Genomic DNA, 44,225 nt, shown 5'->3' with positions numbered 1-44,225 from the left:
TGTTCAGCTCGCGGCGTAAAGCCGCCTCGTTCGGCTTCGGTCGTGCCGGATCGGCTAAGCTTGCCTGGTACAGCTCCTGCCACCGCGCCAGCGCCCAGTTGTAGGCAAAGCGAGCCGTGCCTGCCGCCTTGGCGAAATAGGTGGCTTGCACATTGTTGGGTGCGAGCCGGATTTTGTGGGCTAGGAGCATGGCGCTTCCTGCACGACGAGGCACACGCCGGTTGTGATAAGTGGCGGCTCCGTTACACTTCCCCCACCAAGCTTGATGATCATGGCCTGGACCTCCCTACTGTCCTAAGACAGGAAAAAACCGCAGGCGTTCTCCGCCGGCGAGCCGTTCGGGTCGTATTCAAGGCATTCTTGTTGTGGCTCGACCTGGGAGCAGGAAACTTGCTCATTTTGGGCAGAAATGAGCAAAATTTAATAGGTTGTATGAGAACTGTAAAAACCCTGCCGCCACTGCTGCAGCGGCACTGGCCGCTGGCCTGCCTGGGGGCGGCGCTGTGCCTGTCGCTGCTGTGGAGCGCGCTGGCCCCGCTCGGAGGCGGCAGCCACGAACTGCTGCTCGACGTGCGTCCCGGGGCGCCGTCCGCGCTGCGCCTGACGCTGGGGGTGCAGGACGTGCTGCTGCTGCGCAATCGGACCGGCGCGCCGCTGGTGTTCGGGCCGGTGCAGCTGGCCCCGGGCGCCGAGTTCCGCCTGCCCTTCGAAGAGGCCGGCGAGCAGGACTTTCCCTGCCCGGCGCTGCCCGGCGGGACGCTGCGGGTGAGCGTGGTGCCGATGCCGGATCCGGGCTGGGAGCGGCTGCGCTGGCGTTCCGGCAAGCTGGGCGACGCGATCCGGAACCTGCCCCTGAAAGGGCCGGAGCAGGGGCCGGAATGACGCCCAATCGTGCTCCCGTCTCCCCGGCGATTCTGTCATGATGGGATCATGTCGACGATTTCCTTGCCGTTGTTCCCGCTCAGTACGGTGCTGTTCCCGGACGGGGTGCTGCCGCTGCAGGTGTTCGAGGCGCGCTACCTCGACATGGTCAGCCGCTGCCTGACCGACGACACGCCTTTCGGGGTGGTGCTGCTCACGCAGGGACATGAAGTGCGCCAGCCAGACGGCGAGCCCGAGCGCTTCGCCGCCGCCGGCACCATCGCCTCCGTCACCGAGCTCACCACCACCACGCCGGGCGTGCTGCAGGTGCTGTGCCGCGGCGGCGCGCGTTTCTCGGTGGTCACCGCCGAGCAGCGCGTCAACGGCCTCTGGATGGCCGAGGCCGAGCTGGTCGAGGGCGACCAGGCGGTGCGCGTGCCCTCCGAGCTGCAGGGCGCTTCCGACGCGCTCGACCGGGTGCTGTCTTCGCTGCACGACGTGCCCCAGCACCGCTGGCCGGTGCAGCCGCCGTTCCGGCTCGACGACTGCGGCTGGGTGTCCAACCGCTGGTGCGAGCTGCTGCCGCTGCCCAACCAGCAGAAGCACCACATGATGTTGCTCGATAACCCCGTGATCCGCCTGGAGCTGCTGCACGACGTCCTCGACGAGCACGGCCTGATCACCTCCTGACGGCGTCTTGATCCCTTTTTTGGCGAGCTGGCATGACATTCCCGGACGAGCTCCTGATCGCATACCTCAACGGCGAGTTGGCCGAGCCGGTGCGCGCGTCCGTCGAGCGGGCCATGCGCGCCGACCCGGTGCTGGCGGCCCGCGTGGCCCAGCACCGCAAGGCCCAGGCCGGCCTCGGGCGCGCGCGCATCAGCAGCGTCTCGGCCAACGGCCATGACGGCAAGCACCACCACCAGCGCGCCGCGCCTCCAGGTGGCGCCAAGGTGGTCCACCTCGACAGCCTGCGCCCCGGGCGCGCGGCGCCGCCGCAGCCGGCCCGGCCCGGCTGGACGCGGCAGCACTGGATCGCCATGCTGGCCGCGCTGGCCACCGGGCTGGTGGCCGGCGCCCTCGGCTGGCAAGAGCTGCGCCACGACCCCGGCCTGGTCATGCTGGAATCGAGCAACGGCGCCCTGGTGGCGCGCGGCCGGCTGGTGGACGCCCTCGGCGGCCAGCTCGCCAGCCCCGGCCCGTCCGATTCCGGGGTACGCATCGGGGTCACCTTCGTCTCGAAAGACGGCAGCTACTGCCGCAGCTTCGTGGTCGACACCACCGCCGGCCTGGCCTGCCGCGGCGGCGGGCGCTGGACCATTCCCGTGCTGGCCCAGCCGCGCCCCGGCGCCGCCTGGCTCGACGGCAGCAGCCTGCCGCCGGCGGTGCAGGCCGCCATCGACGCCCGCATCGTCGGCGCCACCCTCGACCCGGCCGCCGAACGGGCGGCCCAGCAGCGCGGCTGGACCGGTCCGGGCGGCAACTAGTGGTGTCCCTCGTCCTGGAAACTGCCCCAAAAACAGGACCTTATATACAGGGGGGGCGATTTCAGGTATCGTGTAGCCCGCTAAAGTGCCTCTACGTCCGCCCGGACCGGTCTGTTTTCCGGTGCATTCGCGGCAAATGCGGTCCGGTTACCGGCCGTTGTCCCATCAGGAAGCTTCCCGCGCAGGCCACTCCGAGCCCGCAGGCGCAGCCGTAGAGTTAACGAAATACTGTCCAACAAGAATATGTCTGATATCCAGAATACTCCCGCCAGCGCCGATCAGGCCGACCTCCTCCAGGACGATCCGTCCATCGAAGCAGTTGCCGAACTGGTCAATGAACCCGTGGTCGAACAAGTCGCCGCCGACGAAACGCCGACCGTGCGCTTCGCCGACCTCGGCCTGGCGCCGGAAATCCTGCGCGCGCTGACCGACCAGGGCTATGTGCACCCAACCCCGATCCAGGCCAAGGCCATCCCGCTGGTGCTGCAGGGTCGCGACGTCATGGGCGCCGCCCAGACCGGTACCGGCAAGACCGCCGGCTTCTCGCTGCCGATCATCCAGCTGCTGCTGGCGCACGCCAGCGCCAGCATGTCGCCGGCGCGCCACCCGGTGCGCGCGCTGGTGCTCACGCCGACCCGCGAACTGGCGGTGCAGGTGGCCGAGAACGTCAAGGCCTACGCCAAGCACACCCCGCTGCGTTCCACCGTCGTGTTCGGCGGCATGGACATGAAGGGCCAGACCATCATCCTGAAGGGCGGCGTCGAGATCGTCATCGCCACCCCGGGCCGCCTGCTCGACCATATCGAACAGAAGAACGTCAGCCTGTCGCAGGTGCAGATGCTGGTCATGGACGAAGCCGACCGCATGCTCGACATGGGCTTCCTGCCGGACCTGCAGCGCATCATCAACCTGCTGCCGAAAAAGCGCCAGAACCTGATGTTCTCGGCCACCTTCTCGGCCGAGATCAAGAAGCTGGCCAACAGCTTCCTGGATAAGCCGGTACTGATCGAAGTAGCGCGCAGCAATGCCACCGCCGACAAGGTCACGCAAATCGTCTACAAGGTCGACGAAGAGCTCAAGCGCGACGTGGTGGAGCACCTGATCCGCGAGCGCAACCTGAAGCAGGTGATCGTGTTCTCGAACACCAAGATCGGCACCTCGCGCCTGGCGACCCACCTGGAGAAGAAGGGCATCAAGGCCTCCGCGATCCATGGCGACAAGACCCAGCAGGAACGCATGGCGGCCCTCGAAGCCTTCAAGCGCGGCGAAGTCGAAGTGCTGGTCGCGACCGACGTCGCCGCCCGCGGCCTCGACATCACCGACCTGCCGTGCGTGATCAACTACGACCTGCCGTACAACGCCGAAGACTACGTGCACCGCATCGGCCGTACCGGCCGCGCCGGCGCCTCGGGCGACGCGCTGTCGGTGTTCTCGGACAAGGACGAGCGCCTGCTCACCGACATCGAGAAACTGATCAAGCAAACCATCGTGCGCGGTGAACTGGCCGGCTTCGTGGCGCCGTCCGCGCGTGCCCGCGAAGGCGCGCGCGAGGGCAGCCGCGACGGCGGACGCGACTTCGCGCGCGACAGCGAACGCCGCGGCCGCAGCGAGGCGCCTCCCGCCCGCGGCGAGCGCAGCGAGCGCCCACCGCGCAGCAGCGGTTACAGCACGATGCCGCGCCGCGAGAAGGTCGACCCGTGGTTCCTCAAGCCCTACGAGCCATCGAGCGCCGCCCGCAAGGAAACCGTCACCCCGACGGCAACCCAAGGCAAGCAAGGCAAGCAAAAGCTCGCCTTCCTGCTCGGCGGCGGCCCGCGTCCCACCATCTAAACTTCACTTCGCACTTCGGGGTCAGGTCTGACATTTGGACACGGCCCCAGCTGTATCCGGCCGATTGCTCGCACTCCGGGGTCAGGTCTAACAATTGGACACGGCCTCAGCCGTATCCTGCCGATTGCTCGCACCTGGCCGGGCGCAGTCTTGCCGTCACCAGCGCAGGACGCCCGGTACTGTCGAGCTCGTGTCCAAATGTCAGACCTGACCCCGAAGGTGGGTTCTCACAGCACCACCCAGGCTTGAGCAAGCTTAACGGGCCGCCTGGGCCGCAGTAGCGCCGTCCGTGATGACCAGCTCGGCGATGCCGATGCCCAGCTTGCGCGGGTCGCCCGGGTTGCCTAGTTCTGCCGGTGAAATGGGGCGGGGGATGTCGATTACTAGGGTGCGCTGCTGGCCGTCGGTATCGAAATGCATGCCGACCTGCTGCAGGTTCCAGCCGACCCTGAATTCCTTGCTGACATCGCCGATATGGGCGGTGAAGGGCAGGGTGGCGTTCACGTCGTAGCCCCTGGCATTGAGCACCACGCCGGCGCGGCGCGGCAGCGGCTTGGCGAAATGGATCACCACGCGCTTGGCATCGGACCAGCGGCCCCACAGTTCTGCATGCGACAGGCCTTCGATGCCGCTCACGGAGACCGGATCCGGCTGCTCCGACATCTTGATGGTGACCACCGCCGGCTCCGGGTCCGGCAGGCGCACCAGGCTGTAGTGCGGCGTGCGCACCACCGGATGCACCGAGGCCGGCAGCGGCACGTCGCCCACCAGCACCATCCATTTCTTGTTGGCCGGGACCTGGTATTCCGCCATCGGCGTGTTCGGCTCGAGCAGCAGGGGAATGCTGTCCTTGTCGTCGAGGTGGAACTGGACGCGCATGATCACGGTCATGTCGGTGCCGGCCACCACCACATCCTTGCGGTCGGCCGGGGCCACGCGGCTGTGCGCCAGCCGGCCCGCCAGGTCGCCCTGGCCGGGCGGCGCGTGGCGCGCCAGGAAGCCGCTGGTGCCGTCGTTGCCGGCCACCAGCGCGGCGGGCAGGGCCACGAACAGGTAGACCAGCGCCGTGCCGCGCACCCGCGCCGCCCATGCCAGCAGCAGCGCGCACTGCAGGGCCACGAGCAGGCGGCCGGCCGGCAGGGCCAGGTCGATGGCGGCGATCTCCGGACCGTCGACGATGTTCAGTGCGTAGCCGGGCAGGCGGGACAGCGCGAACACCAGCACGCCGCACAGTAGCAGGGCGATGGCCCAGCGCAGCGCCGGCAGGCCGGCGTCGTCCGTGGCGCCGCGGTCGCTGTCGCGCCGTCCGATGGCGGCCGCCGCCACGATCACCAGCAGCGGGAACACGAAACTGTAGTAGCGCAGGTGCAGGCGCAGGATTTCGCGGCTGCCCGGCTGGTCCAGCGTGGCGGTGTACATGATGGTCATGCCGGCCGCCGCGCCCAGGGTCAGCAGGGTGTACACGTGCAGCAGGTTGCGCGGATCAGGCGTGGCCGGGCCGGCGCCGGTGGCGGCGGCGCGCCGGCGCAGCACGCGCGCGCACAGTTCGTAGGCGAGGATCGCCAGCGGCACGCCATACACCACTGCCAGCGCCATCAGCTGGCCGCGGCCGTTGATGAAGGCGGGGTTGAGCAGGGCCAGGCGCGAGCCCTTGCCGCCGGCATTGACGGCGCCCTGGTAGAAGGGACCGAGCAGGCTCAGGCCCGCGTCGCCGGCCAGCAGCCAGCCGAGGGCGAATTTGACCACCACCGTGAACACGCCGGCCGCCGCAGCCGTCGCCACGCCGCGCAGGAACCAGCTGCCGCCGCGCTGCCAGCTGGCATAAACCAGGTAGAGGCACAGCGCCGGGATCAGGAACAGCGCATGCACCTTCACCAGGCTCATGGCGCCCAGGATGGCCCCCAGCACCAGCGCGTGCAGCAGCGGGTGCCAGGAAGCGCGCGCCAGCGCCACCCAGGTCAAGACCCAGAACCCGAAGTAATAGGTCGATTCGGGCATGAAGTAGGCGGTGTAGACGTTCAGCGGCGCCAGTGCGGTGAACACGGCCACGCAGAAGGCGGCCAGGCTGCCGGCGTAGCGCCGCGTCACCAGGTAGACGAAGGGCGCCGCGGCCAGGAAGAAGGCCAGGTTGCCGGCGCGGACGCACTCCAGGAAGCCTTCGCCGCAGCTGGTGCTGGCGCCGAAGATCCACAGGTAGAGGTAAGAGGGCACGATTGCTTCCTGCAGCGGCATCAGGCGCGCCATTTTGCTGTAGTACCACTCGTCGGCGAAGACGGTCGGCTGCAGGCCGAAGTTGCGCTGGTACAGGAACCAGGCGATGCAGGCCAGGGCGAAGGGCAGGGCCAGGGCCCAGGGATCGCGGCGCAGGCTGGTGTCGTGCGGGGTCATGCGGTGAACCTCTTGTGGGTGGATCAGTTGGAAGAAATCGTGGCGCGCCAGGCGGCCAGCGCGGCCTGCATCTGCGGCCAGGTAAAGAACTTGCGCTTCTCGTAGTACAGCGCGCCCGCGTGCGGGCGCTGGTCGAGGCGGTGCAGCGCCACCGGCTGCAGCTGCTCGACGCCGCGCAGCAGGTAGTGCGCCAACACGAAGGGGAACAGGCCAAGCCAGGTGGCGCGCTGCGACGGATAGGACAGGCAGGCGCGCAGGTGCTGCCGGCGCGCGCGCCAGGGGATGCGGGTGGCCACCGCCGGGCCGTTCTCGGACAGCGGCGCCAACACCCGGAACAGCGGGCCGGGCAAGCCCTTGGCCTGGTACAGCGAGAACTGCAAGGTGCGCGCCAGCAGGCCGCGCTCGGCGGCCAGCAGCAGCGCCAGCGCGTGCAGGGCGTCGTGGTCGTGGTGGCCGCCTTCCCAGGCCGTGACGTGGAGCGCATCGACCAGCGGGTAGCGATCGAGCCAGCGCCCGATCCAGCCGGCGGCGGCCGGCAGGTGCTGCGCCAGGCAGGCGTCGCCGATGCCCAGCTCAGCGCCGGCGAAGTACACGTCCTGCGGGTCCACGCCGAGGCGTGCCAGCACCGTCAGCGATTCGCGATTGCGCTGGTCGGCGCTGGCCGTCGCGGTCTGGCCGTCGGTCAGGTAGGCACAGGCCACGCGCAGGCCGCGCTGGCGGCAGTGCAGGATGCGCTGGTAGACGCCGAACTCGTCGTCCTGGTGGGCGAACAGGAACAGCGCAGCGTGGCCCTGGCTGGCTTCAGTAGGCATCGAAGTCGAGGAAGGTGAACTGGATGCGCGCCGCGTCCAGTTGCGGCACGCGAGGCGTGAAGCCGCGCCAGATCAGGTTCAGCGGCGAAGGGCGCAGCCGCAGCGGGATGCTGGCGTAGTTCCAGTAGTTCGCCGTGGCGTCGGGCGCCAGGCCGATGAACAGGCGCACGGGCGAAGCGGCGCGTTCGCCGGCCTGCGCCGGCGCGGCGGCGCCATCGAGTTCGGCATAGGCCGGCACGTGGTGCACCGCCGCCGCGTGGAATTGCGTGCGCCCGCTCTTGGCGTGCTGCCACACGCGGTTGTGCGGGTTGGCGCAGCGCCACGCCAGCGCTTGCGGGCTCCAGGCGCGTTCGAACGAGAGCGACGCCGCCTCCGGCTTGGCCCCATGGCGCAGGCGCCCGAGGCCGACCCGGGCTTCCAGCGGGCGCACCAGCTGGAAGCCGAGCTTGCGCACGAAGCCGGGCGTGCTGTTGGCATTGGCTACCCCGTAGCAGCCATCGAAACCCTGGGCGGCGCCCGCTTCGTAGGTCATCGCTGCCAGCTTGGTGAACAGGCCCTTGCCTTGGTAGTCCGGGTGGGTGGCCGTGTTCAGCGACAGCAGCACCCGCACCTCGACACCCTCGACCCAGGCACGCGCCGGGATGCACACGTAGTGGGCGGCCAGGCGCTCGCCGTCCCAGGCGTCGTAGCCGACGGCGGCGCCGTCCGGGTTGGCCACATACAGCCAGTCGAGGTAGGCGGGGGTGAACTTGTCGGTGCCGGGAAAGCAGGCGGCGAACAGCGCGCCATAGGTCGCGAGGGTGGCGGGGTCGTTCTGGACGGGTGCGAAACGGAGCGCTTGCATCACTTGAAGATCCAGTATTTGCTGAGCAGGTAACCGTTCACCGCTACCAGCGGCAGCGACAGCAGTTTCCCGGCCAGCGGGTTGTCGAGGGTAGCCTGGGCCAGCGCAACACAGGCCATGGTCAGCAGGTAGTTGATGCCCACCACGGCCAGGTAGCGCGCGAAATTCGCCGGGTTGGCCGCGGCATTGAAGGTAACACGGCTGTGGAAGGCGTAGTTGACCAGCAGCCCCGCCGCGAAGCCGGCGCTGGCGGCGGCCGTGAAGTGCATGCCGGAGTGCAGCAGCAGCTGCATCAGGCCGACGTCGGCCAGCGCGCAGATCAGGCCACCGGTGACGAAGACGGCGAACTGGCGCGTGAACAGTCGTGAAACCAGGTGCGAGGCGGTCATTGATTGCGGCGATACAGGGTTTTCTTGTGCAGCGGGTAGCGCGGCACCGAGGCGACGTCGTGCGCCAGGAAGGCGAGGATCAGCTGCACCCCCATGATCACCGGCAGCGCCGCCAGCATGACGGTGCCGGCCGGCGTCGACACGCCCGAATGGGCCGAGGCGATCCAGTGCGACACGCCATAGGCGGTGCCGAAGCCGGTGAGCAGCAGGCCAAGCGGCAGTTCGATCGAGGCTACCGACATATTGCGCAGGTAGTAGTTGTAGAAGATGCGCTTGCCGAAGTTGCGCACATGCTTGGCGAGGAATTCGGTGACGATCTTGGAGATCTTCAGGTTGCTCACCTCGTCGCCATACACGGCGTCCATCGGCACGTCGGCCACCACCGCGCCCAGGATATTCAGGCGGAACAGCATGTCCGATTCAAAAAAGTAGCGCTTGCTGATCTTCTCGAACGGCAGGTAGCGCGCTGCGTCGGCGTGGATCGCGGTATAGCCGTTGGTCGGGTCGAACAGGTCCCAGTAGCCGGACGAGAGCTTGGTCATCAGCGACAGCACGGCATTGCCGAACAAGCGCATCGGCGGCATGCTGCCCAGGCGCTCCAGGTTGAAGAAGCGGTTGCCCTTGGTGTAGTCGGCTTCGCCCGCCAGGATCGGCGCCACGAAACTCGGGATCAGGCTGCCGTCCATCTGGCCGTCGCCGTCGATCTTCACGATCACCCTGGCGCCGTCCAGGATGGCCTGGCGGTAGCCGGTCATCACGGCGCCGCCGACACCCTGGTTCTCCGCGTGTTCCAGCACCACGACGCGCCCGTCGCGGCAGTGTTCGCGGACAAACGCGCCGCTGCCGTCCGGGCACTTGTCGTCGACCACGTAGATGCGCGCGACTTCGGGGCCGATGCCCTCGATGACGCCGAGGATGTGGCGGGTGACCTTGTAGCTCGGGATCACGACGGCGATCGCGTCCGCCACGCTCGGGGCGGCGCCGCTTGCTACCTGCAAGTCATTGGTGGTGGAAGGTGCGTTCATGGTGAGGTTCCTGTATTTATTCTTATGCTGACTTCTTTCAGGAAGAAAGCAAGCAGCCGCGGCTCGCCGGCTGCGGGCGAGCGCACTGCTTCGTGTTCGAGTTCGATGTCCAGCACATCGGTGCGCAGCGCGGCCGGCAGGGCCAGCGCGGCGCCGCCGTCCAGCGCGTGCCAGCCGAGGTCGTGGCCATTGACGGATACGCGGGTGCGGCGCTTGCCTGCCAAATAGGAGCCACGCAGCACCAGCGCCTGCGCGGCGGCGCGCGGGCGCACGGCCAGGCGCGAACGGGCCCCGTCGGACCAGATGCCGTCGCCACCCACTTCCTGGCGGCTCCAGCCGGTGCCCAGCTTCACCGGGCCTTCCAGCACGATGTCCTCCAGCAGCCAGGTGATCCTGGTCTCGCCGCGCACGCGGCACAGCACCGGGCCGTCGATGTAGCGCCAGCCGCGCGCGCTGTCGGTGACGTCGTTGGCCGCGTCCAGCGTGGCCCCAGGGCCGCACAGGGTGGTCGCGGCCCTGGGGTTGGCGGCATGCACCAGCGTTTTTGCGCGGTAGCCCTCGTTGCGGTAGGTATAGACCTGGTCCGGCTGCACCCAGTTATCGTTGCCGGCCATGCGCTCGGCGAAGATCTCGGGCTCCGGGTGGTAGAGCTGGGGCGCATACTTCATGATGCGGAAAGGCAGCGGCCCGAAGCTCACGTAGTTGTGGCGCAGCGCGCCCAGCATCGACAGCGATTGCAGCACCACCACCGTGGCCACCAGCGCCAGCGGCCAGCGTGGCAGCGCGCGCAGCACCAGCAGCAGCACGAACACCAGCGGCATCGCGGCCCAGAAGGCATAGCGCATCACGCCGGCGGCATCCGAATTCCAGTTCAGCACCGCCAGTGCCGGCAGCGCCAGCGCCAGCGTGAACAGCAGGCTCACGGCCAGCAGCACCGGCATGCGCGGCAGGTGGATGCGGGCGCGCCGCATCCACAGCAGCAGCGCCGCCAGCACGCCGGGAATCCCGACGATCATGCCCTGGTTCAGGTCGAAGTAGAAGGACAGCAGGCGCGTGCCGTCCACCAGCGCCGGGTCGGAGAAGCGGCTGGCGATCAGGTTCGGCACGCCGTACTGCAGCAGGTTGAACAGCACCGGCAATGCGGCCAGCGCCACGCCCAGCACCAGTCCGACGATGGTGCGGCGGTCGGCCTGGGCGCGCAGGTTGGCACCCATGCTGCGCGCCGCGTCATACTCGAGGCACAGGCGCAGCAGTGGTGCGAAGGCGAAGAAGAACACGATGGTCGGGTTCTGCTGGGCCGCCAGGCCGGCCAGCAGGCTGCCGGCCACCGGCATGCGGCTGGCGAACAGCAGCAGGGCGCCCAGCAGGGCCGCGGCGCTGATGCATTCGGGACTCGACCATTTCCAGTACAGCGCACCGAAGCACAGCATGAACAGGGCGACGCCCCCGAAGGCCCGGCGCGCCGAGCCGAAGAAGCGCAGCATGGCCAGGCCCAGCACGAAGACGAAGGCGAGGTTGGCGACCTGGAAGCCCTTGAAGGGCGGCAGGCCCAAGGCGTCGAGAACGCGGAAAGGGATGGCCGCCATCATCGGATAACCGAAGAAGTGGATCGGATAGACCTTGCCGTCGCTGCCGCGCGCAAAGGCGGGGAACACGGCCTGCACCCCGTCCTGGATCTGGCCCTGCAGCAGGCGGTACAGCTCTTCGTACTTGCCCTGCATCAGGGCCACGGTGCGGTCGATGTCCGCAACCCGGATGTCGGGCGTGCCGTGGTTCGCCACCGCGACCGTGTCGAGCGTATATTCAAGGACGTCGCCGCTGAGCGAGACCGGGAACAGCGGTGGCAGCAGGGCCAGCAGGGCTGCCAGCAGCAGCGCGAAGCGCAGCCAGGCGGCGCGGCCCGGCGCGGAGCGCGTGGGCGCCGCGCCGGCTGCGGGCGCGCTGGACGCGGGGGCGTCCTGCCGGAGCTCAGGGAGCGCCTGCATCGCCTTCCCCGCGGGTGGGTGCGGTGCCCGGCAGCACGCGGTACCATTGCTGGCGCACCAGGCCGTCCAGCACCTGTTGCGCGGCCTCGTCCCAGGTCAGCCACGGCATGCCGGTCGATTGCGGCGCGCGGCCGTCGCGCTGCAGCGCCAGCCAGTTGCTGACGGCATCGGCCAGGTCGCCTGGCGCGAGGCCGTCGAAATAATAGGCGTGTTCGCCCGCCACTTCGCGGAACACCGGCAGGCTGCGCGCGATGATCGGGATGCCGTGCTGGGCCGATTCGATCAGCGGCAGGCCGAAGCCTTCGCCTTCCGATGGCGACAGCAGGGCCGCCGAGCCGGCGTAGAGCTTGAGCAGCATCTCGTCCGAGATTCCATTCAGCCAGAACAGGCGCTTCGATTTTTCCGGATGCGCGGCCATGCGTTCGCACAGCTTTTCCATCATCCAGCCCTGCTTGCCGACCACCACGAGGTTGACGTCCTCGCCCCGTTCCCACAGCAGTTCGAAGGCGGCGAGCGACTGGGTGTGGCCCTTGCGCGGCTCCACCGTGCCCACCATGATGAAACTCGGACGCTGCTTCAGGGCCGCCAGCACGTGGTCGGCATCCGGCGGCAGCCCAAAGCTCGGCGCGCTGGCGTCGATGTCTGCGCCCAGGTGGAAGTGGCCCAGCTTGAGCGGCGCGCGCCGGCTGAGGCCCTGGCCTTCGATCCAGGCGGCCAGTTCGTCGGCCACGGCGCGCGAGATGCACAGCACCCCATCCGACACCTTGTGCACGGTGCGCAGGAAGTCGCCGAAGTACTGCTCGGTCCCGAAGGGGAAGACATCCGGGCGCAGCATCGGCAGGATGTCGAACACCACGAAATAGATGCCCACGCCGCGGTCGCGCATCGAGGCCAGCAGGTCTTCGTTCTGCGAGGTGCCGTTGGTGAACAGGTCCAGGCCAAAGAAGATGTCGCCCGGGCGCAGGTCGACCGGCGCGTCTTCCAGCGCCAGCGTGGTCTCGCCCACCATGTTCAGGCCGAAATGGCGCGCGTACTGGTAGCTGCGGTTGGCGCCGTGCGAATACACCGGCTCGATGCGGTAGCCCGGCGGCGGGTCGGCGATCATGGCTAGCAGGATGCTGCGCACCACGCGCTGGATGCCGGTTTTCAGGTCGGACTGCACCACGGCCGAGACGTCCACCAACAACTGGCGCGGCGCCGTCGGCTTGCGGTTGAAGGCGATGGCCGACGCCAGTGCCGGCATCTGGGCGTCCGGGCATTGCGGCGCGGCGGCGCGCACCACCTTGCGGTAGGCGGCCAGCGGTCCGCGCCGGGCATAGCCCTCGATCGCATCGAAATACAGCTTGCCGACGTGGGCGGGCGCATGCTGGCTGGCCATGTGGGCCAGCGCCCGTTGCGACAGGCCCGCGCGCAGGCCGGCATCGCCGCGCAGGCGCGCCAGCGCATCGGCCAGTTCCTGGGTCGTGAAGGCGTCCGGCAGTTTCAGCAGCAGTTCGGCGCTGATGGAGGCGGTGGAGCCGTGGGCGTTGACGATGGTGGGAATACCGTACAGCAGGCAGTCGAGCACCGAGGCCGAGGTCTCGCCGCGGGTCGAGGCGCGCAGCTGGACCGCGCAATCGCTGGCGGCGAGGTAGTCGGCATAGGTGGCGGCATCGACGAAACCGGCGATCCGGATGCGGCCCGCCGCGTCGCTGGCGGCGATCTTGCGCAGCAGGCCGGCGCCGTACAGGCCGGGGTCGTTCTCTCCCACGAACACCAGGCGGCAGCGCGCATCCCGGGCCAGCGGCGAAGCCAGGAAGGCGTCCAGCAGCTCTTCATTGAGCTTGGTGCGGCCCAGCATGCCGAAGGTGGTGACGAGGAAGGCGTCGCCGTCCAGGCCCAGGCGGGTGCGGGCGGCGGCGCGTGCCCGCGGCGTGCTTGAATCCTCGGGGCGGCCGCGCAGCAGCGGGATGGTCTGCCACCCGTCGGCGGCGCCTGGCCCATACCACTCGGTGGCCAGTTGCTTCGAGAAGTCGGCATGGACGATCACGCCGGCCGCATTGTCGAGCACACCCTTGTTGAGCGGGTACTTCCAGATCGACGGGTTGCGGCCTTCCTTGCGGTGGCTCAGCAGACCCGTATAGCCATGCGATTCGTACAGCGCTTTCACGAAGGCCTGCGGCAGATAGCCTTCGCGCTCCAGGTTGTCCAGCACGCCCGAGAAGTAGAAGTCGTGCAGCACGACGATGCCCGGCACCTCGCGAATCAGATCGAACATGTGCTGGTGGGCGTGCGAATTGCCGACGTGGTAGAGCACCCGTTCGAAGCCGTGCGCATGGGCGCGCAGCCAGTCGGCGCTGCGCAAGGGGAAACCCTCCAGGCGCGCATCGTTCACGCTGTCCTGCCCGACCACCAGTTCGATGTCGTAGTACTTCGCCAGTTCCGGCACCAGTTCGGCACTGTAGTCGGCGATGCCGGATTTGACGGGCGGCAGCGGCGAGACATAGGCCAGCTTCGGGCGCGCTGACTGGGGCGGTACTACGCGCTCGGCCGCGGTGGCATCCAGCTCGGCCAGCAGGGCGGCGGCATCGAGGCCTTGCGGGTCGCGCTGCAGCAGTGGGAAGGGTAAGGTGGCCGTGTTTTTGCCGGCCGCGCCCGGCACCAGCACCACGTCGGGCACGAGGCTGGCCAGCGCCTGCTCGCGCAGCGCCGGCTGCAGATGGTCGTTGCCGGTCAGGTCGAAGGCGCGCACGTGCTGGCCGAAGGCCAGGCGCAGCTCGAGCAGCAGGTTCGCATTGGCCAGCGGCGCGGCGATCCACAGTTCGCGTGGGCCGCACTGGCGGGCCAGCGACTGGACCAGGGTCAGCGCGGCGGGTGCGATGCCGTCCTGCGCGTGGAGGAAGTCGATAACGATACGCATGGTTTAATTACCCGGCTGAGCGCCGCGAGCACGCTGCAGGTCGCCCAGCACCGTGCGCACCGACACCGGCAAGCCCTTGAGTTCTTCGGGGATCGCCACGTCCAGCGGCGCGACCGCTTCCGGCGCGGCCTGCTTGATGGCGGCGATCGAGGTGCTGACCTTGCGGCCGAGCGAAGGGAAGCGCAGCAGCAGCGGGATCAGCAGGCGGCGCAGGCGCTCGTTGGAGGTCACGCGCGTGACCACGCGCCTGGCCAGGCCAGGGCGGCGCACCTTGCGCGCGACCACGCCCACCGCGCGCAGCGGCCGGGTAAGCTTCCACGAGGTGCTGGCGTGGGTGGCGACCAGTTGTCGTTCGAGGCCGTGCGCCCATTCGGTCAGGTGGTGTCCGCTGGCCTGGGAAGCGGCCAATGCGCCGCGCACGGCGCCCAGTTCATGTTCGGCGCCGAGCAGCGATTTCTCGGCTTCCAGGCGACCCTGTTCGGACTGCGCCAGGCCGAGTTCCGCGGTGCGGCGGTCGTGCTCGGCCTGGCGGCGCAACAGCTCGGCTTCGCGCCGCTCCTGGTCGGCCAGGCGGCGCTCCTGCTCGGCCGCGTCGGCACGCACCAGCGCGTAGTTCAGGTTATTGCGCAGCTCCCCGGCTTCGCGCGCGGCCGCTTCCAGCGCGGTCGACAGGCTGGCCGCATGCTGTTCGGAGTCGCGCAGCGAACGGCTTAGGCGCTTGGTGGTGGCCCAGGACTTGTCGAGGTGGTGCGAGATGAAATCGTCGAACACGTTCGGCTGGATGCCGAAGTGGGCCAGCAGTTCGCCGTGTTCTTCCGCCACGTAGTAGCGGTTCAGGCCATCGAACCACACGAAGCGGTAGCGCTGGCCGGTGACCATGTGCTCCCACGCGTCATGGTTTGTCTCGCGGCTGTTCGGCAGCGTCGCTTCGATCACCAGCACCCACGGGCGCCAGCGCGCGAAATCCATCCCCTTCAGCACTTCGCCCTCGAAACCCTCGACGTCGATCTTCAGGAAGTGGACCTCGCCGCGCACATGCTCCTCGCACACCGACGCCAGGGTACGCACCGGCACGGTCATCTCGACGACGTCATGGCCTTCCGAACGGTGCAGCGCGGCCACCGACTGTTCCGGCGAGGCCCAGCCGCGCACCTGCGGGGTGTCGTAGAGGGTCAGCTCGCCATTGGTCGCGCCGGCGGCGATGGCAAGGTTGACGTCGCGCGGGCGCTGGTCGAGGAAGGCCTGGTGGAAGGAGGGCAGGGGCTCGATGCTGATGCCGCGCCAGCCGGCGTCGTAGAAGGCCCTGGTGACCGAATGCTCTTCCGGGTCGTTGGCGCCGACGTCGATGTAGAAGCCGTTTTGCACGTGGCCGAGCGCGCGCCACAGCAGCACGTCCTCGGAATTCTGGGCGTAGGAAATGAAGGTCATGGTCGTTGGATATCAATGGCCGGGTCGAGCCAGGCCGAGCCCTCGAAATGCGGGCGGCGCATGTTCATCACGGTGAACACCAGCGCCAGGTCGCGCCATTCGTAGTTGTTGACCAGGTGGGTCTCTGTGCTGACGATGGCGGTGACCACCGAATAGGTGCCGGGGCCGAGGTTCATCGGGAAGGCGAAGCGGTAGCTCACTTCCTCGCCCGCTGCGACGTGTTCCAGCGGCAGCCCCTTGAGGTGGGTGTTGGTGCCGTACATCGGCTGGCCGAGGCGGTCCTTGATCATGTAGCCCAGCACCATGCGCGGGATCGCCGCATTGGCCCTGACCTTCACCTCCAGCGTCACGGCCGCGCCCACGTCCACCACTTCGGCGCGCTGGCCGTTCTCGTCGTACAGGGCGATGTCGCTCACCGTCGCCTCGCCGGTGCCGGAGATGGTTTGCACCTTGCCGTCGTCGAGCGCGTTGAGGCGCACCGTTTCGTTCTCGCGCTCGGCGATCATGGCGTTGTAGTAGTCCATGATCTCTTCCGGCTTGCCTTGCTTGGCCAGGCGCCCGCCGTCGAGCAAAATGGCGCGGTCGCACACCGACTGGATCGCCTGCTTGTCGTGCGAGACCAGCAGCAGGGTGGTGCCCTCCTTGCGGAACTGGCGGATGCGGTCGAAACTCTTGTGCTGGAAATAGGCGTCGCCCACCGACAGCGCCTCGTCGACGATCAGGATGTCCGGGCGGCGCGCGGTGGCCACCGAAAACGCCACGCGCATCTGCATGCCGCTCGAGTACACGCGCACCGGCTGATCCATGTACTCGCCGATGCCGGCGAAGTCCTCGATCTGCGGCATGAGCGCGCTGATCTCGTCCACCGTCATGCCCAGCAGCTGGCCGGCCATGTAGACGTTCTGGCGGCCGGTGAAGTCGGGGTGGAAGCCCATCCCCAGTTCCAGCAGCGCCGCCACGCGGCCTTCCATCCACACCGCGCCGGTGGTGGGCTGGGTGGTGCCGGTGATGAGCTTGAGTAGCGTGCTCTTGCCCGCGCCGTTGATGCCGATCAGGCCCACGGCTTCGCCAGGGGACACCTGGAAGTTGATGTCAGTGAGCACCCACTTGAGCTTGTGGCGCGGGCCGCGCAGCGGCAGCAGCCATTCGCCCAGGCGCGACCAGCGCGTCGGGTACTGCTTGTAGGCCTTGCCCAGGTTGGAGACGACGATGCTGCCCATCAGAGTTCATCCACCATTTCGCCGGAGCGCTTGCGGAACAGGCGCAGGCCCAGGATGCACAGCAGCAGCGCCATCAGCAGGGCCGGGATCAGCGCATTCCAGTCCGGTAGCCGGCCTTCGACCAGGATGCCCTGGTGCGCCTGCACCACCGCCGCCATCGGGTTGTAGACCAGCACGGCGCGCACTTCCGGCGGCAGGATGCTGGACGGGTAGACGATGGGCGTGAGCCAGAACCAGAACTGCATGGCGATGGTGACGAACTGGCCGACGTCGCGGAAAAACACGTTCAGGATGCCGCTCACCATGCCCAGGCCGATGGCCAGCAGGATCTGCAGCGCCAGCACCGGGATGATGGCGAAGAACACCATGCCCGGGAAATTGCCCGAGGCGATGAGGAAGACGATGAACAGGCCGAAGATGATGCCGAAATTGACCAGCCCATTGCACACGACGATGATCGGCAGGCAGATGCGCGGGAAGCTGATCTTCTTGATCAGGTTGGCCTGCTCGAGAAACATGTTCTGCCCCCGTGAGACGATCTCGGCGAACAGGCCCCAGGTGAGGATGCCGGCGCACAGGTAGATCGAATAGGCGGCGCCGGAATCGTTGCCCGGCAGCTTGGCACGCATGACCTCGGAAAAGATCACGGTGTACACGAGGATCATCGCGAGCGGACTGAGCACCGACCAGACGGCGCCCAGCATCGCATTCACGTATTTCGACTGGAATTCGCGTTTGACGCTGCCCAGCACGAAACCGCGATAGGCCCACAAGCCGCGCAGCATCAGGGGCGAGATCATGGGGCGGCCCGTGCTGGCAGCGCCCCGATTCGGTGCGTCAAGGTGGTGTGCATATGATTGGCTAAGCCGGATGAGCCCAAAATTATACTTCATCCAACAGCCAATCCGTTGTTACAGATGTAACACCTTGTCGCAAGTCAACATAAAGTTGTCATGGTTTGTCGTGCGCCGAAGCCGTGTCAGCTGCCCAGGCTGGTGAAGATGCCCACCGCCAGCTCTGCCCAGCAATACAGCAAGGCCAGGCCGACCGCGGCGGCGGCCAGCAGCCGGCCCTGGGTCGTGCGGACCTTGCGCAGTGCGAAGGTGAGTGCCAATCCAGCCAGGGCCAGCAGGACGCCGGCGGCGGCGAAGTCGGAACCGGTCCAGGCGACCTCGGTGGTGTACTGCATGGCGACGAGCGGGATAGTCAGGATGGCCGCCGTCACCAGCGCCACCACCAGCAGGCTCTTGCCCAGGCTGGGTTTCAGGGGCATGCCACGGTTGCCGGTCATCGTGCTCATTGTCTTCTCCTGGGGGGAAAGGCGGCCGGAAAGGGGCCGCATCGTCATGACAATAATGTATCACGGGGAAGCAGGCCCGGGCCGGGTTTTCAGGCCGCCGGCCGCGCGGCGGGCGCGACCGGATCCGGGTCCGTTCCGCAGCTGCGGAACTACGAGCCCTGCACCAGCTTCTGCAAGGCGTCCGGCTTCACGATGATCAGGCGGTGCGCATCCTTCTGCACGATGCCCTGCTGGGCCAGCGCCGTCAGCGCGCGCGTGACGGTTTCGCGGCTGGTATTGATCATGTTGGCGATGTCCTGGTGGGTCGGCAGGTTCTCGACCACGGCCTGGGCACCCGGCTCGACCTGCTTGTTCTTCTGCATCAGCACCAGGTAGGTATAGATGCGCTTGGCCGTGTTGTTGATGCTCAGCAGCGAGCGGAATTCCGAATCGCGCTGGATCTTCTCGGCCAGGTGCTTGAGCATGTGCTTGGCCACCGAGGGCGAGTGCGAGAACAGGTGCATGGCGGTGGCCGCCGGGAGGAAGGCGACCAGGGCGTCGGACATGGCCACCACCGACGCCGAGCGGGTCGAGTCGTTGATCAGTGCAATCTCGCCAAAGAAGTCGCCCGACGCCAGCATGCGCAGGCCGATCGCGCGGCCGTCTTCGGTCACGTCGATCACTTGCAGCTGGCCCGACAGCAGGAACATCAGGCCGTCGCCATGGCCGCCTTTTTGCAGCACGATGTCGCGCTTGCTGTACTGGCGGATCCGCAAATCCTGCTTGACCCGGATGATCTCTTCGTCGGACAGCTCGGCCAATAGCGGGATCTTGCGCAGGTGAATCTGTACCTGGCGCTCCTCGGGCACGGCGGCAGCGTCGTTCTCGGCGGGTGTCCGGCGGGCGGTAGCGGATTTCGCGGTCGCGGTCATGGTGCGTTCTGAAATGGCAGGCCTCAGAAGATGGGGACGACAAGTTGGGTGGCAATGGCGGCGAAAACAATACCGGCTGTGTTCGCAGCGATGTCGCGCCAGCAGAAGCGGCGGTCGGGCACCAGTGCGCCCTGCAGGCATTCGATCAGCCAGCCCGCGACGAGCAGGCCCAGCAGCCAGGACAGCGCTTCGATGCGCCCCTCGGCCACGCGCAACGCCAGGATGGCCAGCACGGCGAAACTCGCAAAGTGAAGGAATTTATCGTTTGGCAACGGCGGAAGCCAGCGGTTCGGAACCAGGCATCCCACGCATACGGCGGTCGCGGCCATGCCCAACAACACCAGATCTGCCACCACGATCACACTGTCCTTCCAGAGTTTCCAACAGCCGTGATTGTATACGGTCGAGCCTGTCAACGGTGGGATTGGGACCGATGCGGGCCACGGGTGGCGTGTGCCTGCAACGAAGCGTGATCAGGCTGGCAAGGGCACGGCCGGCGCGATGCGACCGGCAGCTTCAGGCAGGAATGGCCGGCTTCGCGCCAGTTGTGAGGAACGGTGGTTTCCATTGCACCGGCATGCGAATCGCCGTAAGCTGGTTCCATGGCATGGGGGAAGCAATGGAGCGGAACTTCTCACCCGATGGCCGCGACGCGGCCGGGCTGCTGCGCGTGCAGGAAATATCGCGCTACCGGATCGCGCTGGACGACGCCGATCCGGGCCTGCGCCTGCTCGCCCAACTGGCCGTGCAGGCGGCCGGCGGCGACCTCGGGGGCATTACGCTGGTTCACGACGTGCACGTGGCCGTGGTCACGGGCGCAGGCCTGACGCCCCAGTAGTTCGACCGCGCCGATTCCATCTGTGCCCACGCCGTCGACGTCCAGGCGCCGTTCTTCGAGGTGCCCGACCTCCATTGCGCGCCCCAGTTCGCAGCCAAGCAATTCCCCGAAATGCGGCATTACGCCGCCGCCACACTGTTCAGCCGGCGCGGCTATGTCCTCGGCACGCTGTGGGTGATGGCCTGCGTGCCCGGCCGGCTCGACGAATCGCAGCGGATGCTGTTGCAGGGGCTGGCCAGGCTGGTCGTCGATGCGCTCGAGCTGCGCTACTGCGACGCGGTGACCGGCATGCACAACCGCAGCTCCCTGGTCCAGCAGCTGCAGGACCTGATCACCCTGTCCGACCTGCCCGAGGTCGTGGTCGGCCATATCGACCTCGCGGGCTTCCACCAGATTAACGAGATCTATGGGCGGGAGACCGGCGACCGCATCCTGGCCGAAGCCGGCAGCCGGCTGCAGCGCTGGACCGGGCCCGCAGGCCTGGCCGGCCACCTGGGCGGCGACCGGTTCGGATTCGTGCTGCGCGGTCCGGTGCCGGACGAGCGCCTGCCCGACCTCCGGCTGGCGATCGACGCCCCGTTGGTGCTGCCGGAGGGACGCCTGCACCCGCTCAGCGCCCGGATTGGCGTGGTGCGCGAATCGCTGCCGACCCGCCTGAGCGCGGGGGGCCTGTTCGACATGGCCGAAACGGCGGGAAGCACGATCGGCGTCATGCATGGGTTCTCGGTGCTGCGCGAATACGGCGGCGTCATGCGCGACCGCTCGCGCATGCTGGAGGCGCTGCTCGACGTGCTCAAGGGAAGTCCCGATGCGGGCGACTTGAGCGTGTTCTACCAGCCCCAGGTCAATGTCGAGCACGGCTGCCTGATCGGTTTCGAGGCGCTGGTGCGCTGGCGCCATCCACAGCTGGGCATGGTGCCGGCGGCGAGCTTCGTGTCCCTGGCCGAGGGCAGTGGCCATTGCTTCGAGCTGGACATGCAGGTGGCGGCGCGCGTGTGCCGCATGCTGCGCCAATGGCGGGACGCCGGCCTGCCGGCCGTACCCGTCTCGCTCAACCTGTCGCGCGCCTCGCTGGTCAATCCGCGCCTGCCTCAGGCGATCGCGGCCCTGCTCGGCGAGACCGCGCTCCCGGGCGGGCTGCTCGAGGTCGAGGTCACCGAGGGCCAGCTGCTGGAAGCCCCGCAGGCCCTGCAAGTATGCGTGGCGGCGCTGCGCGCGCTCGGGCTGCGCATCGCGATCGACGATTTCGGTATCGGCTACTCGAATCTTGACGCCATCGCCAGCCTGCGATTCGACCGGCTCAAGGTCGACCGCCGGTTCGTGCATGGGGTGGCTGACACCACCACCACCGCCAGCCTGTTCCAGCTGATCCAGGGGGTGGCCCGCGTGTCCGGTGCGGAACTGCTGTGCGAAGGCCTGGAACGCCAGAGCGACCTCGACTGGCTGCGCAGCCATCACGCCTACTGTGTGCAGGGTTGGTACTTCAGCATGGCCCAGCCGGCCGAGCAGGCCGAGCGGCTATTGCGCAGCTGGCAGGACCAGTTGCGCGAGCCCGCCGCGCGCCCCGACCTGCATGCCCTGTTCGCCTGAGCTGCCGAGCGGGTGTTGCGCGCAAGCCTTGGTAAATGGACATTCGTGCGTGCGTGCGCGGAAGACGCCGCTATAATTTTCCTGAGTCAACAGATGTTCTATCAGGTTAATTTTATTTAAGCCGAGAGTTGGAGGAACCCGATGGTGCGCCCTTCGATCGCGAGCGGATTGCTCGCGCTGCGTGTGCTGCTTGTCCCGGCGCTGCTCTGCCCCCCTGGCGCGGGTGCGTCGCGCGCCGACGTCTTCGCGCTCGACGCAAGCGACGTGCAGGCCCAGTCGATCCTCGCGGCGGAGAAGCAGCGCAGGGAAGCGGTCGCGGGCGGCAATGTCGAAGCGCTCAAGCGGATCGTCAGCAGGGAGTATTACCACGTGGAGAGCAATGGCCGGATGCGGACCCGAACGGCCTTCCTGCAAGCGGTGTCGAACAAGGCGTTTGCGAGCGTCGATTACCAGCCGAGCGATACCGAAGTGCAGATGGCGCCCGGTGGCGCCACCGCCGTGGTGGTGGGCACCTTCAGCGCCGTCCAGCAGGCCGGTGTGCCCCGCAGGATCCGCGCACGCTTTGTACGGGTCTGGGTGCGCCAGGGCGGCGCCTGGGTCAATACGATCCACCAGAGCACCGAAATCGCGCCGGCCCAGGTGGTGGCGGGCGGCGACTGGCGCGCCAGGTAGGGACGGGAGCCGCGCCCTGGAGCGGGCTGTCCCGGCCTGGGCGTCGCGTCAGGCCGCCGCTGCGAAAGATGCGTGCGACGGGAAGCGCGCCCGCATCCATTCCATGCTCAGCGACAGTGCGCCCACGACGTCGGCCGGAAGGGTGTCGAGGATGGCGGGATCGTCGCTGGGCGTGTCGGCCAGCAGGCTTGCCAGGTGCACGACGCCGGCCAGCTTGCAGAAGGGCAGTACTACCATCGGGTCGGACGAACGTTCGACGGCGGCCACGATCCGGGCCGGGAAGTTCCAGCGCCGGCACAACTCGGCCGTGATCTGACCCTCCGACAGGCCCAGCAGGCGCTGTTCGCGTTCCCAGCGCGCGCCCGGCAGATGCGGCAGCTGCTCGATTTCGGCGAAGGCCGACGGCGCCACCTGGTAGATCAGCAATTCGCCCAGGCGCATGATCATGCCGGCCAGCCAGGCTTCGTTGCTGTCGGCGCCCGCACCGTTGGCAAGCCATTTGGCGTAGCCGGCGCAGGCCATGCTGCTTTTCCAGAATTCATCCGTGTCCAGCCCAGGCAACTGGGGGAAGGCATCGGCGAAGCAGGCGGCCAGCGCCAGGGTCCGGATGTGCGACATGCCGGCCAGCGCGATGGCGTCGTCGAGCGAACTGACGTTGCGGCTGGAGCCGAAGCGCGCGCTGTTCGCCAGGCGCATCAGCTTGGCGGTAAGGGCGGGGTCGCGCGAGATGATGGTGGCGACGCTCCTGGTCGTGGTGTCCTCATTGTCGAGGGTGGCGACCAGGGAATGCGCCACGGCGGAGATGGTGGGCAGGCGAACGTTTTCGAAGAAGCTGGCAAGGGTGGTCATGGGTTCTTCCGGTGGGGGGAGCCGTCAAGGCGTGTCAATACCGGCCCAGTGTAATGCCGTAGACCAACAAATTACGCAAATTTCGCGTCTTTTGCCCAGTTGTGTTGCTTCGCCGCGAATCCGCGCCCACGGCGACGCTGGAGCGCCAGGCTAGGCCGGCACCCGCTCGCGCTGCGGCTGCCGCGAACCCAGCCAGCGGCGCGTGGCGCGCAGCGCCGGCGACTCCACCGCATGCCAGCTGAGCATCGCCACGGGCACCACCACCGCCACCGTCGCCAGGGTCAAGCCGACCGGCCCCACCGGCGGCAGCACTTCGCGCAGCATGATAATCACCGGCCAGTGCCAGATGTAGATGCCGTAGGAGTAGTCGTGCCGCTGCACATGCGGCGCCCACGGCAGGCGGCGGCTGCCGACGCACAGGGCCAGGGTCACCGCGACCAGGGCGATGCCGAACCAAGTGAGCGGGCTGGGGGTGAGCGCGGCCGAACGGGTCCAGTTAAGCAGCAGCAATGCGACCGCGCAGGCGACGTGGCGCCAGCCGATGCGCAGGTCGGGGGCCAGGGTCTGCAGCAGCATCCCGACCAGGAACAGCGACCACATCCTTACTTCCCACACATAGCCGCTCGTCACTTCCGGAAACAGGTTGGCCGCCAGCAGCAGGAACAGGGCGGCGCCGCGCATCCAGCTGCGCAGCGGCAGGGCGGCCGCCAGGCCGACCAGCGCCACCATCACGTACATGCGGCCTTCCCAGTACAGCGTCCATAGCGGGCCGTTCAGGTCCTGGCCGCCGAGCACGCCGGCGATGCGCAATTCTTGCGGCGGGATGTTGTAGACCAGTCCATGCAGCACTGTATTGCCGAAGATGAAGCGCCACGGCGCGCCATCGAACAGGCCGCGCCAGCCGGGCGCCGAGAAGAACACGACTGCCACCACGGTGCTCAGCAGCAGGCAGGCGAACAAGCCCGGCACGATGCGCGCCGCGCGGCGCACGGCGAAGCGGCCCAGGTGCGGGTCGCCCATCCAGCTGCGCGCGATGAACATGCCGCTGATGACGAAGAACACGCCCACCGCGATCGCGCCCAGGTCGGTATTCGGCGCCAGCAGCAGGGTGAGCGGGTCGCGCCCCGGGGCCAGGCGGTTCATCAGCCAGGTGTGGTAGAGCACCACCAGCAGCGCGCACACCAGGCGCACCAGGTTGAAGCCGTTGTCGTGGGTGCCGATGGCCGATTCGAGGGTACGGGCTTGCGGTGGGTGTGCCATGGTCGCGGTCAGGGAAGCTGCCATTGCCAGCTGAGCTGCAACTGGCGGTTGTTGTACTGGAAGATCGAGATGTTCTCGCGGTTGCGCACCGCACGCGCTTCAAGCACCACCGACTGCTGCCTGTCGATCGCATAGCTCACGCTGCCGCGCAGCACCTGCGTCACCTGCCTGCGCACCTGCTCGATCAGACCCGGCGAATAGGCGCGGCTGCTGTTCCATGCCTGGTGCGAGTAGCCCAGTTCCGTATTGATGCCGTTCCAGACATGGCGGCGCAGCAGCAGGTTGGCGAAGCTGCCCTTGCGGTCGCCGCCCGGGCGCTGCGCCAGCGCGTGGTCGTTCTGGATGCCGAGCGTGGCGCTGGCATAGCTGCCGCCTTCGCGCCAGGACAGGTGGCTGCGCAGTTCCTGGGTGGTGGAGTCGAAATTGGTCAGCGACGGGAAGCTGTTGTAGGTGATCGCGCCCACCATATTGAGCTGGGTGCCGGTGGGCAGGCGCAGCGGCGGCACCACGCGCGCCTGCAGCTGCGCCTGGCGCTGGTAGAGCTGCCCGCCCAGCGTCACCAGGCCGAGCGTGCCGGTGGCGCGCAGGCGCCAGGCGCCCACGCGGTAGGGCGCTTCCAGGCCGGTGAACAGGGAGCTGGTGTTGTACTGGTGGAGCCGGTCGTTGTGGCGGATCTGGTACTGCGCGAAGGCCAGCACGCCGTTGGGCGTGACTTCGCGCATGTACTCGCCCGACACCTGGGTGTACTGGTCGTGGCGCGGCGTGAAGTCGCCCGCCAGCTCGTATTCCACCTGGCCGCCGGGCGCGTCGACCACGTAGCGCGTGGTGAGCGCGCCCTGGTTGACGTTCTGGTCGACGCCGCGGCCGGCCGTCACCACCGCGCTCGAGAACACGTCCCAGCGGTTGCAGCCTTCCTCGCGCGCGTTGGCGATCAGTTCCAGGATCCCCGCCGACGGATCGAAGCGGGTCTCGATGGTGGCGAACATGCGCTCGGCCTCGTCCGAGTTGCCGAGGGCACACTGGGTCAGCGCCAGTTCGAGCCAGGCGCCGGCGTGGTTGGGCGACTGCTCGATGGCCCGCCGCAGTTCGGCCGTGGCATCGGCGCGCCGGCCCTCGGCAATCGATTGCAGCGCCTGCAGGTAGAGGTCCTGCCCGGGCGGCCCGGCGACCTGCTCGTCGTCGGCGTGCGCGGCGCCGGCCAGCAGCAGGAAGGAAAGCGCGCACCCGGCGCGCAGCGATGAAAACCTCATGAACTGCCTTTGACTGCGGCCGCGCCGACGAATTCCAGCGGCGCGGTGCGTGAATGCGGAATGCCGGCCGGCGTGAACAGCGCGGTCAGCTTGCCCTTGCCGCGCAGGCGGCGTTCGCCCAGTGCGATGAAGGCATGGCGCTGCGCGCGTTCGACGGTGCCGGCGCCGACGATGACGTCGTGCGGGAATTCCCTGGCCGCCTGCTCCAGGCGCGACGCGGTGTTCACGCTGTCGCCGACGGCCGTATAGATGCTGCGGAACGAGGTGCCGAAATCGCCCGCCACCGCCGGGCCGCTCTCGATGCCGATACGCACCCGCAGCGGCGGGTGCCCGAGCGCCTCGCGCCGGCGCGACAGCGCGTCCACCCGATCGATAATGGCGTGGGCCGCGTCCAGCGCCAGGTCGGCGTGGTGCTCGACCGGCAGCGGCGCCCCCCAGAACGCCACCAGCCCGTCGCCCGTATATTTGTCGAGCGTACCGAGGGTGGCGATCACGGGGCCGGTGAGGCAGTCGAGGAAGTCGCGCGTGAGGGTGGCCGATTCTTCCATCGACAGCGATTCGACCTGGGTGGTGTAGCCCTCCATGTCGGCGATCAGGGTGGTGACGTCGAGCAGGCGCGGGGCCAGCGGATCGGCCAGGTCGCTGCGCAGCAGTTCCTGCACCACCGAGGGCGCGACGTACTGGCGCAGGGTGCCGAGCAGGTGGCGCGAGCGGTGCTGCGCCAGCTGCCACTGGTAGGGCACAGCCACCGCCAGCAGGAACAGGTTGGTCGCCAGCGGCGCGGTGGTCGAGAAGCCGGGGTCGTGCGGGGCAAATGTGTAGGCGGTCCACAGCCACAGCGCCGACACCACGCCCAGCAGGGCCACGCTGGCCGCCGCAGGCAGGCGCGGGAAGGCGAAGGTCGCCAGCAATGCCGACAGCAGCGCGAAGACGCAGGCTACAAGGCGTCCCGGCCACGGCGCCGGGGTCTTGCCCTGCTGGCGGTCGAGCAGGGCGGACAGGATCTCGGCCTGCACGCCCAGGCCCGGGCGGCTGGCCGCGTAGGGGGTAACGACGCGGTCGCCCAGGCCGAGCGAGGAGGAGCCGACCAGCACCAGGCGCCCTTTGGCGCTGTCCGGGTCGATCGCTTCGTTCAGGATATCGGTCGCGCTGACGACGGTGAACGCGCTCCAGTCGCGCCGGAACGGGATGCGTATGCGGTCGGCGTCCGGCATGTCCGGCGCCTGGGCGCCGCTGCAGCAACTCACCAGAGCCAGGCCCAGGGCCGGATAGTCTTGGCCCCCGAAGCGCGTGACCAGGGGAACGTGGCGCAGCACACCGTCGCGGTCGGGCACGAAGCCGATATTGCCGACGTTGCGCGCGCCGGCGAAACCGCCATGGTTGGCGATGTGGCCGTCGGCCGGATACGCGCGCGGCTGCCGGGCGGGCAGGGCGCCGGCGAGGACACCTTCCAGCAGGGGCTCGGGACGCTTGCGCTCATGGTCGAAGTCGAAGGCCTGGGCCAGCACCAGCGGGCCGTGGCTGGCCAGTGCCGCCAGGCGCATGTCGCCTTCCGGATCGCCCGCTTTCTCGCGCACGATGTCGAGCGCGACGCCGCGCGCCTCGTAGCGGCTGAGCAAGATCTCCACCAGGTCGGCGATGCGGGTGCTGGTCCAGGGCCAGGGGCCGACCGCGGCCAGGCTGGCTTCGTCGATGTCGACAACCAGGATCCGCGGTTCGGACTCGGTGGTGGCGTTCCAGCGGATGAACTGGTCGCGCAGGATTTCGTTGCCGAAGAATGCGCTGGTCAGCGTGGCGTTGCCAAAAAGCGACACCCCCAACGAGGGACCCCACTGGGCGAGCACGGTCAACAGCACTGCCGCCACAGCGATCGCCGCGCGCGCCAGAACTGCCCGCCGGCGCGGGGCCAGCATGCGGTTGCTCATTGTGGAAGGGGTAGCGGCCACGCCGGAGTAGGAGCGTTTAAAAAACGGATATTAATGGGGAGAAACGACAAGTATAACCTGAGGAAGTTGCTCTGCGGGCAAGTGCTACAAATTGTAAGCAGGGCGGGTAACGCATGAGTTTGCTCTAAAATGTGACGGTCGTCACCGAAAGGCTGAGCGCGGCCCGGATAATAGCGCGAAAAGGGGAAAACCATGTTGCGTCAAATACTCATCTTCAGTTCACTTGCGCTCGCTGCCCAGGCCTATGCGGCCGAGGCTGGCAAGGTCATCTTTGCCGCAGGCTCGGCCCAGGTCGCCGACAAGGCCGGCGCCGAAGGCACACCTGTGCAGGAAGGCGAGCTGTTGACGACCGGCAAGGATGGCTTCCTCTATGTGAAGACGATCGACAACGGCCTGTTCATCCTGCGCCCGAACACCAGGGCCAGGATCGTGGCCTACCATGTGGACGCGAAGAACCCGGCCAATACCCGCATCAAGCTCGAACTCCTCAGCGGCGTGGCGCGCAGCAAGTCGGGCGACGCCGTCAAGCAGGCGCGCCAGAACTTCCGCTTCAATACCCCGGTGGCGGCGATCGGCGTGCGCGGTACCGACTTCACCGTGTTCACCGACCAGGAAACCTCGCGCGTCGCGGTCCTGACCGGCGGCGTGGTGATGAGCGGATTCGAAGGCGCCTGCCGTCCGGAAGGCGGCGGCCCGTGCGAAGGCGCGGCCAGCCGCGAACTGTTCGCCACCCAGCGCGGCCAGCTGCTGCAGGTCAAGCGCGGCATTTCGGCGCCGCAACTGCTGCAGTCGAACGGCAGCGGCCCGGACCAGGTGTCGCCGCCGCGTGCGGACGAGCCGGTGGCCAAGGCCAGCAACAGCACCGCCGCGCCGATCCTCGACGCGCGCAAGAGCGATACGCTCGACAAGCTGGTGAGCCAGGCGCCGGTGCAGCCGGCCCAGCCGCAGCCGCAACCGCAACCGACGCCACCGACCGACCCGATCACGATGCCGCCGATTACGCCGCCGGTGAGCGAAGTGCCGGTGGTGGACGTGCCGGTGGTCGTGCCGCCGGTCGAGACCGTACCGCCGGTGCCGCAGCTGCCGGAACGGACGATCCAGTGGGGCCGCTGGGTGGCGCTGGCCGGTCAGCCGGTCACCATCAGCAGCACGGCGCCCGAGGGAGCCGATCGGCTGTTGGGCGGCGAGTACGCGATCATTCGCACCGCCGGACGTGACTACGTGGCGCCGGAGCGGGGCAGCGCCAGCTTTGTCCTGAAGGATGGCGCGGCGACGATCACCAATGCCAATCAGGGCACGGTGGTGACCTCCGCCGCAGTGACGAACGGCCTGTTGGCGGTGGACTTCGGCAAGGCGAGCTTCGTCACCAGTTTCGACGTGGTGAACGGCAAGGAAGTATTTAATATGATGGCCGACGGCAGCATCGCCAAAAATGGCCTGTTTGCTAACTCCTTGATTGATACGTTCACGCGGCCGCAAGCCAATAACATGACGGTTAATGGTGTATTAGGCAACGAAGATGGCGGCAAGGCGGCTTATCTATATAAGCGCATCCTGGACGATAACCGCATCATCAATGGGATTACCATCTGGGGCGCCAGTAAATAAGTTGTCTATCCTCTAATGAAGACCCCGGCCGAGCCGGGGTTTTTTCATTGGGACGCCACACCGGCGTCACATCAAATTGTTTCCAGTTGTAAGGCAAGCTCAGCAGTGACAATGGCTGGAATCGTCAATTCCGTCATGCGTTCTGCATGGAAATGAAACAAATATTCAGAAGCGTAGAGGGCTGGACACCAAAGGATTTATGCCATGGCTGGCGCATCACAATACGATCTTGCGCAACCTTTGCGCTTCTCTGATAATGGCCGACCACAAAAGGCGCGTGGATTTTTACAACTTTGGGACAAAATTGTTGTTTGGTGTGATGACCGTCACACTAAGCCCTGACTGCCCTCTGTCATCATTCGCCCCGTTGGATTGCAGAAGTCCATAGCGATGCTGCAAATTTAAACCTTACTGAAACTTAGGAGCAATACATGGGTATCTACACCGAAGCAGTGCAAAAGCTGTACGTCGCTTACTTCAACCGTCCAGCTGACTTTGGCGGTCTGGCATACTGGGAAAAGATCGTTACCGCTGCAAACGGTAACACCTCGGCTGTGTCGGCTGCTTTTGCTGCCTCGCAAGAATACAAGGACACTTACGCAGGTAAGTCGGCCTTCCAAGTCATCAACACCATCTACAACAACCTGTTCGGCCGTGACGCCGAGCCGGCAGCTCTGCTGTTCTGGGGCGACGCACTGAACAACCGCGCTGTCACCATCGACAACGCCGTGACCACCATCGCCGCTGCTGCTCAGAACGCTGACGCAGTCGCATACAAGAACAAAGTTGCTGCTGCAACCGCGTTCTCGGCATCGCTGGACACCACCTCGGAAATCCTGGGCTACGACGGCGCCAAGGCTAACGAAGCTGCCAAAATCTGGCTGTCGACCGTCAGCACCGATGCATCGCTGGCAGCCGCCATCGCTCCTGCAGCGCTGTCGACCACCGTTAACAATGTCGCTCAAATCGGCCTGTCGACCACCGGCACCACCGTGGCCCTGACCACCGGCGTCGACACCCTGACCGGCACCGCTGGCAACGACACCTTCAACGGCCTGATCGATGCAACCAGCGCGACCAGCCCAGCAACCACCCTGACCGCACTTGACAGCATCAACGGTGGCACCGGCGCCGATACCCTGGCCATCACCGCGCTGACCGCGATGACTGCTGCGCCATCGATCTCGGTATCGAACGTGGAAGTCGTGACCGTGCGCGCTGCCAGCACCGTGACCGCTGACATCAGCGCATGGACCGGCGTCGAGCAGTTCAACATCACCGAAGCAAGCGGCAACGTCAACGTCGCTGCTGCTGGCACCACCAACATCAACGCCACCTTGAAAGCCAACGGCGCTGCTGTTACCGCTGTCAACGGCGGTAAAGATGTCGTCGTCAAGATGACCGACGTCGCTTCGACCGCACAAGACATCAACGTCGGTCTGGTTACCGCGGCTAAAGGCGTCGTGAGCGTGGAATCGATCGGCAAAGCTGCCGTTCTCGGCTCCGGCCTGACCCTGGGCGACATCAACGTTAAGGGCGGCACCACCGTCAACGTGACCCAGACCGCAACCTCGGCTGCCCCAACCGGCGTTGGCGCTGCTACCACCTACAACCTGGGTGCGGTCACCGTGACTGGCGAAGCGTCGACCACCACCGTGAACGTCAAGCAGACCGCGACCATCTCGGCTCGCGAAGGCATTGCTGATGTTGCTGAAGTGCAAGAAACCACCACCCTGAAGTTCTCGGCAGTGACCGGTGGCCAGACCGTGAGCGTTGGCGGCCTGACCTTCACCGCTTCGAAGAACCTGACCGCAGCTGAAGTCGCTTCGGCATTCTCGAACCTGGTTCGCGGCACCGTTCCTGTTGCTGGCGACACCCAAGGCTCGGGCCTGGCACTGAACGGCACCTACACCGGCGCCCTGAACGGCTGGAATTCGGCCGCAGCTAATGGCGATAGCGTGACGTTCACCGCACGCTTCGGCGGCGTGGCTACCGACCTGACCGTCGGCGGCACCGCAACCCTGCCAACCCCGACCACCGTGCAAGGCGTGGACGAAGACGGCCAAGTTGCACGCCTGGGTGTCAACACCGGTGTCGTGACCGTGAACGATGCAGCTGGCTCGATCAAGACCATCAGCATCGATGCATACGCTAACGGCTCGTCGATCATCGGTGGCGCAGTGCTGGACACCCTGAACCTGTCGAACGCTGCTAGCGGCGCAGGCATCAATGTCGCTGACACCGCTGCTACCCTGGCGCTCAACCTGAGCGGCGTGGCATCGACCGGCGGCACCGCAGCAATCGGTTTCACCGCTGCTCCGACCACCCTGAACGTGAAGAGCACCGGTGCAAACCGCGCTACGATCACCGCAGCTGCTACCGAAACCCTGAACGTTTCGGGCACCGGCACCCTGACCGCTGGCGCTGGCCTGTCGGGCGTGAAGACCATCGTCGTCACCGAAACCGCTGGCCTGTCGCTGTCGGGCTCGGCTGCTTCGATCACTTCGGTCAACACCACCGGTACCACCGGCACCGTGACCACCACCATCGACGGTTCGAAAGCAACCTACACCGGCGGTGCAGGCGTTGACACCGTGACCCTGAGCACCACCTCGGTCACCAAAGCCATCACCTTGGGCGCTGGCAACGACCGCGTCAACCTGGCTGACGGAACCACCGCAATCGCAACCGAAGGTTCGATCGCTGCTGGCGACGGCACCGACATTCTGGGCATGCTGGCTGCCGACGCTGTCACTGCATCGCAGGGCACTACCTTCGCTGGCAAGGTCACCGGCTTCGAACGTCTGTACCTGCGCGGCGCAACCGGCACCCAAGAAGTCGAAGCTGACGTCCTGGGCGCGTTCAACGACATCGGCGTGAATGCTGTGGTCGGCGGCTCGATCACCATCGACGGCCTGACCTCGGGTGCTACCCTGCGCCTGAGCGACAACACCAACGTTGCTACCACCCTGAAGATCAAGGGCGCAGCTGACAGCACCGCTGACGTGGCAAACATCATCATCACCGCTGTCAACGCGGTCGATGGTAACAATGATTCGAACGGCACCGTCACCATCGCTGAAGTTGAGACCATCAACATCACGACCGCCGATGGCCTGACCGAATCGCCAACTAACTTCTCGCCAGACACCCAGAACCTGACCCTGGCTGCGACCAAGGCCAAGGCAATCGTTGTCACCGGCAACACCGCGCTGAACCTGACCAACACCGGCAACATCAACGTTGCTTCGATCGACGGTTCGGCAATGACCGCCGCTCTGACGGTCCAGGCTGCTGGTAACACCGCCACCACCATCACCGGTGGTTCGGGCAACGACATCCTGACCGCTTCGGCTCAGGGCGGCGGCAACATCGCGCAGGTCAGCACCCTGACCTTTACCAACGGCGCTGGCACTGCTGGTATCGCTGCTAACGACCAGATCAAGGCAACCGTGGCCGGCCAGGACTTCACCCAGAACTTCACGGGTGACTTCAACGCCACCATCGCTGCTCTGGCTCTCCAGATCAACAACAGTGTTCCTGCAGGTGTGAACGCTACCGCCGTCAACGGCGTGATCACCATCACGGCTGAAAACGCAGGTACCGCGTTCAGCGCCAACACCTCGTTCACGTCTGCATATACCGCGGCAAACGTGACCGGTGCATACGCTGAAGGCAACGTGAACTACGTCGCCGACGTGGACACCATCACCTTCACCGACGGCGCTGCTGCCGGCGCACTGGACGGCGACGATGCCCTGACCGTGACCGTGAACGGCAAGGCATTCACCCAAACCTTCGTCACCGACTTCGCAGCGACCGTGGCTGCCTTGGCAGGCCAGATCAACGCTGAAGCCAGCCTGGATGCAACCGCAACTGCTGGTGTTATCACCGTCACCGGTACGAATGCTCCAGTGGTCATCACCGCTGTTGCTGGTGTGAACGGCACGACCCCGACCACCGCTACCGGCGTCACCGCCGAAGGCGCCGTGAACTTCGTGGCCGATGCTGATACCCTGGTCATCACCGAAACTGCAGCACTGGGCGCTGGCGACACCATCCGTGTCAACATCACCAATGCTAACGGTAGCGTGAGCACCGCCGACATCGCGTTCAACACCGATCTGGACACCACGATGGCCGCAGTCGCAGCCGCCGCTGATGCCCTGGCCGGCTTCGACGCAAGCTACGTTGCTGGTACCAACACCCTGACCGTCACCGACGCACTGGGCAACGTGCCGGTCACCGGCCTGTCGCTGAGCGTTGTCGACAAGACGACCTCGTTGACCAGCTCGTTCACCACCACCACCTCGAACCAGGCAGTGGTTGCTGCTTCGGACGTGCTGATCGGTGGCGCCGGCAACGACATCTTGGTGTCGGCGCAAGGCATGGCTACCCTGACCGGTGGTGCAGGTGCTGACCTGTTCCGCGTCGGTGCGCCTTCGCTGAACGTCAATAGCTACGCGACGATCACCGACTTCACCAGTGCTGACCTGATCCAGTTCGCTGGCGCAGACAGCTTCGCAGCAGCACGTGTGACCCTGGGCGCGACCGCCGTGTTCCAGGATTACGCTAACGCCGCGATCAACAGCATCGGTGGCAATGACCTGGCATGGTTCCAGTTCAACGGCGACACCTACATCGTCATGGATGCGATGACCGGTCTTGGCAACGGCACCACTTTCGAAAACGGTCACGACATGATCGTCAAGCTGACCGGCACCGTTGACCTGTCCAACGCGTCGTTCAACGCACAGTACGGCACTGTCGGCCTGATCTAATCTTCCCGGAGACAGGCCTATCCGCAAGGATGGGCTTGCGAGAAGCTGCAAAAACCCCGGCGTTTCGGCGCCGGGGTTTTTTTATTTTCGTGTTCTTGCCGCTAGATTTCCGTCAATCTGGTCAATCCATGCTGGTACCATGTCGCATTCATCATTTTCGAGGAGGCGGCATGTCGGATTGGACTGGCGGTTACGTGGCGGACATCGTGTACACCCACGGTTATTATGCGGAGCTGAATCCGCAGCGCCTGAAACTCGCCTTCCTGATGGCGGGCCACGTTTTTCCCGAGGTCGGCACCGCGTGTGAGCTCGGGTTCGGCCAGGGGGTTAGCACCAATGTCCATGCCGCCGCTTCGGTGACGCAGTGGTATGGCACCGATTTCAACCCAGCCCAGGCCGGCTACGCGCAGGAGTTGGCGGCTGCTTCCGGCGCCCACGCGCGACTGTACGACGAAGCCTTCGAGGATTTCGCCAATCGCAGTGACCTGCCAGAGTTCGATTTCATTTGCCTGCACGGCATCTGGAGCTGGATTAACGACGCCAATCGCCAGGTCATCATCGATTTCATCCGCCGCAAGCTCAAGGTCGGGGGGGTGGTCTACATCAGTTACAACACCCAGCCGGGCTGGGCGGCAATGGCGCCGCTGCGCGACCTGCTGGCAGAACATGCGCAAGTGATGGGGGCGCAGGGTTCCGGCATCGTGCCGCGTATTGATGCCGCCCTCGATTTCGCCAGCCGCCTGCTTGCCGGGGGCGCTGCCTATGGACGCGCCAACCCGGGCGTTGCAAAGCGACTGGAAGCGATCGGCAAGCAGGACCGCCAATACGTTGCTCACGAATACTTCAATCGCCATTGGGTGCCGATGTCGTTCGCCAAAATGGCCGAGTGGCTGGATGCCGCAAAACTGACCTACGCGACTTCGGCAAGTTATCTGGACCACGTCGATTCGATTAACTTCAATGCCGATCAGCAGCAGATGCTGAAGGAGTTGCAGGATCGGATGTTCCGAGAGACTGTGCGCGATTTCATGGTCAATCAACAGTTCCGCAAGGATTATTGGGTGCGGGGGGCGCGACAGTTGGCCCCGCTCGAGCAGCAAGAGCAACTGCGCCGCCAGCGTTTCGTGCTGGTGCGCGCCCCCGACCGGATTACATTGGCGGTGAGCGGCGCGCTCGGCGAAGCCAACATGCAGGAGAACGTCTACCGGCCGATCCTCGCGCGTTTGGCGGGCTTCCAGCCTTTCTCTCTGGGCGAACTGCAGGAAGAGATGAAAAGCGAGGGAATTGCGGCGGGCGCGGTGCTGCAGGCCATCGTGATCCTGATTGGCAAAGGTGTCCTGGAGCCGGTGCAGGACGCGGCACTCATCGACGCTGCGCACCCGACCACCCGCCGCCTCAATCGGAAGCTGTGCGAGCAGGCACGCCATACCGACACCGTGTCGGTGCTGGCGTCGCCTGTCACGGGAGGTGGACTCTCGTTGGGACGGGTAGACCGTCTCTACCTGCTGGCCCGGGCTAACGGCGCGGCCAACACCGAAGACGCAGCGCGCTTCATCGTCGACGCTCTGACAGCCGCGGGCCAGAATCTGGTCAAGGACGGAAAAGCGCTCGATCTGCGCGAGGCAGCGCTCGCCGAGGGCATTCGCATCGTCAAATCGATGGACGAACAACTGCTTCCGCTGTTGACGGCCCTGCGCATCGACTGCTGACGCAGATTCTCCGCCACGCGGATGTCGCTGTCCTACCACACTCCCACCCGCCTGGGTGGGAATTTTGCGTGCCGAAATATCCAAAAAATGTGACGTGCATCACATTTTCTAAAGCGTTTGAGCGATAATGTCTCACCCGCTCCTGCCGAGTCCGCTTTACGTGCAGGGGGGATTCCCTCAAGCGTTCTCACGGACCCAATGAATACCAAACTTTTCAACAAGAAAAACGAGATCGAGCAGGCACTGCTCGCTTTCAAGAGCACGTTCTGGACGGTCGGCACTTTCAGCGCCATCACCAATATGCTCATGCTGGTGCCGTCCCTGTACATGCTGCAGGTGTACGACCGCGTGCTGGCCAGCCGCAACGAGCTCACGCTGGTGATGCTGACCGTGCTGATGCTGGGCGCCTACCTGCTGATGGTCGGCCTCGAGCTGGTGCGTTCATTCGTGCTGGTGCGCGTCGGTGCGAAGTTCGACATCAACATGAACAAGCGGGTCTATACCGCGGCCTTCGAGCAGAACCTGAAGCAGGCCGGCGGCAACGCCGGCCAGGCCCTGAGCGACCTGACCACGCTGCGCCAGTTCCTGACCGGTAACGCACTGTTCGCCTTTTTCGATGCGCCCTGGTTCCCGATCTACCTGATCGTGATCTTCTTCTTCTCGCCGGCGCTTGGTTTCTTCGCCCTGGGCGGGACGCTGGTCCTGGTGATCCTGGCGGTTGTCAACGAGCGTGTCACCAAGAAGCCGCTGACCGAAGCCAACAGCATGGCGATCGCCTCGACCACGATGGCGACCAACAACCTGCGCAATGCCGAAGTCATCGAATCGATGGGGATGCTGCCGAACCTGATCGGCCGTTGGAACAAAACCCACGGCAGGTTCCTGCAGCTGCAGGCGGAAGCAAGTGAAAAGGCTGCCAAGGTGGCCTCCGCCACCAAGTTCGTGCAGGTGTCGCTGCAGTCGCTGGTGCTGGGCTTCGGCGCCTTGCTGGTGCTCGAAAACAAAATGACCCCCGGCATGATGATTGCCGCATCGATCCTCGTGGGCCGTGCGCTCGCGCCGGTGCAGCAGGTGATCGCCGTGTGGAAGTCGTGGAGCAGCACCCGCAGCGCCTTCGAGCGCCTGACCAAGCTCCTGGAAGCCAACCCGGCCCGCGACGCCGGCATGCCTTTGCCCAAGCCGAATGGCGCGCTGACGGTGGAAAGCGTCACCGCCGGCCCGCCGGGCTCCAAGGCCCCGATCATCAAGGGCCTGAGCTTCGGCATCAATCCGGGCGACGTACTCGGCGTGATCGGCCCGAGCGGTTCGGGCAAGTCGACCCTGGCGCGTTTGCTGGTCGGCGTGTGGCCGGCCGCGATGGGCAAGGTGCGCCTGGACGGCGCCGACATCTACCAGTGGAACAAGGGCGAACTCGGCCCGCACATCGGCTACCTGCCGCAAGACATCGAATTGTTCAGCGGCACCGTGAGCGAGAACATCGCCCGCTTCGGCGAGATCGATTCGGAAAAAGTGGTGCTGGCGGCTCGCCGTGCCGGCGTGCACGACATGATCCTGCACATGCCAGGCGGCTATGATACCAAGCTGGGCGACGGCGGCGCCGGCCTGTCCGGCGGCCAGAAGCAGCGCATCGGTCTGGCGCGCGCCATGTACGGCGACCCGTCGCTGATCGTGCTCGATGAACCGAACTCGAACCTGGACGATATCGGCGAACAGGCGCTGGTGCAGGCCGTGGCCGACCTGCGCCAGCGCGGCAAGACCATCGTCCTGATCACCCACCGCACTACCGTGCTGGGCGTGACGAGCAAGCTGCTCCTGATGCGCGACGGCGCGGCCCAGATGTTCGGCCCGACCAATGAAGTGCTGGGCGCGCTGCAGGATGCCAACAAGAAGGCCATGCTGGCACAGCAGCAGGCGGCCCAGCAGGGCGCCGCGCAACAGCAGGCAGCCCAGCAGGCGCAGCAGCAGCAACAGCAGCAGCGCGCCCAGGCAGAGGCAACCGCGAATGCGGCTACCGGAGAAAACAACTGATGAAACTGCTCAAGAGTGATACCTCGGATGTCGTCTCGCACGACGTGACTCCGGTGGAAGTGAATACCGATGCGCGCAGCTATGCGCGGGTCGGCTGGATCGTGGTGCTGCTGGGCTTCTGCGGCTTCATGCTGTGGGCGCTGACGGCGCCGCTCGACAAGGGTGTGCCGCTGTCGGGCACCGTATCGAAGGAATCGAACCGCCAGGCGGTCCAGCACCAGACCGGCGGTACGGTGCAGGAAATCCTGGTCAAGGACGGCGATACGGTCAAGCGCGGTCAGGTGCTGGTGCGCATGAACCAAATTATGGCGAAGTCGGCGTTCGAGATGACCGAAGGCCAGTACCTGACTGCCCGCGCCAGCGAGGCACGCCTGGTCGCCGAGATGAACAACCGCCGCAGCATCGCCTTCCCGGCCGAGCTCAAACAACGCAGCAGCGATCCGCGCGTGGCCGAGATGATGCGCCTGCAGGAGCAGCTCCTGCTGTCGCGCCAGTTGTCGCTGCAGAGCGAACAGTCGAGCATTGACGAGAACATTGCCGGCCTCAAGCTGCAGATGCGTGGCCTGGAAGAATCGCGCAACAGCAAGAAGGACCAGATGAACTTCCTGAAGGAACAGCTCGCCGGCATGCGCGACCTGGCCAAGGAAGGCTACGTCGCCCGCAACCGCCTGCTCGACCTGGAGCGCACCTATGCCCAACTGGGCGGCGCGATCTCGGAAGACATCGGCAACATCGGCCGCGCCCAGCGCCAGGTGATGGAACTGAGCCTGCGCCGCACCCAGCGCGCTTCGGACTACCAGAAGGAAGTCCGCACCCAGCTGACCGAACTCCAGAAAGAAGCCGAGGCACTGGCCGCGCGCCTCGAGGCGCAGAAATTCGACCTGCAGGGCGTGGAGGTGAAGTCGCCGGCTGATGGGGTCGTCGTTAGTTCGGCCGTGTTCACCAACGGCGGCGTGGTGCCGCCGGGCTTCAAGATGATGGATATCGTGCCGAGCGGCGACCCGCTGGTGATCGAGGGCCAGCTGCCGACCAACCTGGTCGACAAGGTGTCCCCGGGCCTGCCGGTGGAGCTGATGTTCTCGGCGTTTAACACCAACAAGACCCCGCACATCGATGGTGAAGTGGTGCAGGTGTCGGCCGACCGTTCGATCGAAGAACATACCGGCATGCCGTACTACAAGGTGCGCGTGAAGGTGACGCCGAAGGGCGCCAAGAAGATTGCCGAGCACAAGCTGAACATCATCCCGGGCATGCCGGTGGAGCTGTTCGTGAAAACCGGCGAACGCACCATGATGAACTACCTGCTCAAGCCGGTGTTCGACCGCGCCCAGTCGTCGATGAGCGAGGACTGACCGTGAGCCGACTGTTCAAACGCCATATCGGAAGCATGCGTGCATGCGCGCTGGCGGTGGCCGCGGCGCTGGCCGCCGGCAACGCCGGCGCGATCAGCCTGCAGCAGGCCTACGAGGCCGCGCTGAAGAACGACCCGACCTACCGCATGGGCTATTACGCGAACGAGGGATCGAAGGAGATCCGCATCCTCGGCCGCTCCGGACTGTTGCCGAGCGTCTCGGCCAGCTTCAACGGCAGCAAGAACGTGATGGACCAGGAAACGACCGTGCAGACGCTCCTCGGCCCCAGGACCCAGCTCGACCATCCGAAATACATCAGCCGCTCGTCGGTGGTCCAGCTGCGCCAGCCATTGTTGAACATGGATGCGGTGCAGCGCTACCGCCAGGGCAAGGTCCAGACCGCCCAGGGCGCCGAGCAGTTCGAGGCCGACACCAACGAGGTGGCGGTGCGCGTGGTCAGCGCCTACATGGACGCGCTGTTCTCCGACGAGCAGGTGGCGCTGGCGCGCGTGCAGCGCGACGCTTACGCCGAGCAGCAGAAGGTCAACCAGCGCCTGTTCGAAAAAGGCGAGGGCACCCGCACCGACATGCTGGAAACCCAGGCCCGGCTCGACCTGGCAGAGGCCATGCTGATCGAGGCGCAGGACGGCGCCGTGGCCCAGCGCGCCGTGCTGGAAGGGATCATCGGCGGCGAGGCCGGCACGCTCGACCAGCTGTCCGAAGGCTTCCGCGTCGGCGGGCTGATGGAAGGCAGCTTCGAAGAATGGAGCAAGCGCGCGGTCGAGAACAACAATGAGCTGGCGGTAGCCCGCCTGGCGGTGGAAAACACGCGTCTGGAAATCGGGCGGCAGAAGGCGGGCCACCTGCCCCGTATCGATGCCATTGCCACCTACAGCAAGGGTGACAACGAAACCATCAACACCCGCGGCCAGGAAAACCTGAACCGCAGCATCGGGGTGCAGGTGAACTTCCCGATCTATTCCGGCGGCGCCGTCAACGCCCAGACCAGGCAGGCGGCGGCGAACTACGAGCGCGCCCGTGCCGACCTCGAAGCGCGCACCGACAAGGTCACGGTCGAGGTGCGCAAGGCCCACAGCCTGCTGCAGAGCAGCGTGCGCAAGGTCGATGCGCTGGTGAAGGCCGTGGAATCGGCCAAGCTCCTGATGACCGCCACCGAGCAGAGCATCAAAGGCGGCGTGCGCATCAACCTCGACCTGCTCAACGCCCAACAGCAACTGTTCACCAGCCAGCGCGACCTGGCCCAGGCACGCTACGCCTACCTGATCGCGGTGCTCCGCCTGCGCGCGCTGACCAGCAATATCGGCAGCCAGGAAATCCGCGAAATCGCGGCCTACTTCCGCTGACCTGCCCGTGCGGACCGGCGCCGGCCGGTCCGCACAGTCTCCCGCTTACCACATCCTGTCCGCCAGGAACTGGTAATGCAGGCGTCTTCCTCCCCTGTTCTCTTTCACCTGAACATCTTTTCGAGCCAGTCAACAGATGGGTGACGACCGTCCGCGCGTGCCTGCGCAAGCCGCATGGGAGCGCGCTTCGCGCTCATCCGCAGGGCGATCGACGCGAGCCTCGAAACGCCTCAAAAAACCATAAAATCCCGCAACTGATTTCTGTATGTCATTGATTTTAATGGGGAATTAGTCGAACACCGCTGAGTGAAACGCGCCCCCGTTTCGCGTGTTACGGTATATTTTCATCACCAACCTGATGAGGAGGCCGTGATGGCAACTGACTACGTTAACGAAGTCCAGAAACTGTATGTGGCATATTTCAGCCGTCCCGCGGACCCGGGCGGCCTGACGTTCTGGGCGAACCGGCTGCAAACCAATCCCAACGGCTACCAGAATATCGCCCTTGCATTTTCCAGCTCGGCCGAATACCAGGCGACCTACGGCAACATGGACAACCGCGCCGTCGTGGCGGAAGTCTATGAAAACCTGTTTGGCAGGGTAGGGGAGGCGGCCGGCATCGATTACTGGACCAATGCCTGGAACAACGGCTCGATCAACATCGGCAACGTGGTCACTGGCATCGCCGCGGGCGCGCAGAATAACGACCGGATCGCGTACAACGCCAAGGTAGGCGTATCGACACTGTTTACCAACCGTATCGATACCAATGCCGAGATTGCCGCCTACCAGGGAGTCAAAACCCAGATCGCGGTGGATTACATTGCCAAGGTGAACAGCTTCGCGACAGGCGCGACGTACTCCGACCTGGGCCTGATCGACGCAGAGGTTGCGCGCATCGTCGGCACCCCGACCGGGATCAGCTACGACGACATGGAATTAGTGTGAAATAATATTTCAAAAACTACGGTATTTTGAAATATTATTAAGGCAGTCCGGACCTTGCAGCAGGCCGATATGGCGCAGGCAGCGCACGATCGTGGCAGGGGCCGGAAGGATTCGCAGGGTGGGCGCGATCGTCGCCCACCCGTCGAGGGATTACAGCGCGGCCGGTTCCTGGCCCGCGTCCACGGCAGCGCGGCCGTTCTCTTTCGCGCAATGCGGGCACGACACTTCATACACATAGTCCGGCGACAACTGCTGGCGCGGCGTGACCACGGCGCGGCAGGCGAAGCACTGCACGGTTTCGGTTGGCTCCAGCTTGGGATTGAGCGCGGTGCGGTAGTCGAACACGAAGCAGTCGCCCTGGTAGTGCTCGCCGCCGACCTCCTCGAAATACTTCAGGATGCCACCGTCGAGCTGGTACACGCGCTCGTAGCCGATTTCCTTCATGTGGATCGCGGCTTTTTCGCAGCGGATGCCGCCGGTGCAGAAGGTCACCACCGTCTTGCCGGCCAGCTCATCCTTGTGCTGGGCCGCGACGGCCGGGAACTCGGTGAACTTGTCGATGCGGTAGTCGAGCGTGTTCTCGAAGGTGCCGACATCGACCTCGAAGGCATTGCGGGTTTCCATCATCACCACCGGCACGCCCTCGTCGTCATGGCCCGCATCCAGCCAGCGCTTGAGCGTCTTCGGGTCGACCGAAGGCGCGCGGCCGAGTTCCGGCTTGATGAGCGGCATGCGCATCGTGATGATTTCCTTCTTGATCTTCACCAGCATGCGCTTGTGAGACTGCTCGCCGGACAGGCTTTCCTTCCACTCGAGGTCGGCCAGGCGCGCGTCGCTGCGGACCCAGGCCAGGAAGCGGTCGATCTGCTCGCGCGGGCCGGACACGAACATATTGATGCCTTCCGGCGTGAGCAGGATGGTTCCTTTCAGCCCCAGCTCGTTGCACTGCTCCTGGTACTGCGGGCGCAGGTCGTCGAGATTGTCGAGGGTGATGAATTTGTAGGCGGCGATATTGACGTGCATGGCTGCGGAAGACATAGTCTGGAAGGCTGGTGAAGACAGCCGGATATTATAAGTCAGCTGGTGGCGGGTGCGGCAATTCCAAGGGGAATGGAGCCTGTTTCGCATTAGAATGCATGGACTAGAACAACAGGCCGCCAGGCCGGACTCATTCCATGCATTCCCTGAACATCCAGTACAACCCGCGCATCGACCAGCTGCGCTGGCTCGCCGCCACCCTCGTTTTCCTGTTCCATTTCCATCTTGAATACGCCGGCAATGGCGGCATCCGCCTCACCGGACCCTGGACCGCACTGGTCACCGAAGGCCATACCGGCGTCGGCCTGTTCTTCACGCTGTCGGGCTTCCTGTTCATGCAGATCGCGCTGCACCAGGGGCAGATCGTGTACAAGGACTTCCTGCGCAACCGCTTGCTGCGGATCCTGCCGCTCTACCTGGTCATTTTCCTGGTTGCCACCTCGATCGGCCGCGACAAGTTCGCGCCGCAAGACCTGCTCTACCTGTTCGCCTCCAACCTTGGCCTGGCGCCGACCTCGGGCACCGTGATCACCGGCGCCGCCTGGACCATTTCGCTGGAATTCCTGTTCTACATGGTCTTCCCCTTCCTGGCGCGCTTCACAATGGAGCGCGGCATCGCCTACCTGGGCGGCTGGCTGTTGCTGATGGCCTTCTTCAAGGTGGCGGCGTACACGGTCAACGACAACAGCACGCTGATGTTCTTCAGCACCTGGGTCGGCCGCTTCGACCAGTTCCTGATCGGCATGGCCGCAGCCATGCTGGTGGCCCGCTGGCGCGCGCCGCTGGCCAGGTTCGCCCCCGTGCTGCTGGTGGCCGCCATCGCCTTCGTCATGTGGGACACCGCCCTGATGCACCGGGTCGCCCCCTTCGGCGCAGCGCCCAAGGCCTCGCTCTGGATCTGGTGGTCGATGGTGGAAAGCGCCGGCTGGGCCGCGCTGATCGTGGCCTGGGTGTCGTTCCAGCCGCGCCTGCCCGGGGTGGTGGAGCGCGCGCTGAGCCAGGGCGGCAAGGTCAGCTTCTCGTTCTACCTGCTGCACATGGGGCTGCTGCATATCTTCGCCACCCGCATCGGGCTGGTGGCGCCGACCGGGATGCCGTGGGTGGATGCTGCCATCATGCTGGCGGTGGCGTACGGCGCGACCTGGGGCTTGTCCACGCTGTGCTACCACATTGTGGAGGAGCCATTCCTGCGGATGCGGCGCAACTACGGTTCCCGCGACGGGACCGTAGGGTGGTCGGCTCCGCCGACCGCGCGTTCAACCCAATCTTGAATAGCCCCCGCCTCGTGAACGCACATGTGATCTGAACGCGCGGCCGGGAGGACCCGGCCACCCTGATATGTATTGACCCGTCAAGCGTTTCTTTCTTTTTCCTGCTTTTCGCTCGTTTGGGACGTGACCCGTCAGGCGGCAGCCCAAAGGCACCGCAAATTGGCGGGGTATGGGCTGCAAGGCCCATGCTAAACCGCAGTATCCGTGGACTCCAAGTTAGCGTCCGGCGCGGCTGCCCGGTCATGCTCAATCGGTCCGATGAGCCGCGCCTGTAGACGTCTTACATGTTTGAGTGCCGGTGCATTATCCAATGCGCTTACAGCAGAACGGGCGGCGAAACGA

34 protein-coding genes are annotated in these 44,225 nt (G+C 66.0%); 15 read left to right on the top strand and 19 right to left on the bottom strand.

Features of this window, described 5'->3' with window-relative positions; genetic code table 11:
* A partial coding sequence (locus BM031_RS23010) for a helix-turn-helix domain-containing protein (RefSeq protein ID WP_177207875.1) occupies window positions 1-190 on the bottom strand: 190 nt, incomplete at its 3' end.
* A gap of 242 nt (window positions 191-432) precedes the next feature.
* On the opposite strand from BM031_RS23010, the gene BM031_RS23005 reads away from it, so the two are divergent.
* The 4 genes from BM031_RS23005 (at window position 433) to BM031_RS22990 (ending at window position 4,178) form a co-directional block, all read left to right on the top strand.
* Window positions 433-882: a hypothetical protein gene (locus BM031_RS23005; RefSeq protein WP_091876970.1), complete on the top strand. Its 450-nt coding sequence runs from the start codon at window positions 433-435 to the stop codon at window positions 880-882.
* A 48-nt stretch (window positions 883-930) separates the two neighbouring features.
* On the top strand, window positions 931-1,551 hold the full coding sequence (locus BM031_RS23000; RefSeq protein ID WP_091876968.1) for an LON peptidase substrate-binding domain-containing protein: 621 nt from the start codon (window positions 931-933) through the stop codon (window positions 1,549-1,551).
* Window positions 1,552-1,583: 32 nt separating this feature from the next.
* Window positions 1,584-2,348, top strand: coding sequence for an anti-sigma factor (locus BM031_RS22995; RefSeq protein ID WP_091876966.1), 765 nt, complete (start codon window positions 1,584-1,586; stop codon window positions 2,346-2,348).
* Window positions 2,349-2,591: 243 nt separating this feature from the next.
* Complete coding sequence (locus BM031_RS22990) at window positions 2,592-4,178, top strand: DEAD/DEAH box helicase (RefSeq protein ID WP_091876964.1); 1,587 nt, start codon at window positions 2,592-2,594, stop codon at window positions 4,176-4,178.
* A gap of 255 nt (window positions 4,179-4,433) precedes the next feature.
* On the opposite strand, the gene BM031_RS22985 is transcribed toward BM031_RS22990, so the two are convergent.
* From BM031_RS22985 to BM031_RS22925, 13 genes are all read right to left on the bottom strand, one after another.
* Window positions 4,434-6,566 carry an ArnT family glycosyltransferase gene (locus tag BM031_RS22985; RefSeq protein WP_091876962.1) on the bottom strand — a complete coding sequence of 711 codons (2,133 nt, stop codon included), beginning with the start codon at window positions 6,564-6,566 and terminating at the stop codon, window positions 4,434-4,436.
* Between the two features lie 23 nt (window positions 6,567-6,589).
* The gene (locus tag BM031_RS22980) at window positions 6,590-7,378 is read right to left on the bottom strand and encodes a PIG-L family deacetylase (RefSeq protein ID WP_091876960.1); all 789 of its coding nucleotides are present in this window, start codon (window positions 7,376-7,378) and stop codon (window positions 6,590-6,592) included.
* Window positions 7,368-8,222, bottom strand: coding sequence for a GNAT family N-acetyltransferase (locus tag BM031_RS22975; protein WP_091876958.1), 855 nt, complete (start codon window positions 8,220-8,222; stop codon window positions 7,368-7,370). Before BM031_RS22975 ends, BM031_RS22980 begins: the two co-directional genes overlap by 11 nt.
* Window positions 8,222-8,611: a GtrA family protein gene (locus tag BM031_RS22970; RefSeq protein WP_091876956.1), complete on the bottom strand. Its 390-nt coding sequence runs from the start codon at window positions 8,609-8,611 to the stop codon at window positions 8,222-8,224. Before BM031_RS22970 ends, BM031_RS22975 begins: the two co-directional genes overlap by 1 nt.
* Window positions 8,608-9,636, bottom strand: coding sequence for a glycosyltransferase family 2 protein (locus tag BM031_RS22965; protein ID WP_091876955.1), 1,029 nt, complete (start codon window positions 9,634-9,636; stop codon window positions 8,608-8,610). The genes BM031_RS22970 and BM031_RS22965 overlap by 4 nt, the downstream gene beginning before the upstream one ends.
* Window positions 9,633-11,621: a hypothetical protein gene (locus tag BM031_RS22960; RefSeq protein ID WP_091876954.1), complete on the bottom strand. Its 1,989-nt coding sequence runs from the start codon at window positions 11,619-11,621 to the stop codon at window positions 9,633-9,635. Before BM031_RS22960 ends, BM031_RS22965 begins: the two co-directional genes overlap by 4 nt.
* Window positions 11,605-14,520: a glycosyltransferase gene (locus tag BM031_RS22955; protein ID WP_091876953.1), complete on the bottom strand. Its 2,916-nt coding sequence runs from the start codon at window positions 14,518-14,520 to the stop codon at window positions 11,605-11,607. Before BM031_RS22955 ends, BM031_RS22960 begins: the two co-directional genes overlap by 17 nt.
* Before the next feature lie 3 nt (window positions 14,521-14,523).
* On the bottom strand, window positions 14,524-15,948 hold the full coding sequence (locus BM031_RS22950) for an FkbM family methyltransferase (protein ID WP_091876951.1): 1,425 nt from the start codon (window positions 15,946-15,948) through the stop codon (window positions 14,524-14,526).
* A complete protein-coding gene (locus BM031_RS22945) occupies window positions 15,945-17,168 on the bottom strand; it encodes an ABC transporter ATP-binding protein (RefSeq protein ID WP_091876949.1) in 1,224 nt (407 codons plus the stop codon). Before BM031_RS22945 ends, BM031_RS22950 begins: the two co-directional genes overlap by 4 nt.
* Window positions 17,168-17,968, bottom strand: a complete 801-nt coding sequence (locus BM031_RS22940) for an ABC transporter permease (protein WP_091876947.1) — start codon at window positions 17,966-17,968, stop codon at window positions 17,168-17,170. Before BM031_RS22940 ends, BM031_RS22945 begins: the two co-directional genes overlap by 1 nt.
* A gap of 179 nt (window positions 17,969-18,147) precedes the next feature.
* Window positions 18,148-18,468, bottom strand: coding sequence for a hypothetical protein (locus tag BM031_RS22935; RefSeq protein WP_218147634.1), 321 nt, complete (start codon window positions 18,466-18,468; stop codon window positions 18,148-18,150).
* 149 nt (window positions 18,469-18,617) lie between these two features.
* The gene (locus tag BM031_RS22930) at window positions 18,618-19,379 is read right to left on the bottom strand and encodes a Crp/Fnr family transcriptional regulator (protein ID WP_091876945.1); all 762 of its coding nucleotides are present in this window, start codon (window positions 19,377-19,379) and stop codon (window positions 18,618-18,620) included.
* 23 nt (window positions 19,380-19,402) lie between these two features.
* Complete coding sequence (locus tag BM031_RS22925; protein ID WP_229409164.1) at window positions 19,403-19,735, bottom strand: VanZ family protein; 333 nt, start codon at window positions 19,733-19,735, stop codon at window positions 19,403-19,405.
* Between the two features lie 221 nt (window positions 19,736-19,956).
* On the opposite strand from BM031_RS22925, the gene BM031_RS22920 reads away from it, so the two are divergent.
* The 3 genes from BM031_RS22920 to BM031_RS22910 all read left to right on the top strand — a co-directional run bounded on the left by BM031_RS22920 (window position 19,957) and on the right by BM031_RS22910 (window position 22,479).
* Window positions 19,957-20,217, top strand: coding sequence for a hypothetical protein (locus BM031_RS22920; protein ID WP_143084686.1), 261 nt, complete (start codon window positions 19,957-19,959; stop codon window positions 20,215-20,217).
* Window positions 20,218-20,328: 111 nt separating this feature from the next.
* On the top strand, window positions 20,329-21,807 hold the full coding sequence (locus BM031_RS22915; RefSeq protein ID WP_091876941.1) for a bifunctional diguanylate cyclase/phosphodiesterase: 1,479 nt from the start codon (window positions 20,329-20,331) through the stop codon (window positions 21,805-21,807).
* Between the two features lie 183 nt (window positions 21,808-21,990).
* Window positions 21,991-22,479 (top strand): nuclear transport factor 2 family protein, encoded by a 489-nt coding sequence (locus tag BM031_RS22910; RefSeq protein ID WP_177207874.1) that lies wholly within the window; start codon window positions 21,991-21,993, stop codon window positions 22,477-22,479.
* Window positions 22,480-22,527: 48 nt separating this feature from the next.
* On the opposite strand, the gene BM031_RS22905 is transcribed toward BM031_RS22910, so the two are convergent.
* From BM031_RS22905 to BM031_RS22890, 4 genes are all read right to left on the bottom strand, one after another.
* Window positions 22,528-23,328 carry an HDOD domain-containing protein gene (locus BM031_RS22905; RefSeq protein WP_091876937.1) on the bottom strand — a complete coding sequence of 267 codons (801 nt, stop codon included), beginning with the start codon at window positions 23,326-23,328 and terminating at the stop codon, window positions 22,528-22,530.
* A gap of 150 nt (window positions 23,329-23,478) precedes the next feature.
* A complete protein-coding gene (locus BM031_RS22900; protein ID WP_177207873.1) occupies window positions 23,479-24,588 on the bottom strand; it encodes an acyltransferase family protein in 1,110 nt (369 codons plus the stop codon).
* 8 nt (window positions 24,589-24,596) lie between these two features.
* Complete coding sequence (locus BM031_RS22895) at window positions 24,597-25,838, bottom strand: tetratricopeptide repeat protein (RefSeq protein ID WP_091876933.1); 1,242 nt, start codon at window positions 25,836-25,838, stop codon at window positions 24,597-24,599.
* Window positions 25,835-27,751, bottom strand: coding sequence for a CHASE2 domain-containing protein (locus BM031_RS22890; RefSeq protein ID WP_091876931.1), 1,917 nt, complete (start codon window positions 27,749-27,751; stop codon window positions 25,835-25,837). The genes BM031_RS22895 and BM031_RS22890 overlap by 4 nt, the downstream gene beginning before the upstream one ends.
* Window positions 27,752-27,976: 225 nt before the next feature.
* Here BM031_RS22890 and BM031_RS22885 point away from each other — a divergent pair, with 225 nt between their 5' ends.
* The 7 genes from BM031_RS22885 to BM031_RS22855 all read left to right on the top strand — a co-directional run bounded on the left by BM031_RS22885 (window position 27,977) and on the right by BM031_RS22855 (window position 41,574).
* A complete protein-coding gene (locus tag BM031_RS22885; RefSeq protein ID WP_229409162.1) occupies window positions 27,977-29,392 on the top strand; it encodes a FecR family protein in 1,416 nt (471 codons plus the stop codon).
* A 431-nt stretch (window positions 29,393-29,823) separates the two neighbouring features.
* Complete coding sequence (locus BM031_RS22880; RefSeq protein ID WP_091876929.1) at window positions 29,824-34,173, top strand: DUF4214 domain-containing protein; 4,350 nt, start codon at window positions 29,824-29,826, stop codon at window positions 34,171-34,173.
* Window positions 34,174-34,343: 170 nt separating this feature from the next.
* A complete protein-coding gene (locus BM031_RS22875) occupies window positions 34,344-35,882 on the top strand; it encodes a class I SAM-dependent methyltransferase (protein ID WP_091876927.1) in 1,539 nt (512 codons plus the stop codon).
* A gap of 198 nt (window positions 35,883-36,080) precedes the next feature.
* Complete coding sequence (locus BM031_RS22870) at window positions 36,081-37,910, top strand: type I secretion system permease/ATPase (protein ID WP_091876925.1); 1,830 nt, start codon at window positions 36,081-36,083, stop codon at window positions 37,908-37,910.
* A complete protein-coding gene (locus BM031_RS22865; protein WP_091876923.1) occupies window positions 37,910-39,262 on the top strand; it encodes an HlyD family type I secretion periplasmic adaptor subunit in 1,353 nt (450 codons plus the stop codon). The genes BM031_RS22870 and BM031_RS22865 overlap by 1 nt, the downstream gene beginning before the upstream one ends.
* A gap of 2 nt (window positions 39,263-39,264) precedes the next feature.
* A complete protein-coding gene (locus BM031_RS22860; protein ID WP_229409160.1) occupies window positions 39,265-40,626 on the top strand; it encodes a TolC family outer membrane protein in 1,362 nt (453 codons plus the stop codon).
* A gap of 372 nt (window positions 40,627-40,998) precedes the next feature.
* Window positions 40,999-41,574 carry a DUF4214 domain-containing protein gene (locus tag BM031_RS22855; protein WP_091876919.1) on the top strand — a complete coding sequence of 192 codons (576 nt, stop codon included), beginning with the start codon at window positions 40,999-41,001 and terminating at the stop codon, window positions 41,572-41,574.
* A gap of 150 nt (window positions 41,575-41,724) precedes the next feature.
* Here the strand turns inward: BM031_RS22855 and BM031_RS22850 are convergent, their stop codons facing one another.
* Window positions 41,725-42,612 (bottom strand): sulfurtransferase, encoded by an 888-nt coding sequence (locus tag BM031_RS22850; protein ID WP_091876917.1) that lies wholly within the window; start codon window positions 42,610-42,612, stop codon window positions 41,725-41,727.
* A 137-nt stretch (window positions 42,613-42,749) separates the two neighbouring features.
* Between BM031_RS22850 and BM031_RS22845 the strand changes: the two genes are divergently transcribed.
* Window positions 42,750-43,883 carry an acyltransferase family protein gene (locus BM031_RS22845; protein WP_091876915.1) on the top strand — a complete coding sequence of 378 codons (1,134 nt, stop codon included), beginning with the start codon at window positions 42,750-42,752 and terminating at the stop codon, window positions 43,881-43,883.
* The last annotated feature ends 342 nt before the right edge of the window (window positions 43,884-44,225 follow it).

The sequence above is a fragment of the Massilia yuzhufengensis genome, from assembly GCF_900112225.1.
GTDB lineage: Bacteria > Pseudomonadota > Gammaproteobacteria > Burkholderiales > Burkholderiaceae_D > Telluria > Telluria yuzhufengensis.
This window is presented reverse-complemented; position numbering and strand designations above follow the sequence as displayed.

Coding starts and splice junctions, on each gene's coding strand:
- BM031_RS23005 (WP_091876970.1), top strand. CDS start 433: ATGAGAACTGTAAAAACCCTGCCGCCACTGCTGCAGCGGCACTGGCCG.
- BM031_RS23000 (WP_091876968.1), top strand. CDS start 931: ATGTCGACGATTTCCTTGCCGTTGTTCCCGCTCAGTACGGTGCTGTTC.
- BM031_RS22995 (WP_091876966.1), top strand. CDS start 1,584: ATGACATTCCCGGACGAGCTCCTGATCGCATACCTCAACGGCGAGTTG.
- BM031_RS22990 (WP_091876964.1), top strand. CDS start 2,592: ATGTCTGATATCCAGAATACTCCCGCCAGCGCCGATCAGGCCGACCTC.
- BM031_RS22985 (WP_091876962.1), bottom strand. CDS start 6,566: ATGACCCCGCACGACACCAGCCTGCGCCGCGATCCCTGGGCCCTGGCC.
- BM031_RS22980 (WP_091876960.1), bottom strand. CDS start 7,378: ATGCCTACTGAAGCCAGCCAGGGCCACGCTGCGCTGTTCCTGTTCGCC.
- BM031_RS22975 (WP_091876958.1), bottom strand. CDS start 8,222: ATGCAAGCGCTCCGTTTCGCACCCGTCCAGAACGACCCCGCCACCCTC.
- BM031_RS22970 (WP_091876956.1), bottom strand. CDS start 8,611: ATGACCGCCTCGCACCTGGTTTCACGACTGTTCACGCGCCAGTTCGCC.
- BM031_RS22965 (WP_091876955.1), bottom strand. CDS start 9,636: ATGAACGCACCTTCCACCACCAATGACTTGCAGGTAGCAAGCGGCGCC.
- BM031_RS22960 (WP_091876954.1), bottom strand. CDS start 11,621: ATGCAGGCGCTCCCTGAGCTCCGGCAGGACGCCCCCGCGTCCAGCGCG.
- BM031_RS22955 (WP_091876953.1), bottom strand. CDS start 14,520: ATGCGTATCGTTATCGACTTCCTCCACGCGCAGGACGGCATCGCACCC.
- BM031_RS22950 (WP_091876951.1), bottom strand. CDS start 15,948: ATGACCTTCATTTCCTACGCCCAGAATTCCGAGGACGTGCTGCTGTGG.
- BM031_RS22945 (WP_091876949.1), bottom strand. CDS start 17,168: ATGGGCAGCATCGTCGTCTCCAACCTGGGCAAGGCCTACAAGCAGTAC.
- BM031_RS22940 (WP_091876947.1), bottom strand. CDS start 17,968: ATGATCTCGCCCCTGATGCTGCGCGGCTTGTGGGCCTATCGCGGTTTC.
- BM031_RS22935 (WP_218147634.1), bottom strand. CDS start 18,468: ATGAGCACGATGACCGGCAACCGTGGCATGCCCCTGAAACCCAGCCTG.
- BM031_RS22930 (WP_091876945.1), bottom strand. CDS start 19,379: ATGACCGCGACCGCGAAATCCGCTACCGCCCGCCGGACACCCGCCGAG.
- BM031_RS22920 (WP_143084686.1), top strand. CDS start 19,957: ATGCGAATCGCCGTAAGCTGGTTCCATGGCATGGGGGAAGCAATGGAG.
- BM031_RS22915 (WP_091876941.1), top strand. CDS start 20,329: ATGCGGCATTACGCCGCCGCCACACTGTTCAGCCGGCGCGGCTATGTC.
- BM031_RS22905 (WP_091876937.1), bottom strand. CDS start 23,328: ATGACCACCCTTGCCAGCTTCTTCGAAAACGTTCGCCTGCCCACCATC.
- BM031_RS22900 (WP_177207873.1), bottom strand. CDS start 24,588: ATGGCACACCCACCGCAAGCCCGTACCCTCGAATCGGCCATCGGCACC.
- BM031_RS22895 (WP_091876933.1), bottom strand. CDS start 25,838: ATGAGGTTTTCATCGCTGCGCGCCGGGTGCGCGCTTTCCTTCCTGCTG.
- BM031_RS22890 (WP_091876931.1), bottom strand. CDS start 27,751: ATGCTGGCCCCGCGCCGGCGGGCAGTTCTGGCGCGCGCGGCGATCGCT.
- BM031_RS22885 (WP_229409162.1), top strand. CDS start 27,977: ATGTTGCGTCAAATACTCATCTTCAGTTCACTTGCGCTCGCTGCCCAG.
- BM031_RS22880 (WP_091876929.1), top strand. CDS start 29,824: ATGGGTATCTACACCGAAGCAGTGCAAAAGCTGTACGTCGCTTACTTC.
- BM031_RS22875 (WP_091876927.1), top strand. CDS start 34,344: ATGTCGGATTGGACTGGCGGTTACGTGGCGGACATCGTGTACACCCAC.
- BM031_RS22870 (WP_091876925.1), top strand. CDS start 36,081: ATGAATACCAAACTTTTCAACAAGAAAAACGAGATCGAGCAGGCACTG.
- BM031_RS22865 (WP_091876923.1), top strand. CDS start 37,910: ATGAAACTGCTCAAGAGTGATACCTCGGATGTCGTCTCGCACGACGTG.
- BM031_RS22855 (WP_091876919.1), top strand. CDS start 40,999: ATGGCAACTGACTACGTTAACGAAGTCCAGAAACTGTATGTGGCATAT.
- BM031_RS22850 (WP_091876917.1), bottom strand. CDS start 42,612: ATGTCTTCCGCAGCCATGCACGTCAATATCGCCGCCTACAAATTCATC.
- BM031_RS22845 (WP_091876915.1), top strand. CDS start 42,750: ATGCATTCCCTGAACATCCAGTACAACCCGCGCATCGACCAGCTGCGC.